This window comes from Sphingobacterium deserti, assembly GCF_000757725.1.
GTDB classification, from domain to species: Bacteria; Bacteroidota; Bacteroidia; order Sphingobacteriales; family Sphingobacteriaceae; genus Sphingobacterium; species Sphingobacterium deserti.
The window spans coordinates 115,344-173,014 of the sequence record NZ_JJMU01000002.1 but is presented as its reverse complement, the minus strand read 5'-3'; the positions used below and the strand labels follow the sequence as shown (position 1 = coordinate 173,014).

Sequence of the window (57,671 nt, the reverse complement as noted above, 5' to 3'; positions counted from 1 at the left end):
CGCATACGAATTGTGGGGGAGGGTTCGATGCTAAATCATCAAGTGTTCAATAAATTGTATTGGAGTGCCGTGCCCGGTATGGTGTATATTGACATTCCAAAAGAACGATTGGATAAAAAGATGACTGTGATTGCTGTTTTATTAGATAAGCCCATTGATTTATACCGGGAGAACATTGGCGCTATCGAAAGTAATTTATAGCGGAGTAGCGTATCCTTTGGCTAATTTAGCTTATTGCTCGATGAAGATTCCAAACTTTCTGCGCAATTCGCGAAGTAAATAGGAAGAGGAGACGACGATAGTTAGCCCGATAAGACAGCCTATCGCGACCGAAGTAAAACGGAATATTGGCGTATAGGAAAGTTCCTCCTGATGTGGTTGTACCATAATGATCAGAAGTGCAACTACGGCAACGCGCGCCATGTTCATGATATTGAAAAACCGGCAAACCAAAATGGTCACGATAATACCGATGACAATCATATATAGCGAATTTCCATTCACTATAATACATAGCAAAGCGACAAATGAACCGACGAAGTTTGATTTAAACCGCTCGATTGAGAGGCGTTTGGAATCTGTTTCTTCTGGTGATATAACCAAAATGATAGATAGCAACGACCAAAAAAGCTCAAAGTGTACAAAATTCGTATACAGTACGTACCCGATGGAGAAGCCTATGAGGCAGCGTAAGATGTAAACCAGCACAGGCGAAGATATGGCTCTTCTAAATAAACGATCAATCATTTCCTTATATCTTGCGGGGATGGGAATCCCAAAATGTATTCTGGGGCACAAAGCTAAGGCATTTCAATCAGAATATCCAATCCAATGAAGCGGGATTTCGCGGAAATTAGAGAACGTATTTTACCATGAACAGGTGATAGTACTATCCAAATGAATCGTCAACTCCATGTGTCGGAACTGGAAGGGGCAGATTTGGAAGGCGCTGTATGTTGTCTGCTTTAAGCTTGGGCGAAAAAAACAAAACCAATCTACATGATTAATATGTAAGATTGGTTTTCACTGATAAAAAAAATTCTTCCTTTCGGCAAGCACTATATTGTGCTATAAGCCCCTTGCTCCTATGCGAAAGTTAGCATTACGCTAATTTGATAGTCAAGTCTTTCGGGTTTTTAACTTTGTTTTTTAGAAGTGCTAGATCAATAACTTCAGACATCTTTGTCACGTAGTGAAAAGATAAATCTTTCACATAGTCTTCTTTTATTTCCAAAATATCTTTTTCATTTGCTTTGCAAAGAATAATCTCTTTGATATTTGCACGTTTCGCAGCTAATATCTTTTCCTTGATGCCTCCAACAGGCAGGACTCTTCCACGAAGCGTAATTTCCCCTGTCATCGCTAACTTCTCTTTTACTTTACGCTGCGTGAACAATGACGTAAGTGCGGTAAGCATTGTGATACCAGCGGAAGGACCATCTTTGGGAGTTGCTCCGGCAGGTACGTGCACATTCACATCCCATTGATCGAACACTTTGTAGTCAATGCCAAAATCTTCAGCATGTGAGCGTAGGTAGGCCATCGCGATTGCCGCAGACTCCTTCATTACATCGCCAAGATTACCGGTGAGGCTGAGTTTTCCTTTGCCCGGACTTAGGCTAGATTCAATGAACAAAATATCGCCGCCTACCGAAGTCCACGCCAAGCCAGTAACAACGCCGGCTACTTCATTGTCTTCGTAAAGATCTTTGTCGAAGATTGGAGCGCCCAATATCTCCTCCACCATAGGGGTATCAATTTTCGAACTATGCTCTTTCTCCATAACAATGCGGGTGGCAACACCACGAACAATGGAGCCGATCTTTTTCTCAAGACCCCGAACGCCAGATTCCCGTGTGTACTCTTCGATAATTTTTTCTATTACCTTGTTGTTTAGCATAACATCTTTACGAGTTAAACCATGAACTTCCAACTGCTTCGGTAACAAGTGCTTCTTTGCGATTTCTATCTTCTCTTCGATGGTGTAGCCGTTCACCTCAATGATTTCCATACGATCTAGGAGGGCAGGTTGTATCCCATTTAAAGAATTGGCTGTCGCGATAAACATTACCTTGGAAAGGTCATACTCCATCTCTACATAATGGTCGTAGAAATTGGTGTTTTGTTCTGGATCTAATACTTCCAGCAATGCTGATGATGGATCACCTTTAAAGTCCGAGCCCAATTTATCGATTTCATCGAGTACAAAAACCGGGTTTGAGGCGCCTGCTTTTTTTAGTGATTGTATAATACGGCCCGGCATAGCACCAATGTATGTTTTGCGGTGTCCGCGGATTTCCGCTTCATCACGTACACCCCCTAGCGCCATACGCGTATATTTGCGGCCCAACGCCTTCGCTATGGATTTTCCCAAGGAAGTCTTGCCGACACCCGGAGGCCCTACCAAGCAGAGGATGGGAGCCTTCATATTATTTTTAAGTTTTAAGACGGCCAAATACTCAATAATACGCTGCTTAACCTTCTCAAGACCATAATGGTCCTTATCTAATATCTTGACGGCTCTGTTTAAATCGAAATTGTCCTTTGTATAATCACCCCAGGGTAAATCCAATAATAGCTCCAAGTAGTTGATTTGCACAGAGTAATCTGCTGCCGCAGGGTTAATACGCCCCAGCTTTTCAAGTTCCTTTGTGAAGTGCTTTTGAACATCTCCAGGCCATTTTTTCGATCGTGCCCGCTTTTCCAGCTCTTGCATCTCTAGATCAGGCGTGTTGCCGCCAAGCTCCTCTTGAATGGTCTTCAGCTGTTGATTTAAAAAATAGTCGCGTTGCTGTTTGTCTAAGTCAATACGTACTTTATTCTGGATCTGGTTTTTTAGTTCTAGAAGTTGTATCTCTGTTGTTAGGTGCTCTAGTAGATTTTTTGCGCGTTTTACAAAATCTTTGGTCTCTAACAGGTTTTGCTTCTGCTCCGTTTCCAACGCCATATTTGACGAGATGAAATTTACCAGGAAAGTGGGGCTTTCGATGTTTTTGATAGCCAGTCCCGCTTCGCTGGGTAGATTGGGAGATAACTGTATAATCTGCAGCGCGAGCTCCTTTATTGAGGAGATCAAAGCTTTAAATTCTCGATTAGCAACCTTCGGCTTTTCCTCAGGTACGCGCTCGACGCGGGCTTTCAAGTACGGATCGCTATTAACAAGCTCTGTGATTTTGAAACGTTGTTTTCCCTGAATGATAACGGTGGTGTTACCATCTGGCATCTGTAAGATTTTTATGATATTAGCTACTGTGCCTATTTTGTGCAATTGATCTACAGTAGGTTCTTCAATATTCATATCCTTTTGAGACACCACACCAATTGTGCGGTCGCCTTTATAGGCTTCTTTCACTAGCTTTATAGACTTATCTCGGCCAACTGTTATGGGAATTACGACACCCGGGAACAATACCGTATTTCTTAAAGGAAGTATTGGAAGTATTTCAGGAATATCAGCTTTGCTCATTTCCTCTTCATCTTGTGAACTCATCAAGGGAAAAAACTCAGTGTCTTCATTAATGACAGAAAGTACTTGATTGAGGTCAAATGTGTCGTTTTTGTTCATATATATAGTGTTCATCCGACATTATGTCAGATTATTAGATAATTTCTTGTATACTAAAATAGTTCCTCTATAGTTGCAAGAGCGATGCCAACTTTAAAAATTGGTACTATTTATGTTAAGAAAGAAAACATATCGCTAAATCGACATTATTCTGTCATGATTAGGCGAGCCTGGAGCAAAATGTGGAAATGTTAATAAATTTTCATTGTGAGCTTAAACTATTTAACAGAGATTTATGTCAACTGTTTTAGTGTAAAAAACGAAAAAGTAGAATTAATAAAGAGAAAATATGAAACGTAGATTTTTAAGTAACCAGTGGAAAGCGGTAAAGTTGGGTTTGGCATCGACTGCCCTGGCGTTATTTACAGTGGCCGTTCAAGCGCAGGACCAGTCACAACATAGTAATCCTAATGTCCGCCTTGGTCAGAAAGCTTTGTTAGATGGTGATTTTAAATCGGCAGCGACGCATTTGCAGAAAGCGTTACCTTCAGAAGCTAGCGATCCAGATGTTCAGTATCTGCTTGGGTATTCGCAGTTCCATAATGGAGATTATGCAAAGGCGATCGAGACTTTTAAAAAAGTAATCGCATTGGACGCAAAGCATACTTCTGCCTATTACTACAAAGCGAAAGCAAGTAATAACATGGCTGTAAGTAGCATAAACAAAGTAAGTAATAGCGTGAAAGAACAATTGCTTAAATCGGCAATTGAGGACTATACAAAAGCGATAGCAATTAACGCTAACGACGCGAAACTGTATCAAAACCGTGCTATTGCCTATCGCGATTTGGGAATACTAACGGGCACGAGCGGCGCCGCAAACTATGATAAAGCGAAAGCTGCAGATGCGTATGGCAAAGCTGTTACAGATTACGAAAAAGTGCTTACATACGATGCATCCCGTAAGGATATCCAAACGGAAGTCAAAAAAGCAAAGGTTTACAGAGATAATCTTAAATAGCAAACTTTAGATAATGAAGAAGCGGCGAACGGTAATTGTTCGCCGTTTTTATTGGAAGCTAAACATATAGAAATTGCTCGTCCGCCTATGTAATCGGCATGCCGAAAGCGCTGTTGGAGACTATGTTTATGAACAGCATATTAAAAGTCTTTAAAAACGTCTTCCCGATAACTATTTATGGCTATTTTAGCAAGGATGTATATGACGCAACAGTTTAACAAAAAATATAACGTGATATGAAAGATAGGAGAACCTTTATTAAAAATAGCTTAGGGCTGGCTGCCGGTTTGGCGGTTGCTAAAGCAGGTTATGGAAGTTCTGTATTTGCCGATTTCGGCATGATGGCATTCCAGTTTAAGCATGAACCATTGCCTTATGCAAATAACGCATTGGAACCTGCAATCGATGCGCAGACTATGCAAATTCACCATGAGCGTCATTATGGTACTTATGTGAAAACTGCTAATGAGGCGATTCAAGCAGAAAATGCGCAAATCTCGAATGAAAAAGATCTTTTTAAAACAATTGATAAATTCAGCGCTAAATTGAGAAACAATGCCGGCGGTGCATATAATCATGCGCTCTTTTGGAAGATTTTGCGCGCGCCGCAAAAAGATAATAAACCGACAGGTAGCTTGGCGGCGGCTATTGATAAGGAGTTTGGAAGCTTCGCCAAATTTCAGGAAGCGTTTACTAAGGCTGCTACACAGCAGTTCGGATCGGGCTGGGCTTGGTTGGTGCTTGATGGCGGAAAGCTGAAGGTAGGCGGTACGCCAAATCAGGATAATCCGTTGATGAAGGGTGTTGCTTTGCAGGGTCAACCCTTGTTAGGACTGGATGTATGGGAACATGCTTACTACCTTAAATATCAAAACAAACGCCCAGATTACGTCGCAGGCTTTTGGTCGATAGTCAACTGGGAGCAGGTTCAAAAACATTTTGACGGAAAATAACAGTCGCAAATGGAAGTGCGCTGTTGTAGCACGATTTTTTCATTTATTTAAACAAGCCGTATACGAGGTCAAAAATTGGTTTTGCTCGTATCCGGCTTGTTTATTTCATTACGTTTTCACAGAAATAGCTGCGTGTTATTAGTCCGCTTTTTTCAAACAGTCGTTCGTAGGATTTTCCCTCCTGGCTATAAGCAATTGGAAGGTTGCCAACGATGAGCTGGCTTTTTGACAATCCAATTCTTTATTAGGAAGTTCTTCCGGTATAGGGTTCTCAAGCGATTTACTTCGCACGACGTATTGCTTCTGCAAACAGCGGAAGGCGTGTTCATTTTGATAATAAATCCGTGTTTCCGTAACATCATCTTTCGTGGCTCCTTCTGCTGCGCCACTCTCGAAAGTCCAGGAGGTAGCTTTTTCGAAAGCGAAGAAAAGCTTATTATCCCTTACAAAATACTCCTCTTCATACTCCTGGTGGCTGTATTCGCCATAGTCGTGCCTAATCAATACCAGCTGTCCTTCTTCGGAAAAATAAACGACACGTCCGTTTTTTTCGCCATCACAGTCGTACTCGAAGAAGGTGCTATCCAGCCTGCCGGCCTTTCGATTGTCTACCGTTGCGACGTATGCATCCTGAATCGCCGCAATATTTTCCAATGACTGGCTGCTATTAGCAATTTCATCTGACCCGGTATCTAAAATCTCGGTTTCTTTGCCTAAAGAATCTGCTACTTTATCTTCTCGATTGCTTGACTGGCATCCTACATGTATAGATGCCACAAACAATAGCATAGTCCAATTACGTATCATCATCGAAAACTTTACTTAGGGAACCTTACATGGGCACCTTTTGTTTTTAGCGGGAATGCTATTCAATTTTATTTGATATCCATTTTTAATGCAGCGATCTCTGACGATGTTAAGATTGTGTTTCGTTAAAAAAACTTTGTATCTTGTGGTTGATACGCAGCGACATGCACGATAACGCTCGTTGACGAGAAGCTAAGAAATAGCTAGACATAGACAATTAACGCATCTGTGTGCTAGTAAATTTTCAAATATCCAATTATAGTATATGATGTATTCTCCGGGTCTTCGTTTTAGGGAGGCGATGCAAAAAGAAAAACCTTTACAGGTGGTTGGTGCCATCCATGCAAATCACGCATTACTGGCGGAAAGTGCCGGTTTCCATGCTATTTATTTGTCTGGAGGTGGCGTTGCGGCAGGCTCTTTGGGTATGCCTGATTTAGGGATCACAACTTTACAGGATGTACTGATCGATGTGGATCGTATTACCAACGTCTGCGACCTGCCATTATTGGTGGATATCGATACCGGTTTTGGTCCATCGGCCTTTAATATCGAGCGCACCGTGCGTTCGTTAATTAAAGTTGGTGCAGCGGCCATTCACATAGAAGACCAGGTGGGCGCCAAGCGCTGCGGTCATCGTCCCGGTAAAGAACTGGTGACACAGGAGGAGATGTGTGATCGTATTAAGGCTGCTGTTGACGCCCGTACAGATGTAAACTTTGTCATCGGCGCGCGCACGGATGCTCTGGCTACCGAAGGCCTTGATGCCGCGCTTGCCAGAGCAGTAGCCTACAAAGAGGCTGGTGCCGATTTTATATTTGCAGAAGCTATAGTGCGCTTGCAGGATTACAAGCTATTTAGTGACGCCACAGGGCTACCTATACTTGCTAACATTACCGAATTCGGACAAACTCCCCTCTTTACAATTAACGAGCTTCGTGATGCCTCCGTGTCCATTGCGCTGTATCCATTATCAGCATTTCGGGCAGCAAACAAAGCTGCAGAACTGGTATATAACGGTATTCGGCGCGACGGTACACAGCGTGACGTCGTTTCGGCTATGCAAACGCGCGAAGAGCTCTACGCCAGCATAAATTATTATGCCTACGAAAGAAAGTTAGATCAATTGTTTAATAATAATCGCGATGAAAGAGACAAATGAATCAGGTTTTAAACCTAAGAAAAGCGTAGCACTTTCCGGCGTAGCAGCAGGAAATACTGCGTTGAGCACGGTAGGAAAAAGTGGTAATGATTTGCATTACCGGGGTTATGATATTCTGGATTTGGCATGGCAGGCTTCGTTTGAGGAGGTCGCGTATTTGCTGATCCATGGCACATTGCCCACGGAACCTCAGCTGCAATCGTTTCAAACGCAGTTAACTAGCCAACGCGGTCTGCCAATCGCTATTCAGAAAGTGCTTAAACAATTGCCTCCGACGGCGCATCCTATGGACGTGTTGCGAACCTATGTTTCCGTTTTCGGAAGCTTACAGCCCGAGAAGGAAAGCCAATCGCTGGCCGGAGCGCGTGAGATAGCATGTCGGCTGATGGCATCCATGGGTTCCGCGCTATTGTATTGGTATCATTTTAGTCAAAACGGTCGTGAGATTCAAGTGGAAACGGAAGACTTGACCGTTGGCGGTCACTTTCTCCATTTGCTTCATGGCAATATGCCATCTGCTTCCTGGGTAAGAGCCATGCAGGTTTCGTTAAATCTCTATGCGGAGCATGAGTTTAATGCATCTACTTTCACGGCGCGCGTTATCGCCGGTACTGGTTCAGATATTTACTCGTGCATCGCCGGGGCTATCGGCGCTTTGCGCGGCCCGAAGCATGGTGGCGCCAATGAAGTGGCGTTTGAAATACAAAGCCGTTATGCCGATGCTGATGAGGCTGAAGCAGATATCCGGAAGCGATTGGCTAACAAGGAGGTGATCATTGGATTTGGACATCCTGTCTACACGATAGCCGATCCTAGAAATGAAGTGATCAAACGTATTGCGAAAGAGCTAAGCGAAGAAGCGGGCGATATGACTTTATATTCCATAGCGGAACGACTTGAAACTGTGATGTGGGAAGAGAAACGGATGTTCCCAAATTTGGATTGGTATTCTGCCGTATCCTATCACCTGATGGGAATTCCAACGCCGATGTTCACACCTTTATTCGTGATCTCACGTATCACAGGCTGGTCGGCGCATGTTTTTGAGCAAAGACAGGATGGAAAAATTATTCGTCCGAGTGCGAACTACAACGGCCCGGAAAATAGGGATTTTGTGCCACTTTCGGAACGATAGGAGAGGTGGTAATTAAAAAGTAAAAAGTAAAAAGTAAAAAGTAAGGATTAAAAAGTAAGAATTAAAAAGTGAAAAGTTAAAAGTAAAAATAGAAAAATAAAAAGTAAAAATTGACAAGTGGAAAGTAAGGATTGAAAATTTAAAAGTAATAATAAATAATGGCAGTTGTAATCCCCAATAACCGACCGGATGCTGATCAGGTCTTAAAAGACATCGTTGATTATGTTTTGCACTATAAGGTGGAAAGCGAAACGGCTCTTAAAACCGCATTTTACTGTTTTTTAGATACCATGGGTTGTGGCTTTGAGGCCTTAACTTATCCAGCCTGTACAAAATTGCTCGGTCCGATTGTGCCTGGCACAGTGGTTCCGCAAGGTGCAAAGGTTCCTGGTACTGCATATCAACTAGATCCGGTACAGGCCGCCTTCAACATAGGCAGCATGATCCGCTGGTTGGATTTTAATGATACTTGGCTCGCTGCAGAGTGGGGACATCCGTCCGATAATCTTGGCGGAATCTTGGCGACGGCAGATTGGTTTAGCCGCACGCGCGTTAGTCGAGGGGAAGCAGCATTGAAAGGGGAAGATCTCTTGGAGGCCATGGTAAAAGCTCATGAGATTCAAGGCGTGCTTGCATTGGAAAATTCCTTCAATAAAGTGGGGTTAGATCATGTATTGCTCGTTAAAATTGCATCGACCGCCGTGGTAGGGAAAATGATAGGACTGACTTATGATGAGTTGATCAACGCTGTTTCGCTCGCTTTTGTGGATGGACAGGCGCTGCGCACATATAGGCATGCACCCAATACGGGCAGCCGAAAATCTTGGGCGGCGGGCGATGCTACGTCAAGAGCAGTGAGGTTAGCTCTGATAGCCCAAACAGGCGAGATGGGCTATCCATCCGTTTTAACTGCACCTATATGGGGTTTCTATGATGTTTCTTTTAAAGGAAAGCCTTTCACATTTCAACGAGCCTATGGTAGTTATGTCATGGAGAATGTATTGTTCAAGATCTCATTTCCGGCGGAATTTCATGCGCAAACTGCAGTGGAGGCTGCGATGCAACTCCACTACAAACTTCAAGAAATCGGTAAGGCAGCGGAAGACATCGCGCTTGTGTCGGTTCGGACGCACGAAGCGGCCATTCGTATTATCGATAAGAAAGGGCCACTTCATAATCCTGCAGATCGCGATCACTGCCTGCAATACATGATCGCTATTCCCTTGCTGTTTGGCCGTTTGACGGCAGAAGATTACGAAGATCATATTGCTCAGCATCTAGAAATTGATGTTCTTCGTGATAAAATGGTATGCCATGAAGATCCAAGTTTTACCGTAGATTATCATGATCCCGATAAGCGGGCGATAGCAAATGGTCTTACTATCACCTTGCAGGATGGTACTGTGCTCCCCGAAGTGGTCGTACACTATCCGATGGGGCATCCGCGCAGACGAGAGGAAGGAATTCCGAAGCTAATCGAGAAATATCAACGAAATTTGAAACGCATATTCAGCGAAAAGCAGCAGGCACAGCTGCTTCAGAAAACGCTCGATTACGATACATTTGTAAATCTTGATGTACCCTATTTAGTAGATTTAATGGTGAAGTAGAACTGTTTTTATAAAGGTTTGGTTTGATTAATGCTGCATTACGCACTACACATTACTCAATACCAATCCCATCGGACATCCCTTCCGCCGCATGCCGCGGCAAGGCAAATGGTTTTGTAGGGTAATGTAGTTTCTAAACGGATTGTCCCTCGCTCAAACCCTTCCGCCGCATGCCGCGGCAAGGCAAATACTTTTGAAGGGCAAAAGTATTCAAAACCCTGTCGCTTGAAACCTTTGCGGGGGAGGTTTGTGGATTGGCAAGTTTCTACATATCGCAAAGCTTTCGAGGCGACATTTCGTTTAATAATGGGAAGAAGCAATAAAATAGAGAATACCTTTCGCATTACGCGCTACACATTACGCAATACCCCTTCAAATGCGACATGTCATTTAATTAAGGACGGTGCATTGTAGTATCTTTTCTAATTTCTCACTACGCACTACTCACTACGCACTACTCAATACCCCTTCAAATGCGACATTTCGTTTAATTAAGAACGGTGCATTGTAGTATCTTTTCTAATTTCGCACTACGCACTACGCACTACTCACTACGCACTACTCACTACTCAATACACACTACTCACTACTCACTACTCAATACACACTACGCATTACTTAATACCCTCAACGGTACAAGCGCATTGTTTTCCAAACGCACTTTTACAATTTGGATACTGCTAAAGCCATCCTCTTTGGAAATAATAGGCGAGAGGTCGATGCCCTTTTTAGCCAAAGCTTTGAGAATGGCATTGCGAAAGGTAGAGCGTGTCGTACCCCAACCATCGCTCTCGACAATATCATTGTTAAACGTAATTAGTTCTGGAATGGAGTAGTTATTAAATTGCTCCTGTAGGTGTGTTGATAAATGAAGAATTGTTGACATACAATTTAAAATTAAAAGTTTAACCATAAATTGTATCCAGAAATTTGTGGGTGTAATAAACAATAGTCACTCATTGTCTCTCACTTTTTCCCCGTATTATTTTACCACCGTGGTACTACACTCGGTTGGTATTGCCTAAGCAATTCTGAATACACGACAAACTTAGTAGTCTTTTTTATTAGTTGCAAATATTTTTGTAAATAAATGACAAATGCGTCAGTTTTTTTCCGGCTCACGTTGGCATACTGTCATCCTGTCGGTAATATCACCTTTGGAATATTCCTTGATAAGCCAAATAGATAACATAGAAAAAAATAAAATATCATATGCAAGAAAAAGGTAGTATTTCGATTCATACCGAGAATATTTTCCCGGTAATCAAAAAGTTCCTCTACTCGGATAACGAGATTTTTTTAAGAGAGTTGGTTTCTAATGCGGTGGATGCTTCCCAAAAAATTAAGCGTCTTTCATCCTTAGGGCAGTTTCCAGGTGAACTTGGCGACCTTACGGTTGATGTTAAATTTGATGAAGCGGCAAAAACCATCACCATTTCTGATCGCGGGATTGGTATGACTGCTGACGAAATTAAGAAGTATATCAACCAGATTGCTTTCTCCGGAGCCACAGAGTTTATGGAGAAATTTAAAGAAGCAAACGATGCGAACGAAATCATCGGTCGTTTTGGGTTAGGCTTCTATTCAGCTTTTATGGTGGCTGATCGGGTTGAGATTGAATCATTATCCTATCAGGAAGGTGCTGAACCGGCGCACTGGACTTGCGACGGTAGTACATCCTACGAAATTTCGGAAGGTACACGCACAGATCGCGGGACAGACATCATCTTACATGTGAACGATGAATCAGCTGAATTTTTAAATCAAGCTCGTTTAAGCGAGATCTTAAACAAATATGCACGCTTCCTGCCGGTGCCTGTTCGTTTCGGAACGAAGTCAGAATCGCAGCCCGACGGAGAGGATGAAGAAGGGAAACCAAAATACACTTCTATTGAAGTAGACAATATTATCAACAACACCAATCCGGCTTGGACAAAATCCCCGTCTGAATTGACTGATGAAGATTATCTGGCTTTCTACCGGGAGTTGTATCCATACTCGATGGATGAGCCTCTTTTCTGGATTCACTTGAATGTAGATTACCCATTCAACTTGACCGGTATTCTCTACTTCCCGAAAGTGAAAAACGAGATGGAAATACAACGCAACAAGATTCAGTTGTATTCTCGTCAAGTGTTTATCACAGAGGAGGTGAAAGATATCGTCCCTGAGTTTCTGATGCTGCTGCAGGGCGTAATTGATTCACCAGATATACCATTAAACGTTTCACGCTCGTTTTTACAGGCGGATAGCAACGTAAAGAAAATCAACAACTACATCACCAAAAAAGTCGCAGATAAATTGAACGAGCTTTTTAAAGCAGACCGTAAGAATTTCGAAGCGAAATGGAATGATATTGGACTCTTTATCAAGTATGGTATGCTGAGCGATGAGAAGTTTGCTGAGAAGGCAAACGATTTCTGCCTACTGAAAAATACAGATGCAGAGAGTTTCACGCTAAAAGAATATTACGAGAAAGTCAAAGATATCCAAGTGGATAAAGATGGCAATATCGTTTACCTATATACCAATGATCCTGCGCAGCAAGATGGATTCATCGGCTCAGTGAAAGCAAAGGGATATGATGTTCTTGCGTTGGATGGCCCATTGGATACACATTTCACCGGTTATTTAGAGCAGAAAGGTGGCGATAAAGTTCAGGCTAAACGTGTTGATGCGGATGTAGTTGACAAATTGATTCCTAAAGATGAGCAGCAAACGTTGACTCTTTCAGAAGATGAATCGAAGAAAGCGTCTGAAATATTTGAAAAAGCTATTTCTAGAGGTGATATGAAAGTCGAGATCGATGCTTTAGGAGCAGATGATCTTCCAGTAGCCGTAACGATTGACGAATTTATGCGTCGTATGAAAGATATGGCAAAAACTGGCGGTGGAATGGGCTTTTATGGCACACTTCCAGATAACTACAAAGTTACTGTCAACGGAAACCATCCGCTTGTAAAACGCATTATCGAAAGTGGCGATGAAGATGGTACTAAATTGGCGAAGCAAGCTTTTGATCTGGCTTTATTATCAAGGGGTCTGTTGACTGGAGCTGATTTGACGTCGTTTGTAAAACGTAGTGTGGAGATGATCTAGTCTTATTTTAAAAGCAAAGCGAGGGGCTTTTTAACCCTCTGAAAGTGTTCAAAAGCGTGTTCTCTGACAGTACTTTTGAACACTTTCTCGTTTTAGCGGCGCTTGATATCCCTTGTTTCTATTTGCCGGATAGAAAATAACCTATAAGTTTCTCATTAAAAATTGATAGTTTTATAGATGGACTTCCTCTAAATTCCTGTGATCAAGCATTTGATAGGCTTGTCTACGGGTTATCATAACCGATCTTCTTCGGTTTTAGATGCGGAAGTGCTGCTTATACCATTAATTTATAAACTAATCAATGAAGGAACTTACAATGCAAAGAAATTCGATTTTAGCCTGGTCATTTGTAGTGGCATTAGGCGGTTTTTTGTTTGGTTTTGATACGGCTGTTATCTCGGGTGCTGAGAAAGCCGTTCAGGTTTTTTGGTCGCTCAACGAATTTCAACACGGATTGACAATGGCTGTTGCGCTATTGGGGACGGTATTGGGGGCAGCCTTGGGTGCTTATCCATCTGATCGCTTCGGACGAAAAAACACGTTGTTTTTTGTGGCGAGTTTGTATTTCTTCTCCGCTATCGGGACAGCATTGGCGCAAGATTGGAGTATGTTTATCATCTTTCGTTTTCTGGGTGGTATTGGCGTAGGCGTCTCGTCGGTGACGGCACCTATTTATATCTCGGAGATTTCACCAGCGGGTTCCCGCGGTAAACTCGTGGGCTTGTTTCAGTTTAATGTCGTCTTCGGGATCTTAATTGCCTACCTGTCCAATTACTTTATCGGGCAATTTGGCGAAGAGTCTTGGCGCTGGATGCTAGGCGTCCAAGCATTTCCAGCTCTTCTATTTTTTATTTTGATCTTTTTTGTGCCGGAAAGCCCGCGATGGTTGCTTTTGCATGGCAACAAGAGAGATGAGGCTATCCGGGTTATGCAGAAAATTAGCGGCGATCGTTATGCCGAGGATATTGAAGAAATTCTGGCTGCACAGAATCAAGCTCAGCGTGATGGCCGATTATTTTCAAAGACGAATCGGGTGCCTGTCATGTTGGCCATCTTGTTCGCCGTTTTCAATCAAGTTTCGGGTATCAATGCGATTATTTATTATGCACCACGGGTATTCGAGATGGCTGGCTTGGGCGCACAAAGCTCTTTGCTTTCTTCCGTAGGGATAGGATTGGTGAATTTTGCTTTTACTTTGATTGCAATCAATTTCATTGATAAGGTCGGGCGCCGGAAGCTTATGCTGATCGGTTCCGTCGGCTTGATCGCATCGCTGTCGTTGGTTTCCTATTCATTTTTTGCAGGGCGTACAGAAGGCGTTGCCGTGACGCTCTATCTCATGTTTTATATCGCCTTTTTCGCCTTTTCACAGGGTGCCGTTATTTGGGTGTTTATTTCAGAGATTTTTCCCAATGATGTGCGCGCCAAAGGGCAAACCTTAGGTAGTTTGACACACTGGGTAATGGCGGCAATTATCACGTTTTGCTTCCCCGCACTGACTGACATGCTGGGGGGCGGTTATACCTTCGCTATTTTCGCTGGCTTCATGCTATTGCAGTTGCTTTTTGTGTGGAAGATGATGCCCGAAACAAAGGGTCGTACGCTGGAACAAGTGGGCAAAACTGTGACTGACTCTTAATCATACATCTAAAAATCTTCTACCATGAATAAGCTATCTATGTTAGTTGTTCTTGTTCTGACCTTAGCCATAGGCGTTGGCAAAGGGCAGACCAAGTTTTCCAGCACATTCGTTGGTGAAAAGCAATTTCTTCAGATCCCTATAAAAAACGGTGGTACGCAAAAACAAGTTGAAATTTTGGTCAACAATAAAAGGGTGCGCTGGTTTACGGCAGAATTGGCAGAGGGTAAAGCAGATTGGTTTGCTTATCTAGACATCAGCGATTGGAAAGGTGATGAGTTGACGGTTGCTGTGGATGGCTTGCCGGACCAAAGCGAGGCCTTCCGGCCAATTGTGCAAACTGATAGTGACCGCCATGAAGGGGGGTATATGGAAATGCGCCGGGCACAGATTCATTTCTCGCCCAAAAGAGGCTGGATGAATGATCCGAACGGCTTGGTGTACTATAGGGGAGAATACCATTTGTTTTTTCAGCACAATCCTTACGGTGTAAATTGGGGCAATATGCATTGGGGGCATGCTGTTTCGAAAGATTTGGTGCATTGGAAAGAAGTGGGTGAAGCGCTCTATCCAGACGATTTCGGGACAATGTTTAGCGGTGGGGCCGTTGTAGATACCAAGAATTCATCGGGCTTTGGGTCAACCAAGGAACCGGCATTAGCGTTGTTTTATACGGCTGCGGAAAAGAGCTGGACGCAGGGTATGGCACACAGCCGAGATGGCCGCAGTTTTGAAAAACTGGAAACACCGATTATCAATAAGATAACCGATGGTAATCGGGATCCGAAAGTGATCTGGCATGAGCCTTCCAAACATTGGGTGCTTGTAGTCTATGTGAGCGAGGAAGGGGAGCAGCACGCTATGCACTTTTTTACGTCAACCGATATGAAGTCTTGGATCTTTGCTAGCAAGGTCTTGGGCGGGCAGGGGAATGATCGTTACCTGTTTGAATGTCCGGAATTTTTTGAATTGCCGGTAGAAGGGGGTGCTAAAGGCGAACGCAAGTGGATTCTTACAGGCGCAAATAGCCAGTACGCTATTGGCACCTTCGATGGCAAGACTTTTATCCCGGAGGAAGAACGTATGTTTAGTCAGCAAGGGCGAGACTATTATGCGGCGCAAACCTTCAGCAACGAGCCGCAGGGGCGTCGTGTGGAGATCGGCTGGTGGCGCACGCACACGAACCAAGATGGCAGCGCATTTAACCAATCGATGAGTATCCCGATGACGATAGCCTTACGTAAAACAGCGCGCGGCACACGCATCATTCGCCAGCCTGTTAGCGAGCTATCGGCTTTGCGCACCAATATCCAAAAGTTGAAAGGCAGTCGACTTAGCGCGGCATCCGCAAATGTGTTAAAATCCTTTCAAGGCGAATTGGCGGAGATTAAATTGCGTATTAGGCCGGAAGACGCCCACACTATACATCTCAACGTTCGTGGTTTACATATTATCTATCAGGTGACCGAGCAAGAACTCGTCGTGGATAATGTACGCGCGCATGCGCCACTGATCAACGGCGAGCAAGAACTAACTATTTTCGTGGACCGCACGGGTGTCGAGATTTTTGCAAGCGATGGCGAGGTGTTTATGCCCATTAATTACAATCTAGATCCGAAGAACACCCAATACAGCCTAAGCGTATCCGGAGGATCGGCTTCTTTAGTGGATGGCGAACTCCACGAATTAAAAAGTATTTGGTAGGTAGTTTGACGTTTTTCCGCACAAATACTAGGCAGGTCGTCTAGTCATTTAGGTCGGACCATTACTGTAATTTTTCTTCAAGTTATTTTGGATGGTTTTTTTTGCCTAGTTTTTAAAAACTGGTGTTGGCTCACTACTTTTTGGAATCTGTCTGCTTACCTAACACGTCAAAGCGTTGAACTTCCCTGCTTAGGCAAAAACCTTTGAAAAATTATCTAGTTAAAAATGAACTTCTTGCTGCGGTAAGCCATTATTTTGTTTAAAATATTTGGAGGATATGGGTATTTGTTCTACTTTTGTGTCATCAAAATCACGGTAGGTATAGCTCAGTTGGTTAGAGCACTAGATTGTGGTTCTAGGGGTCGTGGGTTCGAGCCCCATTACTTACCCGGAAAATAGAGGTCCAAAAGGCCTCTATTTTTGTTTTATGCCACTTATTGTCAGTTTATTACCGTTTTAAATTGTCGGTAAGTTGTTGTTGAATCTGTTATTTTGTCCTAATGTTGTTATTTGTCGAAAAACGGTAAATTGATCCGCTTTTTGAGTTGTTTTGTCTCATTTTTTGTCTCACTTTCTTTGTCGTATTCCTCCTTTCTGTTTCTATTGTTAGTACGAATTTAAGAGTTTAGTTGTGGATTATCCATTTATAGGACAGGATATTTTCATGTTTAAACCTATTATTTATGTTGTCCTAATTCATACAGTCCATTGTACGATGGTGTCTTATTGCTTGATCCCGCACATTGCTTTTAGATGGTTTTATTATGTCTCTAGTTTTAATGATCTTATTTAATAAGCGGAGACCATAGGGAAATTATACGAACGGCCTCTTATACTAAGTTGATTTCAAATATATTATGTTTTTATACGCGACAAATTCGTATTCTTTGCTTAGATTATTATTATATTCGATAGATAACAGCGTTAACAAGTCTCTTACAAAGTTCGAAACTTCGCTGATTATTTTGTTGATTATCTTTAGTTTTTAATTATGAGTGATGAATTAATAATCAAAAAGGAAGCCCTCGCGTTTTATCAAAGGAAAATCACAAATTCTTCTAAAAATGAAGCCATAGAGGATTTTCATGAGATTAAGAGACGTCTGTATGATTTTTATGCTCCAGAAAGTAAGGCGCTATTTTTAGATACTATTGCAGAAAAGATTGTTTTAGATTTGGATGATCATAGAAGAGTTGCTCATGGTGGGCAACCTGGAAAAAACTGCGCACACGAAGACAAGCAATCGAAATTATTGTTTTATATTAATCAGGAACTGGGTGAACTGCCATTAATAGCTCATCAGAGAGTAATGTCAAACCCTAAGCAGTTGAGAGACAAGATTTTTGTTAGTTATAGTCATTCCGATAATGAATTTCTTTTAGATATTCAACGCCATTTCAAGCCCTTTTTCAAACAGTTAGAATTATGGGATGATAGTAAGATTCTGCCGGGGCAAAAATGGAAGGAGGAGATTCGAAAAGCCATTGAATGTACAAAAGTAGCCATCTTACTTGTTAGTACAGATTTTTTCGGATCTGAGTTTATTGCTACTGATGAACTCCCCCCCCTTTTGAAGGCTGCAGAGGAAAATGGAGCCGTCATTTTATCGGTAATTTTAAAGCCATGTCTTTTTGAAGACTTTCCTGAATTAAACCAATTTCAGGCCTTGAACTCACCTAGTAGGCCAATTGCCAAAATGGATACCATTGAGAGGGAAGAGACTTTTGTTAACCTTGTTAGGCAAACGAAACGGATTTTAAACGGTATTTAGTTTTAATATTGTATTTAATAAATTGTAATAAGTAGATGAGGTTATTTGTTGTAGGAGATATCCATGGAGATGATAAAAAATTTAGAGCAGCTCTAAAGTCAGTCTCGTTAAAAAAAACAGATAAGTTAATACTCATTGGTGATTTAATTGATAGAGGTAGGGATAGCAAAGGGGTGCTAGATTCACTAACATTGTTGAAAAGTAATGGTTTCGATAATATAGTTTACATTAGAGGTAACCATGAACAGATGCTCCTTGATGCATTTAAAGATCCTGATAAAGAATATATATGGTTAAAAAACGGGGGCGATAAAACACTGCTAAGCTTTAAAGTGAATTTTTGTGATCAAATTCCTAAAGAGTATATTTCCTTAATAGAGAGCTCAGTTTTTTATCACCAGCATAATGATTATATCTTTGTACATGCAGGAATTGATTTTAAATTGGATGATCCTCTGAGTGACGCAAAATCACTGATGTGGACAAGGGAAATTAACGAAACTGCATTTGAGAATTCAGCATTTGCCGGAAAGAAAATAGTTCACGGACATACGCCTGTATCAAGATCGGTCATAACGCATAGTCTCCAACGTTCTTCAATCATCAACGTCGATAACGGTGTTTACATGAAAAATAACGATTTTGGATCTTTGTCTATTGTCAATTTGGATACAATGAAAGCTAACTTTATTTAAAAATTATGAAAATTATAGAAGTTTTAGACAACATTAACCGGGGAGGTTTTGGAGTAATTGACCGCGTTTTATGCGAGGATGGTAATTATTACGCAAGGAAAACTTTTAGTCCTATTCCCGATTCGAGATTGACCCAAGAGGCAATTGAAAAATTCAAAAATCGGTTCATCAGAGAAGTAGAAACCCAACGACGCTTGCCCCATCAATATGTTATACCTATTGTCCATTACGATTTACAGGCTGAAAATCCTTGGTATCTGATGCCAATTGCACATGATTACGGTCAAGAAATAGAAAGGTGCAAGGGTACAGATTTAATTCCAAACGGTTTATCTGATATTTTAAATGCGATGGAATGTATTCATAATCTTGGGTATGTACATCGCGATTTAAAACCTGGAAATATACTTTTCCACGAAGGTTTGTGGAAGCTTTCAGATTTTGGACTGATAACTCAAGATAAGGATATTCTATCTCTTTCGATCACTTCTTCGAACGGTTTGGGATACGGCTCCGAATTGTATGCCGCGCCGGAACAGATAAACGAATTTAAAACGGTTGATAGTAGAGCAGATATCTACGCGTTTGGAGCGATATTACACGATATTTTTGGTACTACACGTCGTACTCCCTATGCTAATCATACTTGCGCTGGAGATATGGGAGTGATTGTTGATAAATGCACGAAAAGAGAGCCGAGGCATAGATTTAATAATGTTGAAACTTTGAGAACTCGCCTTTTATATGTTCTTAGTAAAAAACAATTCAAAGTAAAAGAATCCGGATCAGAGGAGCATATCAATGCTATAAGAGAAATACAAGATTTTACGTTATCTAAATTTCAAGACTTGGTATTTTATGTGAGAGACTCGGAAGCAGATAAGTACAGTGTTTTTTACGAACTTAATAAAGAAGTGATAGCAAAAATGTTTGATATTGACAGAGATTTGTCAATAGAATTTTTCTTAGAATACGTTGCTTGGGTCGAAGGTTCAAGCTTTTCGTTTGATTACTGTGACGTGATTATTATGTTATTAAAAGATCTATACGATAGACCTATCGGAATAGATTTAAAAGCGAAGTGTGTAATAGCTGCTGCGGAATTGGCACGCAGTCACAACAGATGGTTTGTTATGTCTAATGTGGTGCGGATGTCAAGTCCTGACATCGACGAAAATTTTGCATTTCGACTTCAAATTGATATCGATACTTCTGAACGAACAAAAGAGAATTTCAATAGATGCGTTGAAGGGATAAGCCAAGCGAAAAGTAATTACCATCCTCTCATAGCATCAGTGTTATGATATTCGCTCGCCGACTGCGAGTTGAGCGAAGGTCGCTGAAATGAAATGCGCGAGCATGATTCAGCGATATGTACGAAGTATACGGAGACTGTTGGCGATATTTTTGATCAGCGTGGGGTTGAGCCTCGAGCCATCTAAAATAATGACAACATCGTAGCCTGAGCGATCTGCAGGCGAGCCAAACTCTAAGAGCGGTTGGATTTTGAACGAGTGTTTTCGCTCGTTTAAAAGACAGAGAAAGCTATTATGAAGTGAGGAGTTACCAAAGCTTTAAATATGACAAACTAAGAAGCGAAAATAAAGGAAATGGTATGTGAAATACTATTTCCTTTTTTGCTTAGTTTGGCGTATCTTAACAGCGGTAATTCCAGAACGGAATGCCTTATTACCTGAGTTAGTTTGAAATACAGCTTTACATCATCTTCAAATGAGCCAATGTTAGTAGAACCGGAAAAATATAAAAATTCATATTCATGATTATTAAAAATGTTAGGATAACAAATTTGTATGGTTATTTAAACAAATTTGTCGAATTCAATAGCGATATAAACCTTATTGTTGGAATAAATGGTTCTGGAAAAACAAGTCTTTTGAACGTAATAAATTGGCTTTTAAATCCTTCATTTCCAGATTTATGCACCAATGAATTTGATGAATTAAGCATCGAGTTTGTCATCAATAAGGATTTATATGTTATCGTCAGCAAACAATACGTGGATGAGGTTACCTTGGAAATTAAAAATATCACTAAAAATATTGTTTACCACAAGATACAGGCAGATTTGAAAATTCACCCAAAAAAAATTGCTCAAAGAAATATTGACATAGAAAGTTTGCTTGAAGAATATCGACGGCTGTCTCCTGTTAAAGAAGAAATTGAGTCTTGGAACATGATTCTTGATGAAATCCCAAATCCTATAGTAATTGGTTTAGACCGAAACTTGTATACAGAAGAGGGTAATGACGTAGCTTATGTTGAAGATAAGGGTGTTCTCCGTAGACGGCTAAGTAGTCGTGGAAAAAAAAGTCCGTTAGAAAGAGTTATTCGACTTTCAAGCGCTCATTACGCTCGCTATAAGAACCGCATTTTGGAGCTAAATAAGCGCCTAAATGATAAAATCATGCTATCTTCCTTTGATGAAACTCTAACGATTGAAAATATAAATGAATTGTTACATGAACCGAAAATTAACTTAAGACAGGTTCAGTCTTTGGAGGTTAAAGTTAAAGAGTATTTCGCAGAGAATTTTAATAATAGGCGATCTCATCCCTCCATCGTGAAGTCGAATGAGGAGGCGTTTAAGAAGATCGAAGCCTATTTCGTGAACTTAAAATTCTTGGTGAAGCAGTTTTATTCTAATGAAAAGAAGGATCGATTAGATATTGTTTTTATTACTAATCTAAATCAGTTTAGGAAAATTAGAGAACTTATAAGGGAATTCGAGGATTTTGAGACCAAGACAAAAAAGTTTTATGAACCTTTAAAACAATACTTGGACACATTAAACTCGTTTTTAAATGATTCAGCAAAAGAGTTATACTTTGATAAAAATAACTCAAAATTACAGTTCAGAGTTATTAATCAAAAAAAAGAGACTGTCATGGAAGGTCGAGATATCAAAGACTTATCATCTGGAGAGCTTCAGATTTTGATCCTATTTACCTTTATAAAATTCAATCATCAACTCGGTAATTTATTCATAATCGATGAGCCGGAATTGTCTTTACATCCGAAATGGCAGGAAAATTTTATAGATGGAATCAAAAGAATTATGCCTAATGATACCCAGTTAATATTTGCAACCCACTCTCCCGCTATTGTGGGGAAAAACAAAGACTATTGTAAAGTTTTAATGCCTTTTTAATTATGATTTCAATTGAGGATAGCATTCCTGAAAAGAACGAAAGTTATAGATTTGCCGAAGATATCTTTTTTATACAATTTAATGATGTCTCATTTTATATTGAAGATAGTGACCAAGAGAATTTCTATCACAGAATTTTATGCAACCTTTTTCCGGATATCAGGATTGAAAAAATATTTCCGCTTAACGGTAAGGATAACGTCATCGATGAGTGTGAAAAAAATATTGGCGACAAGACGAAAGTTTATTTGGTGGACAAAGATTTTGATGATTTATTTGGAAGGAAGACGAATCTTTCCAATCTTTTTTATTTAAACAGATATTCTATCGAAAATTATCTATTTGAATTAGATGCGATTGTCGAGTATATAATTAGCGAGAAACCAAGGTTAAAAAGGAGTGTTATTTTACGAACCCTTAACATAGATAATTTAATTAGTTCTATAGGTTCTGCCCTGGAAGATCTAATTTATATTTTTTTACTAGTTCAAAGTCGGTGCCCGAGATTGAGTAATATTTCCGTTAGCTTTGAACGATTTTTTGATTTTTCGGACGGCTGCTTTATACTAAAGCAGAATTCGCTCGATGAGTATCTTGAAGATGTAGCATTGGAACTTAACAAGGTTGATAAAAGATTGAAGGTTCGTCCGCAGTTAACTCAAATCAAAGCTAAGTTCAATTTAGATGCTGAAAGTAGCTGTCTAATTCATTTCCCTGGAAAATTTATTTTAAAAATGTTGAAACAAATCATCGAGTTTATGTATGGCATTGGTTCCAGAACTATAGATTCTTTTTCGTATCGAATTGCTTGTTACAGCAAGTTTGATTCATTATTATTTTTAAAAACCGACATAACCTCATTTTTGAATAGTGCAAATTGAAGGTGCTCAGTAAACATCCTAGCAAGGTATTATCTTTATTGCCTTTTTATATGTTAGAGTATCGTTTAGTAATTTTTTCACATTATTTTCCATATGGATCGGTTATGCAATTCCCTAAAACCGACAAGAAGTCTACTGTGTTAATTCGCAAAGATGGAAAGGAGGGTCTATTGAATCACAATCTTTAATCCTCTTACTTAGATAGTATAGTTATTAAAATCCAAACTCTGAAGTATTCATTTGCAAACATCGGCACAATATAGCAAGGTGGCAGCTGGTAACTACCACCTTACTATCGATCACAACAAAAGTGTCAATATATAATTATGAGTTAATCCATCTAGAACTAACCCCAATAATACTTTTTCATTATCTGAGTCCAATATGAATATGTAATCTTCACTTCCACTTAATTTATAGACCGGTAAATCATCCACAACTAACTCTTCTTCAATAATAAAAACGTCTTTAAGGTCTAATTTAGGAATATCTAATTTAACATACTTATTGTCAACTATCTCGAGAGTAGAATTATGCGACATTGAGCTGGAAATGAAATCTCCGTTAGATTTTGTTACTGTACGAAAGCTTTGGATTTCATATAATTCTTTATTATTTACACGTTTATTTGAGATATTTTGTTCTTGTAATTTAAGTGCTCGAGCTTCATTCTCAAGACGCTTCTCGTACAGTTCTATAGATTTACGTTGATAGTATTCTCCCTTAAGTTTGTCTTCTAGAGGTGGGAGACTCGGCATAGGTGTTATAGGAATTGCCTGAGTCGGTGGCAAGGCCTTATAAGTCATGGAATCAAAAATTGATTGAGCATCAAGCTCGAATGATAGTAGCCCAAATAGCAGAAACAAAAGAATTTTAGTCTTAAACATTATTTAAGTGTTGGCTCCGGCTAGTCCCGATTCGGAAGGTTAATAATATAAGCGTGGGACTATAACCTAGAGCTATTGCAGGAAGAGGCGCCTAGGAAGGCCTTACACATACAACAGATAGGTTACGTCCCACGCATATGCATGGAACGTCAACCTTTACTGTCCTTGACGTGTAATTCAGAGAGTTTCCTAGGCTTCCTTCTTACAAGAACTTTGAGCTAACGCTTAATTTTCAATAAGTACTGCAAAGATATTTAAATAAAGCATAGCAGTATAATGTACTTTATTATTTTTTAAAGATTGTTTGACTTATTTGTGAAATGGTTTGTTTAATGAATCTGGAGAAAATTGAATCTCCTTTTACAAGATTCTGATTGACCATTAAATTTTCTTTGATCAATATTCCATTTTCGAAAGTGAGGGTATAGATCTTCGGATAGTTATCATGGTAATAGTCACCATGTTCAAAAATAATTTTTTCAACAAGTTTTACTTCACCTGAATACCATTCTGCGAAAACATGATTTTTATTAGGGAACAATGTGCTTACGTCTATCTCGTGATTGAAGGATATTGCTCGTTTATCACTTTTTATAATCAGATGGACCCCTTGCAAGTTGTATAAATATAATCTTCCGTCATCATCCACTTTCCAACTGCCCTCATATCCTCGCCAGCAAGCAGAGCACCCTCCTTGCCATTCGATACCATTTTTATCAAGATATGACCGTAAAGGTTCACTACAAAGTCCCACCAATCGTTTGCCCTTGTAAATAAACGATTCTGAAGTTTGTGCCGTCATAAGCAATCTCGGATTTAAGTCGTGAATAAAGATAGCATCTTTAGTAGAATAATGGAACTTCAAAGTTCATTTGAAATATAGCACACAATATTGAAATTTCAAACATCTAGCGGAAACCGTCAATAGTTTCAGAGCGAAGATGTTTGAAAATTTCATTTATGATAATTGCTATTTCACAATACTATTAATTACCACTGCGATAAAGCCGACTGTAATGACGACAATCATAATGATAAATACCATTGCCAGTATGGAGCTTATTATCTGTATGACAACTTCCATCACAACTAGGAAAGCTATCAAAGATACGATCCACATAGTTATTGATCCAATAGTTGATACAGATTTTTGGTTTGATTTCATTAAGCCTATATTTTAAATGGTTACATGTCTCCGTTGTCTCTCATGCTGTAGTATGATTCAGCAGTCAGAATAATATGGTCACAGACTTCGATATCCAAGAGCTTTCCTGCTTCAATGGCTTTTTTTGTAAGTGCGCGATCATGTCCGCTTGGTGATAATCTGCCGGAAGGATGGTTGTGTGCCATTATTATTTTTGATGCGGATGCTGTCAACGCAATCGAAAATATGATACGTAGATCAACCATAACGGAGTCTTTGCCTCCCATTGCGATATCAACTACGCCGAGCACATGATTAGCGTTGTTTAGGAGGATCACTTTGAACTCTTCCAAGAACTGCATTAGACCTTCGTCCCACTGCGTTTTTAATACGGAATAAGCATGTGTAGATTCTTTAATAGTTGGTCGTTCTGAGGGCTTGAAACTAGGCAAAAATTGCACTTTGATCTCCGCCACGTTGGAGATGATACTTTGTTTTTTCATGAGCTTTAAGGTTTGTTAATAAAATGAATTCTCTCAAGTTAACCTGAGGGGATTGTTTGATGGATAGGCTTGGTGTGCTTGTATATACAAAGGTGGGGGCTATTAGAAATCCGTGGATTAAATTTTATATAATTGAAATTTTCTGAGGCAGCGTATGTGCAAATGTCATCTGAAAATAATAGAGTGGGTTCAGGTGTATTTTTGAGGCATTATGTATTAAAAGCAATTCAGGCCACTTACCATTTAAAAGTAAAGTGCGGTAAGTCAGTTTATTGAATGGTTTAGGTGAGATTTTCGATTATCTAAAAAGGGCTTCTGTATGAAGCTCGATGATAAAGAAAGTAATGGGTAAGATGTTTGAAGTGAGTCTGTTAGTTAACTCTAGTCTCAACAGATAGTCGGGAAATTGGAGTACGTTGATCCGACTATTTACTTAAATGGGTAGAAAGATGCAAAATCGTAGTCCACAATATTAACAGGCTTAAACCTATAAAATATCATGGACTAACGATCTACCGTGCCATGTTCGCTTAATTGAAGACTCTTTCCAAGATCACATGGCCTTTCACCTTACTTCGCGATGTTCTGCTGCTAAGCCTGAAAAACCGACTGAAATCTGTCATGTATTTCTTCTTATTGCAATAAGGCAAATTGTACTTCTCCACCAAGCTTCTAAACGTACTTCTAATCATTTCAGTCGAATAGAACTCATTGGTGCTAAATGTAGAGTTCAGTTCATCCAAAAAGTCATAATTACTGGCTCCAGTATGTTCCTTGTCATACTTCACTATCGCATCAGCAATATGTTTTTTTGAGTAGGCGATTTTACAAAGCTGTTCTTTTCCAATCTTGTGATATGCATCGATTACATCGGGATGCTTTTTCTTTAGCTGATCGAGAGCCTCTTCTTTAAAGTCTATAAAGAAACCTTCCGGCGTTGGGCTGTAAATGTCGTCGAGGCGATCTGCTATACTGCGCACAATGTCAATATAGTTTTTTACACCTTTTACCCGAGGGTAGAAACTATCTAAAGCAACAAGATAGTCTTTCGTATTTAATGTAAATTGCTTAGTCAAGTGCTCCGATCTTAAAGCATTTCTTAATAGCTCTGGATCCGTGAAGTGCGATTTTAGTTCTTCTTTTTGAAGATAGTTTTCAACCATGAAGTAATTTAATCTTCCGTCGTCCTTAACAAATCGCGCATACGAAATACGATTTAATGCTTCCGTCAGTGTTTCTTTCGATCCATCGTTGGTACTTACGTCGCGTAGCGATTGGATAGTTTTGTACGTTTCCTTACACCCATTTAAATATGCTTTAGCCTCATTCGGTGTTCTGTAATGTATCTCGGTGTCGTGATTTGTGATGTAAGTTAGAGATGCTAGGTCAATACCACGGAATCTGCCTGGAATTTGTATCAGATCGGAATACGGATCTATCATGGTGTGCTCTGCAATTTTTAGATCGGTGAGCATAATTACATGAGGTTCTGTAACGACATTGATATCTACTGCAGAATAAAACCGACTCGTAAGAAAGTTATACTTTTTAAACTTGCGCTCGTCTATGTCGTAATGTACCGTTAAATCGGCACTGCTCTTAACTTTTTCAGCACTGTTACTCGAGCAAAATATTGCAGATTGCTTCTGTATCTCCAGTTGTTCTATGACGGACATGATACCGACGGTACTGTTTAAGAAGATAAAGATCTGCTCGTCTTCTTTTACTGTTATATCCTCGTGCAGTAATTTTTTCAGCGCAGCAAACGGATTGTTGGTCTGAATCAAGTCTAATTGCTTAGCGTAGTCAAAATCGGGAACTACTTCCAATATCTCGAAGTTCTGATTTTTGAAGCGTGGATCGCTAGGTATAGTGGCTGTTGCTGATACAAAAGCTTTCGACTCGAATTTAAAGAAGTCTTCCATAGGTAGGATGATATCCGTACGAAAGTCAACATCTTTGCTTGTGCGGTCGCATTCATCAAACATCAAGAAAAATTCTTGGTACATATCCATGCCGACCTCTGCTATTGCCTCCTTCACCTTGTGAAATGATTCAGGCGTAGTCATGATCTTTTTATACGTCACCTTCGGGTCTTTCAGGTAACTGACGATCTGCGGTAGATAGATTCCTTCATGTACGCCAAGTATCTTGCCTTTATGTTTCTTTTTCTTTCCCTTAATTACGGGCACGTTAGGCTCTATAATAATGGAGTGCCTATGCGTTATGATCTCTAGATGAGTGGCACCAATACCAGTCAAAACCTTTACTAAAATGCAATTCGATGGAATGCTATCGAGTATATCTTTAAGGTGTTTGTTTTTAACTATTAAAATTAATTTCTTTTTCATCGCGTGATTTTTATACATAGGTGTTTTATTCACCTAGTCTGTGTTAAAAAATATTTAATTATACTTGAATTTAGTTCAGAGGGGCGCCTCCTCTGAACGACGATTAATGATTAGTATTTATCAATCTATGACAGCATTGTACACATCCTCTAGATTGAGATCTATTTTATGTTTGCCTTCGATATATATGTCAATCAATTTGGAAATCCCCTCGATGTCCGGCAGTTTGTAACCACGACTACCGTTTTCAGACCTTATGCTGACATGGAAGTAATTAATATTTTTCTTTCTGTCTAAATTTGACATTATCGAGATGTGAAGTTTTAGTCCTTTAGTCATCTGATCTAGGCATAGTGCAACTTTATCCTGATCATATGGGATACAGCTTATAAGCTGTTCTGTAAATTTTTTACCATCTATAATTGCTAGGAAATCTTGTGTACCGAAAACCGTTTTTACGATTGTTGAGCCTAAGGCTTGTTTTTTTAATTCGTTGTACTTTAGCATAAATTTGTTGTTTTAAATTATTCACATTAGACGACGTTCCCGCGGAGAACTTTGTTATTTATGCAACAAATATATGTCTGATTTCATTGCGCGTAAAGATTATACCTCACTTGAAGGGGTATGGAAGGTGAGCTACGATTTGATACAGAATCGCATATTTTTTTAAATTATTTATCACGCACAAGATCATAAATTAGCTATATAGCTTTCTCTTGTCGCTATTGTCTTGTGGCGATTAATTACTTTAGAATCTATGAATCCCAATTGGGCAAGCATCTGATAGGTGAAAAGTTTGCCGTACCTCGCGTTAGTTGCGGATTTTCTCGTGCTATTCTCAAACTTCAATCCCTCGCCTTCAAAATATTCCTTAACAAAATCATATACATGCCTTTGAAAGGCAAGTTTAGCGCTTCGACCTCGATAAATATTAAATGCTCGCGTATCGCTTTTAACCTTCTTTTTGCGATTGTTCTCCTCAATTGATTTTTGTTTAAAATCTGCTAACAATGAATTTGTAGTATCAAGCATAGCTTCCAATTGTGTTAAGTGATGTTCTATATCTTCCGGCTTTATTTCGTCAATTTTTCCTAGAAAGTATTGAGCATTAGCATATGGACTATTTAGATACTCCGTTAAGTGTATGTATATCTCATTATCTATAATCCGTTTTTCTAATGCAAAACGAGCGATTTTGAGCTTTGGCATTTTTAGATCTGAACTATTGTTTTTAATCAAAGTCATAGATACGTTACTCAAATCGGAGTTTCTCCATAAAAATAGTTCCAATAAGCGAACATGGAATTCTTTGGCGTGCTGAATAAAGAAGATTTTACTTTCTAAAATCGACTTCTCATTGTAATCAAAGTCATTTTTGGGTACGATAGATCTCATTCCAAATAGAAAATCATTCTCATACTCAAACTGTGTTTTTAAAAATACCATGTAAAATAACGTATCTAACTTACGTAGCACGTCTTCCTCGATAAGATCAAATTTGTGGTATTCATATTTTTTTTTAGAAACACTATCTTCATAGTCCAGATAAGTTATCAGATTGTCGACAGTTTCAAATTGTAGGCTTGGATAGTACCTAGCAAGTATCTGTTTATCGATCTTTAAGTGTTTTTGGCGGGATTTTCCTATGAATATGCTGTTGATCATGGTATGTTGTAGTACAAAATAAAATCTATGCTTATACATGGATATATTGTGTCTTCGTGTTTTGCTAATTTCTGCCCGAAAGTTCGGTAAAAACTACGAGAAGCCCAATTGATATAGGTGGTACTAGGTGCTTTAATACAAAAAAGAGACAGCCTGATTAGACTGTCTCTGTAGTTTGTTTTACAACTCAGGCATCACGTTTTTGAGTTCTTCGACGTTGGTGACTCCAAGACCTCGAAGGTATTTCAGGGTCACGATCATGTCAGAATGTCCGAGTAGTTGTTTAAGGAGATGCAGATCTTTAGATTTCTTATAGACGTTGACAGCTGCAGTATGCCTAAAAGAGTAGATTGTCTGCTTTTCTTCAAGAATGTCTAATGCAAGCATCTCTTTGTATAACCGTGACCATGCGGTCTTAAAATAATATTCATTGTATGGCTGCGTTTGGTTGGAAAAGAGATTTTCATTTTTCGCTAGATTCTTTACGCGATGATAGATTGCCTTACGTACATATTTTGGTATGAGTACAACCCTGACTCGCCCACTTTTATTTTCTTCACCTGAGAGGTGTATTTCAGTACAGTCCGCTTTGAAGTGTCTCGCTGTAAGGTTTCTGATTTCCATATGTGGGCGTAGCAAGCAACCATAGCTAAGCAAGCAGCAAAGATATAGGTTCTCGTTTCGTTCCTTTATATGTTTTAGGACGCTTTTTAACTGGTGTTGAGAATATATCTTGTGTAGAGATGCCTTTACCTTCAAACGATCAGTTTGCTTTAGTAGGTCGTTTCTTAAGTATCCTTTACCCTTTAGATAACCAAGCAATGATCCTAACTCGCGTCTCTTCGCCATATAGTTGTTGTGGCTTGTTTTGTAAGCATCTAGGTAAGATTGTATTCTGTTAACATTTAAATGATTGATGTCAGACTGAATTTCTTTTGCTGTTAAGAAGTTTAAGAACTGATGGCAATTTCTCTCCAGTGCCTTTGCGTAATGTGGATTCAATTTGTTCGATAGCTTTTGATTAAGTGCTTTTAACATTAAAGTCTCTGTATTTTCCAGCTGATCTTGTGGTGTTGAAATCAGGCGTTGATAGCTGCCGTCCTCAAGACGTTTTCTGAATTCGTACTCTAAATTTTTAAGAAGCGTTGACCGCTCCTTAACGGTTTTTGCTTTGTTGGGTTTAATATTAACGTTGATACGGTTACCGTTGTATTCTCTGTAGCGAGTGCCGTTGATAGTGATAGATATGAAGCTTCTTTTGGTTAAATCTGTGAATGATATGGAGATCTCGTAAGTATGCATTTGTCGCATTTTCTGTCTCACGAACAATTTAGAGGGTGTAATGTTCTGATTATTAGCTCTTATTGTGTTTTAAGCACTAGATTGTGGTTCTAGGGGTCGTGGGTTCGAGCCCCATTACTTACCCAAAAAATAGAGGTCCAAAAGGCCTCTATTTTTGTTATATGCCGTTTTGACGAAACGGCGATTTGCATAAACTTAATCCAAACTTTTGGCTTTCGGAGTCAGTTTACGTTAGTCCTGTATGATCTATGCGTGAAATCGGCCGCGAAGGTGAGGGAAAATGTTATTTCAATTTGTAGACGCCACCAGCTTACCAAACATAAAAATCCCCTTTATCGTTCAATAAAGGGGATTTTAAGTACGCCAAAAGGGATTCGAACCCCTGACCGACGGTTTAGAAAACCGTTGCTCTATCCTGCTGAGCTATTGGCGCATCCTTTTCAGTGGAACAAAAGTATGTAATAACTGTTGTTTTGCAAAATTAAAGTGTTACTTTTTTTGTAAAATCGAAGTAACGTATTGCATGCCAAACACATATTTTAAACGTTTATTGGGAGGATTTGGAGACGAAAGGCGATCTAACTTTTGATAACTATGTTATTAACAAAACTGATTGTTTCGGGAACATCGAACGTCAAAATAAGTATTGTAAATCGTTCAAACTTGAACTTCAAATCGCATTCTAATCTCTGTTATGCAGAATCTGTGGTAATAATAACCCTCATATCTAAATACCCGTCAAAATATACTGTTTATATTGAGTTAACAATCAGAGTGTTTACGGAATGACACCGCATTATCCGGTACAATTTTGAAATAAAATTTTGCAAGATTGATAAAATTCGTACTTTTGTCGCGGAGAGTTGGCAGAGTGGTCGAATGCGGCAGTCTTGAAAACTGTTGACTGTCACAGGTCCGGGGGTTCGAATCCCTCACTCTCCGCCAAACAAAAGCAGCTTTTTTAGCTGCTTTTGTTGTTTATGGTCTACTTGGATTCGAACCGAAGCAAGGGCCGGGGTTCGATCCACTGGAGGTTCAGGGATAAGGATGGGGTTTGCGGGGCTGAACCAATCCTGAACGCTCCGCCAAAAAGAAGCAGCTTTTTTAGCTGCTTTTGTTGTTTATGGTCTACTTGGATTCGAACCGAAGCAAGGGCCGGGGTTCGATCCACTGGAGGTTCAGGGATAAGGATGGGGTTTGCGGGGCTGAACCAATCCTGAACGCTCCGCCAAACAAAAGAAGCTTTTTTAGCTGCTTTTGTTGTTTATGGTTTACTTAGATTCGAACCGACGCAAGAGCCAGGGTTCGATCCGATGGAGGTTCAGGGATAAGCATGGCGTGGGATGGGCTGAAATGAGCTCTTTGGGGGCTAAGGTAACTATAACAGATTATACGGCTAGTACGTCCTCTCTTGATAATGGATGATTTGATAGAGATCTACTCTTCCACATTCGAAGAAGAGGGATCCGGGAATGTTGTATCTAATTGAGCGAAAAGAGCTCGAACCTTTTTTCGCCAGCTTGATCGAGCAACAGGCCAACTTCTTTGATCTTTTATAATGTCAACTCTGTTTTGTGAATGGTGAGGAATTGATTTACTACCTTTTACACCACCCTCGTCAAACCTCAATAAAGTTAGAGGTTGATCTAATGGACTGGTTTCTCCATCGAGATCAAAAATGGCACGATGTTGCTCTGCTGAAAATAAAAAGCGTTTTCTCTCGAGCTGCTTAAAAGGTGTATCAATGAGAATTTTTCAGATAGGAGGTCAAGATCATAAATATCTTTTTGAGTGGCACGGTTTGCGGCTGACATCATCTTAAATAATGCAATATCCAGTTCAGAAACGAGTTTGATACCATCTATATCTTCGAGGCTATCGAGCATTTTCATATTTTGAAGAACTTCTACCTTAATCGTTTCTCCATCGCATATAATAAAAAAACGAAGAAAGATATACTGGTCATCTATATCGCATGGAAATTGGGATCCAAATACACGTGCGCCATAAAAATTCTCAACCTCGTCTTTGATTCTTTCATAACCTGCTTTTCCGATAATATGTGGGAAAAAGAAATCAATGTCGGTAGATATCCTATGGTTATATCGAATAGCTAAGTTAGTACCTCCACCTAAAGCAGACCCCTTAAAACTTTCAAAAGATTGTAATTCACGAATAGTATTTATTAGACCTGGAGAAATAGCAGACATTACTGGTAACGCAAAAATTGCCGAACATGGTATCGACGAGCAACAAGTTTACATACCTCATTACTAATACGTTCTTTTGTTTTTTGCAATTCTTTAACAATTTGCGTTTTGCTATAAAGCTGTTCCAAGGGTTGGATATCCTCAGCAAATGTTTCCGCAGTTGTAGCAATTAGCGCCCTCGGGATAATAAAATCCTTGTCATCCTGAATATCTAAATTCTTCGGATTGACATCCCAAAATAAATGTTTAGGAAAGATCTCGGATATATCCTTTATTGTGCTCATTTATACAAAATTACAGCATATTAGAAACAAATGAAAATTAAATTAAATTTGGATACAAGCCCCACTGATTTTATGAACTTAGGACGCCTTTTTTGGCTTTGTAATGCCGAATGTTTATGCCTTATCGTTTCATAATTGGTAAGAAATAATATTCCATTTTTTATTACCTCGGTTTAAAACCGAACACTAAGCAAAGCGAAGAAAGTGTAGTATGTATTGATTAGAAGTTTATAGGCAATTTGCGATTGTTCGTTTATAATTGTTCTACCAACGTACTCGCCTGCTCGCTCACAAGCGCGGTAGTACATCAAAATTTGCATAGCAAAAAATATCCTATTTGAAGGAGTTTTAGCAATTTCATGCTCCGTAGTCCGACAGTACAATCCCATCTTTGTGGTGCAAATAAATAGTTAGCATGGCTCCCAGCGTCTGCGTAATCGCAAAACCATAAAGAAGATAAAATAAACCAGTACTTGACACATAACTGCTTAAAAAACGCCTTCAAGCGGTATTTAGATGAAATTTTGAACCTATAATGTCAATTTTTGAACCTACTGACTGCCGTGTAACAATATTTTTGCTAAAGCTAAATGGCCTAAACAATAGATGAAAAGCTAGGAAAGGCACCAATTGTAATTTTAGACGCCCTGTTATGGAGACATAGCAGCGTGTAAGGACGAGCGTATAAACCAACACATAATAAACAACCATTGTAAACACAATAAATCTATGAGACATAAGATCATTTTGACGATTCTCGCACTGACCATTTTTTTGCAAAGCCGGGGACAAACGGGCAGCACTGTTAACGGTGTGGTGCTTGATGCAGACGGGAGAAAACCCTTAGCCAGTGTTACCGTCTCACTGCTGAGGGGGGGCGCAGCAACATCCACATCGACCAACCAAGTAGGGGAGTTTTCTTTACGCGTGAGCGAGCAAACCGGACGCATTCGAGCGTCGCTCGTTGGTTATGGCGATGAGGAGGTCGCCTTTCAACAAGGACAAGTTGTAACGATCCTTATGCGTGCAGCGCAATCTGAACTAGACCAAGTGGTGGTCGTGGGTTATGGAACAGTGAAAAAACGCGACCTCACTGGTTCTGTGGTATCTGTAAAAGGCGACGAAATCGCTAAGGTGCCCTCGGCCAATATTATTGAATCTGTACAGGGAAAGGTACCCGGTGTTGATATTACGCGAAGCAATGGATCAGCTTCTGCAGGTGTGAACATTGCGGTGCGCGGAAATCGTTCCATCACGGCACAAAACGGGCCCTTATTTATAGTGGACGGTGTGCAGTATAGCAATATTCAGGATATTAACCCGAATGATATACAATCAATGGAGATTCTGAAAGATGCATCTTCTACCGCTATTTATGGTTCACGCGGTGCCAATGGTGTTATCATTATCACGACCAAGCGTGGTGCTACAGGCAAAGCGCGCATTGATTTTAATGCCTATGCTGGTCTAAACCAGGTGGATCGCTATCCTTCAGTAATGGATCTCAACCAATGGGTCAGTTTGCGTCGTGAAGCCTACCGTGCAACGGGCAGGTGGAACTCAGAGGCTGACGATAATATTGTCTTTAATGATGCAGAACTTGCGGCGATTCGCAACAACGAGTACATTGATTATTTCGATTTGCTTACAAAGAACGGTACCCAGCAGAACTATCAAGTTAGCGTGAGCGGTGGGAACGAAAATACAACGGTATATTTCAGTGGGGACTATTTAAAAGAAACTGGAATTTTCGAACGCGATGCAACAGATCGTTTCGGTGCACGCCTGAATATAGACCAAAAACTAGGAAGCTACTTTAAAGCGGGTATGCAAGCTAATGTAACGCGTTATGAGATCGAACAACGCAGGGATCCGCTCAATCAGGCCAATAAGATCAATCCGCTAGGACGTTTGCGTGATGATGCGGGAAACCTGATCTTGTATCCGCTTAATGGATCTGCTATTTCGCCTTTGGCTGATCTAGAACCCAATGCCTACGCTGCACAAACCAACAGAACGCGTGTATTAACCAATGCATACTTGGAATTGACCGGTTTAAAAGGCTTCACGGCAAGATCCAACATAGGCATCACGCTGAGCAATTCCAGGGATGGCGTTTACGCCGGATCATACACCATAGATCGGAACGGCGGCTTTTCGCAGGCGACCTACGACGCGGATAACAGCTATCTGATCAACTGGGAGAATGTATTGACTTACCAAAAGGAGCTAGGCGATCATAATTTCACGCTATCTGGCGTTAATAGCTTTTTGCTCAATCGCTCGGACAACATCAATGCATCAGGGCAAGACCTGCTGTTAGACGGTCAGCTTTTTTACGCGCTAGGCAACGCGCGCCGAAACTTGGCGACAAACACAAACTACGTCATGAACAACTTGCTGTCCTTTGCCGGTCGATTAAACTATAGTTTCAAAGGAAAGTACCTTTTAACCGCCACAGGCCGTTGGGATGGCTCCTCTATTTTAGCGAAAGGCCATCAGTGGGCATTCTTCCCATCTATAGCTGCTGCTTGGCGTATTGTAGATGAGGATTTTATGAAAAACCAGCAGGTATTCTCCGAGCTTAAGCTACGGGCTACTTATGGTAAGGCTGGAAACTCGGCTGTGAATCCCTATGATACGCAAAACAGCCTGACGCGTGTCGCTTTCGCTTACGACGATGTACCTGCAACGGGTTACACGTTTTCTCCACAAATCGGAAACCCCTTTTTAGGCTGGGAGATTACCGCTACTTCCAACTTGGCGCTTGACTTTGGCTTTTTAGGCAACCGGTTGAATGGATCGATAGATGTGTATGATTCGCGTACGACGGACCTGCTGCTTAATCGTGGATTGCCGCCGACCACTGGTGTGACATCCGTAATTCAGAATGTGGGTAAGACACGTAACCGGGGTGTAGAGGTGGCGTTGAACGCGCAGGTATTGAAAAATACAGCCTTTGGCTGGAACTCGGCAATTTCCTTTACTAGCAATCGGGAGGAAATCGTAGAGTTGGTAACGGCAGATGATGACATCGGTAATGGTTGGTTTATTGGCGAACCTACACAGGTATTCTATGATTATGAGAAACTAGGCATTTGGCAACTAGGTCAGGAAGAGGAAGCAGCCCGTTTCGGACAGAAGCCAGGCGATATTCGGGTGCGCGACATAAACGGCGACGGGCAGATCGATGCGACAAACGATAGGCGAGTCATCGGTAATCCGCGTCCAAACTGGTTGGCAGGCTGGGACAATAACTTTACCTACAAGGGATTTGACTTAAATGTCTATGTATTTGTGCGTTGGGGGCAAATGTTGCGTCCTGACTTTTTAAGGCGGTATGATCCGCAAGGCTTAGGACAAAGCACGGCCACCATAGATTATTGGACGCCGGAAAATCCGAGCAATGACTACCCGCGACCAAATTCAGGAATGTCGTTAGGTAGCATGCTATTCTCAAGCTCATTAGGCTATGTCGATGGTAGTTTTGCGCGGATCAGAAATATATCCTTGGGGTACACATTCCAGGGAGACAATTTGAAATCAAAGTACCTACGCTCGCTGCGGATCTATGGTACAGCACGGAATCCGTTCACCTGGACGCGGTCTAGTATGCTAAAGGAGTACGATCCGGAACGTGGTGGGTCGGAAAATTTTCCGATGACCAAGCTTTTTGTATTTGGGGTAAATGTTGGATTTTAATTAACGGAAACAATGAAAAAAACGATCATAAACTTATTTTGCAGCGCTATTGCAGTTTTTACATGTGGTAGTTGTTCCAGTTTGCTGGATGAATATAACCCTAGCGGAATTACTTCAGAAACGGTTTACAATACACCAGAGGGATTTGAAACCTTGGTGAATGCGGCCTACTCGTATCAACGGTGGTGGTATGGCAAGGAGGAAGGCTTTAGTATGGCTGAAATGGGTACCGACCTCTGGATGAGTGGTGCCGGAGATGCACATCCGGCATTAACACGCTATGTAAATCTACAAGGTAATAACCCGGCTATATTGGCGGAATGGAAAGCGCTTTACGCAGCCGTCAACGTCTGTAATGCTGGTATTGGCCGTATTGACGATGCCGGTTTTGAAGAGGACATGAAGAACATGCGACTGGCGGAGCTTCGCTTTCTGCGTGCCTTTTACAACTGGCATATCGTAGAAACTTGGGGTGCTGTTCACCTCAGTACAGAAGAAACATCGGGTATCATTACAGAAGCAATCAAAACGCCCGTAGAAAATTTTTACAGCTTGATTGAAGAAGATCTGCTATACGCGGTAGCGAATCTACCAAATACCACGGCGAACTACGGTCGGGTGACAGCACCAGCCGCCCGTGCATTTTTGTCGCGCGTTTACCTCGCTCGTGGCAATGATCGGGCAGCAAGTAATTATGCAACCTCTGTCATTAATGGAAGCTTCGGCTTTGCATTAGTGAGCAACTATGCGAGCTTGTGGTCTATGGCCAACCAAAAGAATACAGAAGTGGTCTACGCTGTGAATTATTCATCCGATTTCGCTCTAAACGATAAGAGCGATCCTATTTTAAACCCACTCGGGCATAACCGCGGGAGCAATAGCGGGCATTTGCTGTATATTATGAAGTATGATACGGAAACGGGTATGCGGCGCGATTTGGTTAATGGTCGGCCATTTAATCGCTATATGCCGACGCGTTTTCTGCTAGACCTTTACAGCGATGCGGATAGCCGTTATGAAGGATCGTTTAAAGAAGTGTTCTACGTGAACAATCCAAGTGGATCGCTTGTGGCTGGAGATACTGCCGTGTTTGCCACACGCCGTACCGTGCCGGCACAGGGCAGACCCTACAAGGTCTATGATAGAAATTATATCTACAACGCGAATGGCACCGTGCGGGATCAATTACGCTACCCCACCTTGACTAAATATTTAGACAATACGCGAAATTCGGCTGACGAAGCGCAGAGCTCGCGTGATGTTTTTGTGATTAGATTAGCGGAGGTTTATCTCAATGCCGCAGAAGCACAACTAAAGCTAGGGAATGTTGATTCGGCAGCCTACTTCGTCAATATCGTGCGCACACGCGCGGCAAAAACAGGCCGTGCTGCGGAGATGCAGGTGACGCCAGCGCAGATGACACTGGATTTTATCCTAGATGAACGTGCGCGGGAGTTTGCTGGCGAACAGATTCGCTGGTTTGATCTTAAGCGTACCAACACCCTATTGAGCCGCATTAGCCGATACAATCCAGACGTAGCACCTATTGTAAAGGATTTTCACCTGTTGCGGCCGATTCCACAGGAGCAATTGGACGCTATATCCAATAAAGATCAATTTGTACAAAACCCAGGTTACCAATAAACGTAGAAGTTTCTAATACGCTAGAGAAATGAAGTATATACTAAGAATAAAGCTCTTTATGACTTGCTGTTTGTTATTGGGCAAAGCCGTCGGCCAGCAGCATGCCATCGCCATGGCCAATTCAGAAATGAAACGAAATCCGGAAGCCTGGATGATCGATTTTTCCAAGCAACTGAAATGGAACTATTGCCATGGATTGCTTATGCAGGCACTTTTGCAGGTGGGAGAACGGGTGGGCGATGACCGTTATTATAACTATGTGTATCCCTATGTAGATACCATGGTCTTTGATGATGGGACAATTCGCACCTATCGGCCTGAGGAGTACAACATCGACCGAGTCAATACAGGGAAAATACTTTTCCCCATATTGGCCAGAACCAAGGAAGCCCGCTTTGAGAAGGCCTTGGCTTTGCAACGCGAGCAGATGCGTACCCATCCACGGACGGCCGGAGGCAGCTTTTGGCACAAGAAGGTTTACCCGCACCAGGTATGGTTGGATGGTCTTTACATGGCAGGACCTTTTTTAGCGCAGTATGCTGCCGAAATGGGCGACGATGCTTTATTTGATGATGTGGCCTTGCAGTTGCTCGATGTTCGCAAGCATATGCATGACCCAAAAACCGGACTGTATTATCACGGCTGGGACGAGAGTCGCGAGCAACGATGGGCAGATAAAACAACAGGCCTTTCGCCTAATTTTTGGTCGAGAAGCATCGGTTGGTATATGATGGCTATCGTGGATGTGCTAGACTACCTCCCTGAAGAACACGCCGCAAGGCCTAAAATCATTAACCTTTTACAGCAACTAGCCAGTAGCGTAGAGCAGTTTCGGGATCCGGAAACAGGTATGTGGTATCAGGTGACTGATGCGCTGGGCAAAGAAGGAAATTACCTGGAATCTACAGGATCTATTATGTTTATCTACACTTGGGCAAAAGGTGCAAAGAAGGGATATTTGGACGCTGCGTATTTAAAAAAGGCAGACGAAGCCTATACACAATACGTCAATCGCTTTGTTAGGAAGGAACAGGACGGCACGCTCTCCATCACGGACTGTTGTGCAGTAGCAGGCCTCGGGGGTGACAAGAACTACCGGGATGGCAGCTTTGCCTATTACATTAGTGAACCGATCCGTGATAATGATCCGAAAGCCGTTGCACCATTTATTATGACTAGCCTGCTGCTGGATAGATAACGAATGTAACAAGCCCGTAAATCCTATATCTGTGCTAGGCGAAGGAATACGCAAGGGGAGCATGCTATTCGGATTTGATCAATTGTAATGTAAAAAATACAGTTATACAGGAGTTCATTTGTTTTTAAAAGAAATAAAACGTATAATTTTAGTTCTATTTTCTTTACATGTTATACGTCGATGTAAAGAGAATAAAAAAAATTGAAAAAAGTTAACCAATATGAGCGACAGAAGAATACGACTGCTACTAATTATAACGGCTACGCTGCTATTGCAGCTTACAGTGGCCGCGCAAGATAAATTTAAACTGTTTTATGATAGCCCTGCGGCGGATTGGAATGCAGCGTTGCCTTTAGGAAATGGGCGACTGGGAGCCATGGTTTTTGGAGGTACTGCGCGGGAGGAAATTCAGTTGAATGAAGAAACGATTTGGGCGGGCGAGCCAGGGAATAACGTGCCGAAAGGAAAGCGTGGGGCAATTCAGGAAATTCGCGATTTGCTTGCCGCAGGGAAAGCCCGTGAAGCGCAAGCGCTATCAAATGAAGCATTCCCTAGAGCGGCACCAAAAGATTTGGATTACGGGATGCCCTATCAAACCTTCGGCAGTCTTTTTCTAGATTTTGCTGGGCACGATCAAGCTAAAGATTATTACCGCGAGCTGGATATAGAAAATGCGGTGGCTAGAACGACATATAATGTGGGCGGCATAAGCTATAGCAGGGAGATGTTTACGTCGTTTGAGGATGATGTGGTCGTGATACGATTAACGGCATCAAAACCAAAAAGTCTGTCTTTTAAGGTCTCGCTGAATAGTCCGCATAAAGAGTACCGCGTGGTGACACGCGAAGACGATCTCGTGCTTTCTGGCAATTCTGGATCTTTCGACCGGAAAATCGGGAAGGTACAGTTTGAGGGGGCGGTTCGGCCAGTTCTTGATGGCGGGAAACTACGGGTAACGGATGATGCCCTAGAGATAAGGGAAGCCAATGCGGTGACACTGTATGTCTCTATCGCGACAAATTTTAAAAAATACAATGACCTGAGCGGAGATGCTTCGGGAAAGATGCAGACATGGTTGGATAAGGCAGCAAAGCGGAGATACGAAAAGGCGCTGGCCGCGCACGTAAAGCTTTACAAGCAGCAGTTTGGCCGCGTAACGTTAAATTTGGGCACTTCGGCGCAGGCGCTGAAAACGACGGACCGGCGTATTCAGGAATTTGCGACCGCGGCCGACCCCCAGTTGGTAGCGCTGTATTTTCAATTTGGACGCTACCTGCTGATCAGCTCGTCACAACCGGGCGGGCAGCCTGCCAATTTGCAAGGCATATGGAACCACAAGCTCAATCCGCCGTGGGATAGCAAGTATACCGTAAACATCAATACGGAAATGAATTACTGGCCGGCAGAAGTAACCAACCTGAGTGAAACACACGAACCGTTGTTTTCCATGTTGGAAGATTTGACTGTAACGGGGAAGGAGAGTGCTGAAGCGATGTATGGCGCGCGAGGCTGGGTGATGCACCATAATACCGATCTATGGCGGATCACGGGAGTTGTTGATGGTGGTTTTTATGGGATGTGGCCGATGGGTGGTGCTTGGTTGAGCCAGCATATTTGGCAGCATTACCTTTATAATGGTGACCGCGACTTCCTATCGAAATACTACCCCGTACTGAAGGGAAAAGCGCTGTATTACTTAGACGTGCTGCATAAGGATCGGTCTGGGCAATACCTTATTCTGAGCCCCTCTATTTCGCCGGAAAATACGTACATGGATGGCGGCGTGGGTGTTTCTGGAGGGACTACGATGGACAATCAACTGATCTTTGATGTATTCCATAATTTCCTCCAAGCAGCAGAAACGCTTACGCTGGATGATCAATTACGCGATAGTGTACGTCAATCGTTAGCGCAATTGGCGCCTATGCAAATCGGTCAACATACGCAATTGCAGGAATGGCTGGAAGATCTTGACCGGAAAAACGATAAGCACCGCCATATTTCGCATCTCTACGGGCTATATCCCGCGGGGCAGATATCGCCTTTCCGCAATCCTGAACTCACTGAGGCTGCGCTGAACTCGTTGACCTATCGTGGTGATAAGTCTACCGGGTGGTCGATGGGCTGGAAGGTGAATTGGTGGGCCCGGTTATTAGATGGCAATAGAAGCTACAAATTAATCCAAGATCAGTTAAGTCCGCCGGAAGGGGAAATAGGGCAAGGCGGCGGAACCTATCCGAACCTGTTGGATGCGCATCCACCGTTTCAGATCGACGGTAATTTTGGTTGTACAGCTGGAATTGCGGAGATGTTGCTGCAGTCCTATGACGGTAACATCTACCTCTTGCCTGCACTGCCTGATGCACTTCCGAATGGCAAAGTGACAGGATTAAAGGCACGTGGCGGTTTTATCATTGACCTGGCTTGGCAGGATGGCGCTGTTACCGATGTCAAGATTCATTCGACGCTAGGTGGGAATTGCAGACTACGCTTGCCGAAAGAATTGGTGCTAAAAGGCAACGTCGATATGACGGAAGCCGTTGCTGAAAATAGCAATCCTTTTTATAAAGTGAATGCGATTAAAAAACCTTTATTATCAGATAAAGCAACATTGAAAGGGATTGCTTTGCCTGATACTTATTTGGTAGATTTTGAAACGCGAAGCGGTAAGGACTACGTCTTCACGGCGGAGTAATGGCTAAAAGGTATTTTGCATGCGTTTGAAAGCAGATCGATGCGGTATTTAATAAAAAAGTGGCTATGCAAGCGGCCGAAGTGTTGCTTAACAAAGCTATAGCTCTAAATTTCTGTGATGAGGGGGGGCGACAACGCGCCTCCCCATTATTACGTCTATCTGGCAACTATAAAAGTGATTGATTTTATAACGAGTAATGTGCATTGTATGTACGCCTCTTAATTTCTTGACCTGCAGACAGCGTGTTTTAAATAGCATTTTACGCCAGCGAAGATTTCTTACGAAAATATGATGACAGCGGGTCGAAAGAAAGCAGCGCAGGCGCTGGAAATTTCGAAACGGAGCTATTAAGAATGTGGCGTTATTGGGGACTTCATCCTGTATTAACAGTGCCGTGTGGGTACAGGATGCCCAAAATAAAAAAAAAGCATATATTGTCTCTCTACAATAGCGCTAACAAACTAAACGTAAATCTGCAGATGGTATTCAGGTACTTCCTATTGGGATTAATAATGACTTTCCGGTTTTGTGTCGTCCTAAGTCAGGAGATCGTAGAGATTACCTCATACACTGGCGATCAAGGTGCCTCTCATCGTGCAATATCCAGTATTCTTAAGGATGACGACGGCTTTATGTGGTTCGGCACTTGGAATGGCATCAATCGTTTTGATGGAAATACGTTCAAAACCTTTGAGTCTTTTACATCGGAAAAAGGTGTTTTTCCCGCAAACCGGCGCGTGGTTCAAATTGCCGATAGCAGAGATAAGCATCATGTACTTTGGATGGTAACGTATGATAAGCAGGCTTACTGGTTTAACAAGAAAACGGAAACGTTCTATTCACTTAGTAGCGAGATTAATCGGGTTCTTGGAAAAAACGTCGCTATCACGAAGATCTACCAAGTCAAGCACGGACGTGTATGGCTAGCCACGGAACAAAACGGCGTTATCGTATGCAACTTCGAAAACAACGCAGTCAAAGTTCATCATTTAAGCCAGGCACACCCTTCAGGCACAGGCATTCCTTCTGATGAAATACACATCGTACAGCTTGACAAGGCTGGTAAGGCATGGATTGGAACCGGTCGAGGAATCTATTCCGCGCAGTGGAGCGATGATCGGTGGAAGACTGAAAACATGACGTCCTCGCGGATGGAGGAAGCAGTGACCATAGCCGCGCAAGGGGCTTGGGGGCAAGCTTTTGTGGCTGGAGCTAATAAGATCCTTCTGTATCCAAACGGAAGCAGAAACGCACAGGAGCTGGTGCTTTCTCCTAGTAAAATAAGTGCTTTACTGTTTTCCCGCTATGGAACGAGCCTATACGTGACCTGCACAAACGGAGATCTATTTAATATAGATCTTACTAATGGCAAAAGTAATCGCTTGCTCAGCCATGAAAGGTCCCTCTTAGGATTGTTTGAAGATTCAAAGGGCAACTTGTGGATCGATCGCGGTTTTGGAGTTCTTTATTTTGAACGCAGTAATAGCAGAACGACGGTCTTTACTCCTAAATATGTCGAACGAAACATAGTCGTTCCTTTTTTCTGCTTCGAGGACGTCAATAATAGGGTATGGATTAGTATGCGCGGTGGCGGATTTTGCTATTATGACGTGGAAAGCCGTGCCGTTAAATTTTCTACCGAGGAACTCGAATCCACTCGACTAGATCTACCGCAGTACAACAGTCATCTCTTTTACGACAATGGTGGTACGGTATGGTTTACCTCCGAGGAAAGGGGATTGGTCAAGTTAGTTTTTCCGAACACAAAGTTTACATACCATAACCTTGCACTTAACGATAACCGATTCTTGTATGATGAGGTCCGCAGCATCTTAAACGATTCCAAAGGACGGCTATGGACAGGAACAAAGAACGGTAATATCTATATCCGTAACGGATCGGGGCAGTTTACAGCGGCTTTCCACGACCGCAGGCTAGCCGAGTCTGGTGGCGTGTATAGCCTGCTGGAGGGCGGGGAGGGCACCATATGGATCGGTACCAAAGGCGCAGGCTTATTTGCTGCTCGCGTGGAAGGCAACGGTTATAGACTCGAACATTTTTCTGCCTTAAACAAGGCTCTATCGGCGTTGCAAATTTACAGTATGGCGATAGATCGCCATCAGAATATTTGGATTGGGACTTTTGATAATGGTCTTTTTAAACTGGAGCAGGCGTTCGGGACTGTAAAGGTGAGAAAAGTAAATTGGAAAAACTTGCCTAAGGGATACCGCACTTTCAGTAAGATCCGGCATATTATGCTAGATGGCGAAGATAATCTTTGGATGGCAACAACTGAAGGCGTTGTAGTACGAAATAGTGAGGGGGTATGCCGCTACTTTTATGACAATCCGCCAGCCGATGTTGTGCTTGGTGATAATGATATTCAGCATATTTTTAGCGACTTAAACGGTCGGATCTACCTCTGTACCTCTGGCGCAGGGCTTACCAAATTTGAGGGCAAGCCTTTCGGGAAATTTAAGTTCACCAACTACGGCGTGCAACAGGGACTGCAAAACGGGTATATTACCAGCGGCATTGCGGACGACACGGGTGTACTATGGCTGGCGACAGAAGGTGGTCTGGTGAACTATGATAGCAAAATAGATCGATTTTTCAACTTGGAAAGTAGTGTTGGACTGCGTAGCGCGGCGTTTTCGGAAAAGGTGGTGTGTAGCTCGCCAACGAAGGATATTTTTTGGGGTACGCGCAGCGGGGTGTTACAATTTAAGTCAAAAGATCTAATTGCTAGGCGGGAGGCGCCTAACGTCGTTTTTACCAAACTGTTGGTGAATAGTGAAGAGAGAAATGTAGCTGATGCACAGGAATACCATGATATTCAATACCTTGATCAGCTTTATTTGGCGCATAACGAAAATAACCTCAGCATAGACTTTGCTATAACCGACTATCAAAGTACACAACACTATTTCAGTTATCGGCTATTGGGCTTGGATACGTTGTGGCAGCAGAATGGAAGCCTAAATAGAGCTACATTTACCAACCTCAAACCCGGAGAATATACGTTTGAAATCAGGGCAGATGACAACTTCTATTCCAGTATGCCATTTCGACGGCTGACAATTATTGTCGCTTCGCCTTGGTGGGCTACTTGGTGGGCCTACGCGCTTTACTTTGCACTAGCCGCAACCCTGTTCTTTTTTATACGTCATGCTGTAAAATCCATATGGCTATTGAAGCAAAAGGTGGCATTACAGAAAAAACTCGGTGAGCTAAAGATGCAATTTTTTACCAATGTCTCTCACGAGCTTCGGACGCCGCTGACGTTGATACTAAGTCCCGCAGAGCGACTGGCAACAAATTCTGCGTTGGACGGAGATCAGCGGCAGTATGTAGAATTGATCACAAGGAATGCGCAACGGATGCAGCATTTCGTTGACCAGCTTTTAAGCCTTAGACAGGTGCAGGAGGGGAAATACAGATTGAACAGAACCGCTGTAGCTACTAATGCTATGCTGATGCAGGTAGTCAGCGGATTCGAGCTGCTCGCCAGAGAAAAAGCCGTTAATCTGGAAGTTAGCATCCCAGAAAAGGAAGTTGTGCTGCATGTAGATAAAGATAGTGTGGAAATTATACTGTACAACCTATTGTCTAACGCGATTAAATATACGAAAGCTAACAGCGTTGTAAAGATATTAGTTGAAGTTAGTACGAATGGACAAGCCCTGGAAATCGCTGTTATGGACGATGGGCCGGGTGTATCGGACGAAGAATTAGACGCGATTTTTGAACTGTTTTATATAGGATCCTCTGATACCTATACGGGCAAAAAATCAGGGATTGGTCTACATTTCGTTAAGGAGCTGATCACCTTGCACGGGGGCACCGTTCGGGCCAGAAATCTAGTGCATGCCGGGCTGGAGGTCCGTTTTACTCTTCCTTTAGAACGTGTAGAGGAAGAACTTGTATCAAACGACTTTTTCGTTAAAAAAACGTCCTTATTGGTGGATACACCTATTGTGAATTTGGGGCAACTTTCCGTCGATATGCCCGAAGAAAGGCCGCTGCTGTTGCTTGTGGAAGACAATATGGAATTGCGTACGTATCTGGAGTCTGAATTGAGTAAACACTACAGGGTGGCAAAAGCTGAAAATGGGAAAGATGCATTTACTATGGCTACCGAACAGCTTCCGGAGCTTATCCTAAGTGATTTGATGATGCCTGTAATGGATGGTATTGCACTCCTGAAAGTACTTCGAGCAGACGATCGTACCAGCCATATCCCAGTAATTTTGCTTACCGCAAAGCATGGTATGGATACGCAAATTTCCAGTTTGAATCTGGGCGCTGATCTCTACATCACGAAGCCTTTCCATCTTGAATTTTTGCTGGTTTCTATCCGTAACCTACTTCGTAGTCGGCAACATTTGTTTAAGCGCATGGTGAAGCAAAGAGACCTCTTGATAAGCCAGGATCATGCAAAGATCACCGACCACGACCGCGACTTTTTAAAACAGGTTATTGCGTTAGTAGAGGAAAAAATGCTCGATCCCGAGCTGAACATTGATAGTCTTGCTGATGCCCTGAACTTAGGAAGAAATACGTTTTATAAAAAGTTTAAGAGCCTTACAAATCTAGCTCCTGTCGAATTTGTGCGCGATATGCGATTGGAGAAATCAAAGATCATGCTGGACCAAGGCAATTCAAACATCTCGGAGGTCGCTTACAGTGTGGGCTTTAACAACCCTAAATATTTCAGTACCTGTTTTAAGGAAAAATTTGGTGTTTCCCCTAAAAACTATCTCCTGCAGCACCGTGATCATTAATAGCGACCAATATTTTTAATAAGCGCAGATGAATAAAGGCTTAAGCTATTTTATCACATGTTATAGATCAGAACGATAGTATAAATTTACCCAAATTGGTAGTCAGATAGTAAATATAAACAACAAAGGCAGCTTTTTTTGGCTGCTTTTGTTGCTAAGAATATTATCTTAATGCTTTTCGGCGTTCAATCTCTGCCTGCAGGTTCTGGAACCAAGCTTGATAAACTGGTGATTCATAAATCATTTGCTCTTTCGTATCCTTATTGACTTGCCCCCAGTATCCATTACGGCTTGACTCCGCGCCCTCGTATAAGGTAATTTTTACTTCTGTTACGGCGTCATTTATCCCCTCCACGTAGAACATAGCTTTAGACGTATTAGCATCTTTAGAAGTTCCCCATAAAGCACGCTGCATATTAGCATTCCTATTTTCTAGACGTTTGCTCGCATTTATCAGCCCAACGCCTATGTCGGCTCGATCGACGATATAGCTTTCCGATTGAAGTAAACTGATAACGGACTTAAACACCAAATCTTGATCAGACTCAAATTGTTTAGTTGTCATCATCTTGACTTCTGCCGGTGATTTGGTGATCATTTGTGTAGCACAAGAACTTAATAGCGCTATAGCGCAAAGGAGTGTAATTAATTTCTGCATGTTAGTATATTATTTTAGGTTAATAAGCTGTGGAAACGACTGAGTAATCTTTAACTATATCCTCTTCATCGAATGTAATGATAAAATCGAAAGATTTACTACTTGTACTTTGGCTAGCTCGTTGTCCTGAAAAGAAATCAGTTGATCCTGCTCTATTCTCGACAGACATTTTGTTGTAGCTCCATACCTCGCGGTTTGATTTGTTTTTTGATACAAGATTTGGTGTTCCAAATAGTTTGAGAATCTCTTCCTGCGTTGTTTCGTTTTTGACAATTTTGCTTTTGACGGCACCTATGGTGAGGTTACTTTTTTCCGTAGATTCTTCAACGCCGTATTTATAACTTTTGCAAGCGCTAAGCGATAAAATCAATAATCCATTGAATAATAGTTTGTACATATTAAATTAATTTTTTGCAAACATATTTACTACTTCATGATAAACATTACGGCTTACCGTATTAGAGATGTATGGACTTCGCCTATACGTGAATGTCCTTCGAAGTACCTAGAGCGGAAAAGATACAAAAACATAAAAGAGAGCTAAAACTATTCGAAAATAGTACCTAAATAACTATTGCGATTTACCCTCCAAGTGATGTGTCATGTTTTTAAAGTATGTGAAGAGGTTATGATACGTAAAGCGGATCACTCCTCCTAAATCCATGATATGGTTACGTAATTTAATGATTTGGCTACATTAGAAACCGCGCGTTACTGCAATTTTGTTACATCATTTTAAACATCTATAAACTTTAAAAAAATGGAAACAAAAAAAGTATGGTTAGTTACTGGAGCATCTAAAGGTTTGGGACTAACGCTGGTGAAGAAATTGCTGGAAAATGGTTATCGCGTTGCCGCTACATCACGGAGCGCGCCATCATTGATCGATAACTTGGGAGCACGTTCTGAAACGTTTTTACCGCTTGAAGTAAACCTTATCGATAACAACGATGTGAAAGCAGCTGTTGAAAAAACGATCGCACATTTTGGCAACATCGATGTTGTGGTGAATAATGCTGGCTATGGGCAAATAGGCACACTGGAAGAGCTAAGTGACGAGGAAGCAAGAGAAAATTTCGATGTAAATGTTTTTGGAACGTTGAACGTGATCCGACACGTAATGTCTTATTTAAGAGCGCAACGATCGGGTAAGATCTTTAATATCTCTTCAGTGGGTGGATTTTTTGGCGGATTCCCCGGATGGGGCATTTACTGCTCCAGCAAATTTGCTGTAGCAGGATTTACCGAAGCGTTAGCCGAAGAAGCAAAGGCATTTGGCATTAGCGCTACCGTGGTTTATCCGGGCTATTTCCGCACGGAGTTTCTTTCAAAAGGTTCTGTGCGAACGCCCGCTTTACCGCTACCGGAGTATGAAGCTGCACGGCAGTCTGAAAGATCGCATTTGGACAGCATTGGGGGCAATCAGCCAAATGATCCGGAGAAGGCGGCGGATGTATTAATCGCGGTTAGTCAGAAAGAAAACCCTCCAGTACATCTATTGCTAGGCGAGGATGCTTATGGGATGCTAAAAGACAAAATGGAGCGGATGACCCGAGACGTGGAACAATGGAAAAGCTATACGCTATCTACGGCATTTTAATACCTATAGCCTCTTAAAGTGATTTTGCGGAAATTTAAAACTAGAATAATGGACTTAAATAAAACAATAGAAGAAACCAAAGCCTACATCGGTATGTGGGTAACTGCCGACGGCCAAATTAGGCACCAACTTTTACCGACCAATCGTTACGATGAAGCGCGCGGAAGCCGTGAAAGTGCCTATCAAGGAAGCTTTAAGGTGTCGGGCAACCATATCGACTACAAAGATGACACGGGCTTTGTCGCAGATGGGGAATTTAAAGACGGAATTTTGTATCATGGAGGTATGATTTTGTATAAGCAAAAAAACTAATTTAGTACGCATGAAGAAAACATTCCGCCTTAATTCGATCGCTGAATTTCATGCATTCTGTAACTTACCTAATCCAGAACACCCGTTGATTAGCGTAATTGATTACAGTAAGGTAGCCTATCCCTTTGATGAGACCAATGTGAAGTGGGTGCAGAATTTTTATACGATCGGGCTGAAGCGGAATGTTCATGGCAAATTTAACTACGGCCAGCAGCAATATGATTTTAATTCGGGCATTCTCTCTTTCATTGCGCCGGCCCAGTTTTTGAAATTGGAAATCGACCTCAATATGGTTGTCGAGCCAACAGGCTGGTTGTTGCTCATTCACCCAGACTTTCTTTGGAGTACGGTATTGGCGAAAAAGATCAAGTCTTATGACTTTTTCCAGTATGCAGTTAACGAAGCACTTTTTCTGTCAGATAGAGAAGAAAATATAATCGTTGAGATTCTTCTTAATATTGAAAAAGAATACCAATCGAACATGGACAAATTTAGTCAGGAACTTATCATTGCACAACTTGATATGCTCTTGATCTATTCCGAACGTTTTTACGAGCGACAGTTTTTAACCCGAAGAAAATCCAACTTTGAATTGTTGGAACGTTTCGAACAGGTGCTTACTGATTATTTTAAGAATGGCACTTCAATAGCAGGCGGTATTCCAACAGTCACTGAAATCGCCGAACGACTAAATATATCGCCCAATTATCTAGGTACGCTTTTACGCTTGCACACGCAGCAAAGTACACAGCAGCATATCCAAAACAAGCTCATTGATTGTGCTAAGGAGCAATTAAGTAGCACTGACCTGTCTATAAGCGAAATAGCTTACGCTCTAGGATTTGAACATCCACAGTCATTTAGTAAATTATTTAAAAGCAAAACTAGTCAAACACCGTTGGAATTTAGACAGTTATTTAAATGATTAAAGACGATTTATTGGAAGGGGATTCTCAACAGAGCATTTATCGAATGCTAGGGGGAGGAGCCGTTGTTTTAGTTTCATGCCGAATAAAATCTACAAATTTTTACGCAATCGATTGCTTGAAAAGATTTTCATTATAACTTCAGCTTATATTATCCGATATTTGCGTTCGATAAATCCACGATTTTAAATGGAGAGGAAGAGTTTAAAGAGAGTTGGCGAAGCAATATTAACCGTGCATCCACCAAATAGTTCGTATGTAGCCAACTATTTTATGGTAGCACACACCGACCAAATCACAGGGGTGGGGCTTTTTCACGATGGCAACGAAGATTGTACCGTAGCCATGGTTCGCGATATTGACGGTTTAAAAATGACTTTAGCCTACTGCGCGGACAACTATCCCATCAACTACAGCGATATTGAGGAATTAAAAAAAATATACGAATCCAAATTCTCCTGATAAGCGTTAATAGAAGAACGTAACTGTAACGGCCGTTTTTAGCACCGCTATAGTTTGTGACAATCTATAAAAATGCAGCGATGGATAGAATGGAATTGGTAAAAACAGGGGAGCCTATATTGACCACTAGCGTGATGGACGGTCTTTATAAAGCCTCTTATTGGTTAGTGGCCTACGAAGGAAAAATTGTAGGCGTAGCCCTGTACCACAATAGCAACAAGCATTGTACACTAGCGCTTATACAAGATAAAAATGGAGACAAGCTTTTGCTGGGTCATTTCCGCGATGGCTATCCTGTACCTGACAAGGAGTTTTTCGAATTGCACAAGATATACGATTGGGCCTTTCAAAAGTAATGTGGGGGCATTGCAGCAATTTATTATATATATTTCATCTAATCATTCTATCATCGGTAGACGACTCATCTTTCAAAATCTCCGAAACTGGTTATACGGGTTACAGATAGCGATACGTTATTTGTATAGTTCTTGATATATTTTATATCCGTTTCGCGTCGATTGACTACCTTTATCGAATGAACTTTTGTCGATTGCTTATTTATGCTGTCTCGTTACTCTTCTCTATAATGGGCTTTGGGCAATCCCAAAGTAGGATGATTTCTGTCGGCAAGCACCAATTGCATGTTAACATAATGATTGGAACAGGAATGCCAATCATTTTCGAATCGGGAGCTGGCAACGATGCGTCCGTTTGGAATGAATTGCTCCATCTACTACGGAAAGATATTGCAGCACCACTAATAACCTACGATCGCGCAGGATTTGGAAAAAGTGGAATCGATACATCCAATGTAAACCTGCCGCAAGAAGTGCACGATTTAGAAATGCTTTTATCAACATTGGGATTTGAGGGACCGTGTGTATTCGTAGCGCATTCCTTGGGGGGTAATTATGCCATGAAGTTTATAAACAACAACAAGTACCCCGTCAAGGCGGCGATATTTATCGACGTTGTTACGCCTTACTTTATGACGGAAGAACGAGCGAGACAAACAAAAGCGCTGTTTTTGAAAGATCTTGATGTGATCAAAGCGGAAAGTCTTGGATTCTACCATTTGGTATTAAATTATGAGCATACAAGTTCTATTATGCGACAAGTTTCGCGTTCAATAAATATACCACTTACGATTATCGGATCTGGACAAACGCCGTTTGAAGGTGCCGACCGAGACATGTTCATCGCCGGCTTGAAACAATTTGCGGGTAGCGGAAAAGATCGTAGGTATGTCTTTGTAGATCATGCACAACATCATGTTTTTTATGACGAGCCGCAATTAGTGTCTGACGAAATTGTGCGTTTATACAAACGGATCTGCACCACTCTGGAATAGCCAGGCTATCTTCCTAAGCTTTATCAAATACCGGCTATTTCTCCTGTTTAATAAGTCGCCTCATCGACGAATAAATCGGAACTTCAACCACGTTCAAAATCGTCGAATTAACGTCTTGTGGCAGTATTTTACCAGATAAAAACGGAGTCATTAAAGAATTATTCCGTATATTAGTAAACTATGGAATTAGTAAAAGTTACAAAAGAGGTGCTAGAAGATGCGCAGAGCAAAGGATACACCGCCATTGTCACCCAACATAATTCAAATCCACTTGAGCCCATTTGGATCTTTGAAAAAGTAAAAGAAGATAAGCTTAGCCAATTCGAAGAAGACCTTCATTCTTCATTTCAGGTTTGTTACGCAATCGCTGATGCCCTTGAAACCATCGATGAGCATCCGTTTATTGGAAAGGTAAATTTGCTTTCCTCAACAGGGCTTCACTCCGATGAATCAGCTATTGATAATTGATTGGAAAAGTAGGGCGTAGCCTTTCACCATCTTATCCCATCCAAAATGTGAAACTGTAAAAGCGCTATACGCTTTTTTTCTATTTGTATAGTCTTCTTCTTCGGATAAGACGTTTTCGATAGCGGTGGTCCATGCAGCTGCATCTTCATGCTGAACGTGAAGACCGTTTTTGCTGTCCAAGATGGCGTCTGTGATTCCTTCAATATTTGAAGCGAGAACCAGTGTGCCGCACATGCTGGCTTCCAAGCAAACGAGGCCAAAACCCTCCATATCTCCCTTGATTTTTATGTTGGGCATGAGGAAGGCTTGCGCATGCGTCAGCAAAATTTTGAGGTCGTCTAAAGGTAATTTACCTAAATGACGCATGCGCTGTGCGTGGTTACTTTGTTGAAGTAAACTTCGAATTTCTGCTTGATCGGATGGAAAGCCGAGGAATAACATGATCAAATGTCGCCAACGCTTCGGGAGTTTGTCTAGCCATTTTTCAGTTTTCGTAGGCTCGCTCTGAAAGGGGCCGGCGAGAAGAAGCATGACATCAGCCGGCAGTTGGGGCAATACCTCACGGATAAACCAGGAAAAGCCTTTCCGCTTCACGGGGCGCCCCAGCAGCACGAGCATTTTTTTCTCTCGCGGTAGTTGGTACTGATCTAAGAAAGCATCCCACTTTTGGAGGCAGGGTGCTGTTGAAAGTTCGTGGTCGATACCGTTCAAAACGACAGAAACTTTGTTCTTCGCGACACCACGAGCGATTATGGCATTCGCTGTGGCTTCGCTAACGGCGATAATATGATCGAAATTATTAAAGCGTGGAAGGACAAAACGCTGGTACAAGGCTAGCGGAAAGACGACGTCTAGACCATGCACCGTAACCACGCGCTTGATATGTCGATAGCCGCTGTGCCATAGGCTGAGTGCAGCAATCAGACCATCATTGAAGTGTATTAAAGATATCCTCGGATGGCTGTGTATAGCCTTCAATATCCGATCATTCAGCTTCCTGAAGAAATGGAAATAACTCTCCTCACCCGTATGAACAATGTAATGCACCTTCGCACAGTTGCGCATGCCGTTAATAAGTTCATAGCTTTGCTTCTCCATACCGCCGGTAGCTGGCGGATACTTGTGGCTTACAAATAACACTTCCATATCATACTAAAGTTAAAGAGCGTGTTTTTTTAGCGAACCCGTAGAAGATCATCCCCATTAAAAGCCAAAATAGCTGTCTTGACCGTCGCAAGATTGAAACCGTTAACCATATCGAGGTGGCTTGGATGCCAATGGCGGTCAGTACCAATTTATTTCCTAACTCTTCCACGCCAAGCTGTCCCGGAATAAAAGCACCTAGACTTTTTACGATAATGACACCCATATCCAGCAAAACGCCATGCATCATTTGTACATCATAACCTAAAAACAGAAGAATGAGGAAAAATTCTAAACTACCTACCAGCCAGTGCAGCAACGAGAAGAGGTACGATACCCAGAAAGCTTTAGGCTGCTGCTGATAAAATTGCTGTGATTGGTGAATGAGTGTCCGAATTTGTTGATACAGTCTTCTCCAGAAAGATGGTTCAATAACGTCTGCGTTTATTTTCAATGTGGTATGTAGTAGGTAAAAAAAAGCAGTTTTTATTACAAGAAGGCTGATAACCAGTGCCCAAATACCTTGTGCAATGTAGGAGGGCGTTGCATTGTGTGAATACAATACCAGCCAAGATGCGGCAATCATAAAAAGAAGCAATTGGGAAAGTACAATCGTGATTCTAGAGACCACTATAGAGGAAGAGGATTGCCCCCGGGCTATGTCGTAAGGTCTTAGTAGCTCATCTTTTAATAAATCACCGCCCACAACGCTTGATGGATTATACAAGCCTACCGTCTCACCAATCTGCCGAATAATAAATAACTGTTTCAGGCTGATCTTTTTTCGCTCGCTACCCAAGCATATCCACCAAGCGACAGTCGCAAGAAAGTAAGCGATGAATGTCGAGACTAAGAGAAAGATAAAACGAAAGCCGATTTTGTACATTTCTTGCCATACCAATTTAAAATCCGTCTGCAGAATAAAAATCGTCAAAGGTACGAGGATGGTAGCAACGATAAGTGGCTTTAGCCATTTTTTACGCCTTAGCAAGCTGTCCATAGTAAATTGCGGCTAGCGGAGCCGGCCAATGCTTTAATGTCTTCAAAATAACGTTCCACAAGATTTTCCCAATCCAATTCCTGGACCTGCGCTAAAGCCGCGTTGCTGATGACTTGATGAAGCTCGGTATCCTTAAGCAATAAAGACAGGTGGATAAGATAATCCTCGGGCGATTTAGGCAAGCATTTATAGCCGGTATGGCGATGACGAATAAGATCTGCGCTGCCCCCGCCATCGGCAATTACACAGGGCAGACCAGAAGCCATTGCTTCTATGATAACGTTTCCATAAGTCTCCGAAGTAGATGTAAATACAAATGCGTCACAAGAAGCGTATAGTTTTGCCAGTTCTTCGTGATCTAATTTTCCAAGGAAGTGTGCATTTGGCATCTGCCTTTGCATATCTTCCCGGGCTGCGCCATCACCTGCGATGATTAAGTTATGTGCCAAATTCCTACGCTGCAGCCGCTGATAAATTTCGATCAATGTTTGGACGTTTTTCTCCCACACCAGGCGGCTGGCAAAAAGTATGTTTGGCTTGTCATTTCCCGTAATCGAGGTAACGTAAGTTCGATCTCTTTTATTTGGGTTAAATAAGTTCAGATCAATACCGCGTTGCCACAGGTTAAGCTTTTCGGCCTCCACGCCGAAATGTTCCAGTTGCCTGATCATTGATTGCGAGGGTACGTACACACTCTCGCAGCTATTATAAAATTTTCTGGTCGCTGAAATCATCCAGCGCTCGATAGGTCTAATCAAGGCTGGCACTTTCCGAAAATAATAAGGTATATAGGAAATGAAATTTGTATGATAAATGCTAATAACGGGTATGTTTCGCTGGCGTGCATAGCGTGATGCGAAAAAGCCGAGCAGTGAAGGGGTGGCAATATGGATCACGTCAGGCTGAAAAGCGTCTAGTTCCTGCTTGAGTTGTTCTTTTACCAACATGGGCATCGTCAGGCAATAATCTTTATTCACGCCCGTATTGATCGTCGGAATTTTAAGCGAAGCATGCCCCGCCATTTGATCGGGACCTTTTCCGTACACGAAGAGGTACGAGAAGCGTGATTGATCAATTCTGTTTATGATCTGGAACATGGTGCGTGAGGCGCCGTCAAACTCTTCAATCAGTATCTCTGCAAAGAATGCTACTTTTACCATATAATCAGGTTTCGTTATTTTTACGAAAATAGGTAACCTATGTTTCCTAAATAATGACTGATTGTTAATGATTTATGAATTTTTATCGCTTGTTTACATCAAATAAATAATTCCACTATAAAAGATTCATCTTGAATTTATGAAGAGGTAACATATGCTCCTTAGTTTTGAATCAGCATCATCGACTCTACCTGTATGGATTTATATGTTGTGTGGCAAAATCAAAAAAAGTGGTTAACGGCAATTTCTGCGTTTCTCCTTTTTAGTTGTTGGATATACTTAACGAGATTCAATCAGATCACATTCAGCGAAAGTCGGCACATCTATCCTCACGTTTCTTTTTCGAGCGCCGCTGAAGAAGGCGAATTAGCAGTACTCACGTACAATGTTGCTGGCCTGCCGGAAGTGATATCCGCGGCAAAGAGCCCTCGCGCAGCAAGTATGAAAGAGATTGGCCAAAAGATTAACTCGTTTGATATCGTCAACGTCCAGGAAGATTTTCACTACCACCGCGAGTTATACGACGGTGGTAACCGGCATGCCTATCGTACGGAGGAAAAAACAGCTATTCCATACGGGGACGGATTAAATACCTTATCAAAATATCCTATAGTGTTTACGAAGCGTATCGCTTGGAAAGACTGCCATGGCACAGATTGTCTTGCAGCGAAAGGGTTTTCCGTTGCGCGAATCCAGTTAGCAAAGGATGTGACTGTAGATGTTTACAATGTGCATGCAACATCGCAAGATGACCTAGCAGCAGCTTCCGCCCGGCGGAAAAATATAAAACAACTATCAACATATATCAATACATACTCCGTGGGACAGGCGTTGTTGGTTATGGGTGATTTTAATGCACATTACAGTGCTAATTGGGACAATCTGCCAGACTTTACGAAAGCTACACATGTGAAGGATGCTTGGTTGGATACTTGGAACGGCGGAGTAATGCCGAACATAAACGACAACTTCACGCCTCAGGAAAAACTAGCACTCACGGATAGTTGCGAAAGTATCGACAAGATCTTCTTTAGAAATAATAATCAAATAGAATTTACACCGCGCTCG

General features: G+C 41.5%; 45 protein-coding genes and 4 tRNA genes (2 of these 49 cut by a window edge). 30 read left to right on the top strand and 19 right to left on the bottom strand.

Going from position 1 to position 57,671, the window contains the following annotated elements; translation table 11 throughout:
* On the top strand, positions 1-201 hold the 3' end of the coding sequence (locus DI53_RS01035) for an alpha-L-fucosidase (RefSeq protein ID WP_037494352.1). Its footprint begins 1,629 nt before the window's first position; only the last 201 of its 1,830 coding nucleotides appear in the window; its start codon lies off the left edge, out of view; the stop codon is at positions 199-201.
* Positions 202-231: 30 nt separating this feature from the next.
* Here the strand turns inward: DI53_RS01035 and DI53_RS01030 are convergent, their stop codons facing one another.
* Both DI53_RS01030 and lon read right to left on the bottom strand, forming a co-directional pair.
* Positions 232-747, bottom strand: coding sequence for an FUSC family protein (locus DI53_RS01030; RefSeq protein ID WP_037494350.1), 516 nt, complete (start codon positions 745-747; stop codon positions 232-234).
* Positions 748-1,102: 355 nt separating this feature from the next.
* Complete coding sequence (gene lon / locus DI53_RS01025; protein ID WP_037494550.1) at positions 1,103-3,565, bottom strand: endopeptidase La; 2,463 nt, start codon at positions 3,563-3,565, stop codon at positions 1,103-1,105.
* 289 nt (positions 3,566-3,854) lie between these two features.
* Here lon and DI53_RS01020 point away from each other — a divergent pair, with 289 nt between their 5' ends.
* Together DI53_RS01020 and DI53_RS01015 are read left to right on the top strand one after the other, a co-directional pair.
* Positions 3,855-4,526 carry a tetratricopeptide repeat protein gene (locus tag DI53_RS01020; protein WP_037494348.1) on the top strand — a complete coding sequence of 224 codons (672 nt, stop codon included), beginning with the start codon at positions 3,855-3,857 and terminating at the stop codon, positions 4,524-4,526.
* Between the two features lie 236 nt (positions 4,527-4,762).
* Positions 4,763-5,479: a superoxide dismutase gene (locus tag DI53_RS01015; RefSeq protein WP_081939358.1), complete on the top strand. Its 717-nt coding sequence runs from the start codon at positions 4,763-4,765 to the stop codon at positions 5,477-5,479.
* A gap of 138 nt (positions 5,480-5,617) precedes the next feature.
* On the opposite strand, the gene DI53_RS01010 is transcribed toward DI53_RS01015, so the two are convergent.
* Complete coding sequence (locus tag DI53_RS01010) at positions 5,618-6,289, bottom strand: hypothetical protein (protein ID WP_131555135.1); 672 nt, start codon at positions 6,287-6,289, stop codon at positions 5,618-5,620.
* Positions 6,290-6,551: 262 nt separating this feature from the next.
* Between DI53_RS01010 and prpB the strand changes: the two genes are divergently transcribed.
* The 3 genes from prpB (at position 6,552) to DI53_RS00995 (ending at position 10,193) form a co-directional block, all read left to right on the top strand.
* Complete coding sequence (gene prpB / locus DI53_RS01005) at positions 6,552-7,448, top strand: methylisocitrate lyase (protein WP_037494344.1); 897 nt, start codon at positions 6,552-6,554, stop codon at positions 7,446-7,448.
* Positions 7,432-8,583 (top strand): bifunctional 2-methylcitrate synthase/citrate synthase, encoded by a 1,152-nt coding sequence (prpC, locus tag DI53_RS01000; protein WP_037494342.1) that lies wholly within the window; start codon positions 7,432-7,434, stop codon positions 8,581-8,583. The genes prpB and prpC overlap by 17 nt, the downstream gene beginning before the upstream one ends.
* A gap of 158 nt (positions 8,584-8,741) precedes the next feature.
* Positions 8,742-10,193, top strand: a complete 1,452-nt coding sequence (locus tag DI53_RS00995) for a bifunctional 2-methylcitrate dehydratase/aconitate hydratase (RefSeq protein WP_037494340.1) — start codon at positions 8,742-8,744, stop codon at positions 10,191-10,193.
* A 607-nt stretch (positions 10,194-10,800) separates the two neighbouring features.
* Here DI53_RS00995 and DI53_RS00985 read toward each other — a convergent pair.
* Positions 10,801-11,079, bottom strand: a complete 279-nt coding sequence (locus tag DI53_RS00985; protein WP_241462339.1) for a 5-oxoprolinase — start codon at positions 11,077-11,079, stop codon at positions 10,801-10,803.
* A gap of 326 nt (positions 11,080-11,405) precedes the next feature.
* Here DI53_RS00985 and htpG point away from each other — a divergent pair, with 326 nt between their 5' ends.
* The 9 genes from htpG to DI53_RS00940 all read left to right on the top strand — a co-directional run bounded on the left by htpG (position 11,406) and on the right by DI53_RS00940 (position 23,151).
* Positions 11,406-13,292 (top strand): molecular chaperone HtpG, encoded by a 1,887-nt coding sequence (htpG, locus tag DI53_RS00980; protein WP_037494333.1) that lies wholly within the window; start codon positions 11,406-11,408, stop codon positions 13,290-13,292.
* A gap of 301 nt (positions 13,293-13,593) precedes the next feature.
* Positions 13,594-14,931, top strand: coding sequence for a sugar porter family MFS transporter (locus tag DI53_RS00975; RefSeq protein ID WP_241462338.1), 1,338 nt, complete (start codon positions 13,594-13,596; stop codon positions 14,929-14,931).
* A gap of 24 nt (positions 14,932-14,955) precedes the next feature.
* A complete protein-coding gene (locus tag DI53_RS00970; RefSeq protein WP_052071922.1) occupies positions 14,956-16,635 on the top strand; it encodes a glycoside hydrolase family 32 protein in 1,680 nt (559 codons plus the stop codon).
* Between the two features lie 315 nt (positions 16,636-16,950).
* A tRNA-His gene (locus DI53_RS00965) sits at positions 16,951-17,024 on the top strand.
* 602 nt (positions 17,025-17,626) lie between these two features.
* Complete coding sequence (locus tag DI53_RS19475; protein ID WP_052071921.1) at positions 17,627-18,406, top strand: toll/interleukin-1 receptor domain-containing protein; 780 nt, start codon at positions 17,627-17,629, stop codon at positions 18,404-18,406.
* Positions 18,407-18,441: 35 nt separating this feature from the next.
* The gene (locus tag DI53_RS19470) at positions 18,442-19,101 is read left to right on the top strand and encodes a metallophosphoesterase family protein (protein WP_052071920.1); all 660 of its coding nucleotides are present in this window, start codon (positions 18,442-18,444) and stop codon (positions 19,099-19,101) included.
* 5 nt (positions 19,102-19,106) lie between these two features.
* Entirely contained in the window at positions 19,107-20,405 is a 1,299-nt protein-coding gene (locus DI53_RS19465; protein ID WP_052071918.1) for a protein kinase domain-containing protein, read from the top strand.
* Positions 20,406-20,878: 473 nt separating this feature from the next.
* Positions 20,879-22,270 carry an AAA family ATPase gene (locus DI53_RS00945; protein ID WP_037494331.1) on the top strand — a complete coding sequence of 464 codons (1,392 nt, stop codon included), beginning with the start codon at positions 20,879-20,881 and terminating at the stop codon, positions 22,268-22,270.
* A gap of 2 nt (positions 22,271-22,272) precedes the next feature.
* A complete protein-coding gene (locus tag DI53_RS00940; RefSeq protein WP_037494329.1) occupies positions 22,273-23,151 on the top strand; it encodes a DUF4435 domain-containing protein in 879 nt (292 codons plus the stop codon).
* A 299-nt stretch (positions 23,152-23,450) separates the two neighbouring features.
* Here DI53_RS00940 and DI53_RS00935 read toward each other — a convergent pair whose 3' ends face one another.
* The 7 genes from DI53_RS00935 to DI53_RS19805 all read right to left on the bottom strand — a co-directional run bounded on the left by DI53_RS00935 (position 23,451) and on the right by DI53_RS19805 (position 31,006).
* Entirely contained in the window at positions 23,451-24,038 is a 588-nt protein-coding gene (locus DI53_RS00935) for a hypothetical protein (protein WP_037494327.1), read from the bottom strand.
* Between the two features lie 286 nt (positions 24,039-24,324).
* Entirely contained in the window at positions 24,325-24,840 is a 516-nt protein-coding gene (locus tag DI53_RS19460; RefSeq protein ID WP_052071917.1) for a hypothetical protein, read from the bottom strand.
* 383 nt (positions 24,841-25,223) lie between these two features.
* Positions 25,224-25,685 carry a JAB domain-containing protein gene (locus tag DI53_RS00920; protein WP_037494323.1) on the bottom strand — a complete coding sequence of 154 codons (462 nt, stop codon included), beginning with the start codon at positions 25,683-25,685 and terminating at the stop codon, positions 25,224-25,226.
* Between the two features lie 530 nt (positions 25,686-26,215).
* Positions 26,216-28,036: a hypothetical protein gene (locus tag DI53_RS00915; RefSeq protein ID WP_131555133.1), complete on the bottom strand. Its 1,821-nt coding sequence runs from the start codon at positions 28,034-28,036 to the stop codon at positions 26,216-26,218.
* Positions 28,037-28,156: 120 nt separating this feature from the next.
* Positions 28,157-28,543: a hypothetical protein gene (locus DI53_RS00910; protein WP_037494318.1), complete on the bottom strand. Its 387-nt coding sequence runs from the start codon at positions 28,541-28,543 to the stop codon at positions 28,157-28,159.
* Positions 28,544-28,729: 186 nt separating this feature from the next.
* Positions 28,730-29,704, bottom strand: coding sequence for a hypothetical protein (locus DI53_RS00905; protein ID WP_037494317.1), 975 nt, complete (start codon positions 29,702-29,704; stop codon positions 28,730-28,732).
* Positions 29,705-29,884: 180 nt separating this feature from the next.
* Positions 29,885-31,006 carry a tyrosine-type recombinase/integrase gene (locus DI53_RS19805; protein WP_157836741.1) on the bottom strand — a complete coding sequence of 374 codons (1,122 nt, stop codon included), beginning with the start codon at positions 31,004-31,006 and terminating at the stop codon, positions 29,885-29,887.
* Positions 31,007-31,052: 46 nt separating this feature from the next.
* On the opposite strand from DI53_RS19805, the gene DI53_RS00895 reads away from it, so the two are divergent.
* Positions 31,053-31,131: transfer RNA gene (locus tag DI53_RS00895), tRNA-His, on the top strand.
* Between the two features lie 234 nt (positions 31,132-31,365).
* Here DI53_RS00895 and DI53_RS00890 read toward each other — a convergent pair.
* A tRNA-Arg gene (locus DI53_RS00890) sits at positions 31,366-31,439 on the bottom strand.
* A 424-nt stretch (positions 31,440-31,863) separates the two neighbouring features.
* Here DI53_RS00890 and DI53_RS00885 point away from each other — a divergent pair.
* Positions 31,864-31,951: transfer RNA gene (locus DI53_RS00885), tRNA-Ser, on the top strand.
* Positions 31,952-32,652: 701 nt separating this feature from the next.
* On the opposite strand, the gene DI53_RS00880 is transcribed toward DI53_RS00885, so the two are convergent.
* Both DI53_RS00880 and DI53_RS00875 read right to left on the bottom strand, forming a co-directional pair.
* Positions 32,653-33,216: a nucleotidyl transferase AbiEii/AbiGii toxin family protein gene (locus tag DI53_RS00880; RefSeq protein WP_037494315.1), complete on the bottom strand. Its 564-nt coding sequence runs from the start codon at positions 33,214-33,216 to the stop codon at positions 32,653-32,655.
* Positions 33,216-33,500, bottom strand: a complete 285-nt coding sequence (locus DI53_RS00875; protein WP_037494313.1) for a DUF6922 domain-containing protein — start codon at positions 33,498-33,500, stop codon at positions 33,216-33,218. The genes DI53_RS00880 and DI53_RS00875 overlap by 1 nt, the downstream gene beginning before the upstream one ends.
* Before the next feature lie 729 nt (positions 33,501-34,229).
* Between DI53_RS00875 and DI53_RS00865 the strand changes: the two genes are divergently transcribed.
* The 5 genes from DI53_RS00865 (at position 34,230) to DI53_RS00845 (ending at position 47,523) form a co-directional block, all read left to right on the top strand.
* Positions 34,230-37,202 carry a SusC/RagA family TonB-linked outer membrane protein gene (locus DI53_RS00865; RefSeq protein ID WP_037494308.1) on the top strand — a complete coding sequence of 991 codons (2,973 nt, stop codon included), beginning with the start codon at positions 34,230-34,232 and terminating at the stop codon, positions 37,200-37,202.
* Positions 37,203-37,214: 12 nt separating this feature from the next.
* Positions 37,215-38,846, top strand: coding sequence for a RagB/SusD family nutrient uptake outer membrane protein (locus DI53_RS00860; protein ID WP_037494307.1), 1,632 nt, complete (start codon positions 37,215-37,217; stop codon positions 38,844-38,846).
* Positions 38,847-38,874: 28 nt separating this feature from the next.
* Positions 38,875-40,044: a glycoside hydrolase family 88/105 protein gene (locus DI53_RS00855; protein WP_037494304.1), complete on the top strand. Its 1,170-nt coding sequence runs from the start codon at positions 38,875-38,877 to the stop codon at positions 40,042-40,044.
* A 220-nt stretch (positions 40,045-40,264) separates the two neighbouring features.
* The gene (locus DI53_RS00850) at positions 40,265-42,739 is read left to right on the top strand and encodes a glycosyl hydrolase family 95 catalytic domain-containing protein (protein ID WP_037494301.1); all 2,475 of its coding nucleotides are present in this window, start codon (positions 40,265-40,267) and stop codon (positions 42,737-42,739) included.
* Positions 42,740-43,218: 479 nt separating this feature from the next.
* On the top strand, positions 43,219-47,523 hold the full coding sequence (locus tag DI53_RS00845; protein ID WP_169741984.1) for a hybrid sensor histidine kinase/response regulator transcription factor: 4,305 nt from the start codon (positions 43,219-43,221) through the stop codon (positions 47,521-47,523).
* Positions 47,524-47,686: 163 nt separating this feature from the next.
* On the opposite strand, the gene DI53_RS00840 is transcribed toward DI53_RS00845, so the two are convergent.
* Positions 47,687-48,181, bottom strand: coding sequence for a hypothetical protein (locus DI53_RS00840; protein ID WP_131555129.1), 495 nt, complete (start codon positions 48,179-48,181; stop codon positions 47,687-47,689).
* 19 nt (positions 48,182-48,200) lie between these two features.
* Entirely contained in the window at positions 48,201-48,578 is a 378-nt protein-coding gene (locus DI53_RS00835) for a hypothetical protein (RefSeq protein ID WP_037494296.1), read from the bottom strand.
* Between the two features lie 363 nt (positions 48,579-48,941).
* Here DI53_RS00835 and DI53_RS00830 point away from each other — a divergent pair, with 363 nt between their 5' ends.
* From DI53_RS00830 to DI53_RS00800, 7 genes are all read left to right on the top strand, one after another.
* Complete coding sequence (locus DI53_RS00830; protein WP_037494294.1) at positions 48,942-49,781, top strand: SDR family oxidoreductase; 840 nt, start codon at positions 48,942-48,944, stop codon at positions 49,779-49,781.
* Between the two features lie 48 nt (positions 49,782-49,829).
* Complete coding sequence (locus tag DI53_RS00825; protein ID WP_037494292.1) at positions 49,830-50,093, top strand: Atu4866 domain-containing protein; 264 nt, start codon at positions 49,830-49,832, stop codon at positions 50,091-50,093.
* A 10-nt stretch (positions 50,094-50,103) separates the two neighbouring features.
* Positions 50,104-51,018: a helix-turn-helix domain-containing protein gene (locus DI53_RS00820; protein WP_037494290.1), complete on the top strand. Its 915-nt coding sequence runs from the start codon at positions 50,104-50,106 to the stop codon at positions 51,016-51,018.
* A gap of 190 nt (positions 51,019-51,208) precedes the next feature.
* The gene (locus DI53_RS00815; RefSeq protein ID WP_037494288.1) at positions 51,209-51,481 is read left to right on the top strand and encodes a hypothetical protein; all 273 of its coding nucleotides are present in this window, start codon (positions 51,209-51,211) and stop codon (positions 51,479-51,481) included.
* A gap of 80 nt (positions 51,482-51,561) precedes the next feature.
* Positions 51,562-51,837 carry a hypothetical protein gene (locus DI53_RS00810; protein ID WP_037494286.1) on the top strand — a complete coding sequence of 92 codons (276 nt, stop codon included), beginning with the start codon at positions 51,562-51,564 and terminating at the stop codon, positions 51,835-51,837.
* A 296-nt stretch (positions 51,838-52,133) separates the two neighbouring features.
* Positions 52,134-52,832 (top strand): alpha/beta fold hydrolase, encoded by a 699-nt coding sequence (locus DI53_RS00805; RefSeq protein WP_157836740.1) that lies wholly within the window; start codon positions 52,134-52,136, stop codon positions 52,830-52,832.
* 180 nt (positions 52,833-53,012) lie between these two features.
* Positions 53,013-53,300 carry a hypothetical protein gene (locus tag DI53_RS00800; protein ID WP_037494284.1) on the top strand — a complete coding sequence of 96 codons (288 nt, stop codon included), beginning with the start codon at positions 53,013-53,015 and terminating at the stop codon, positions 53,298-53,300.
* Here DI53_RS00800 and DI53_RS00795 read toward each other — a convergent pair.
* From DI53_RS00795 to DI53_RS00785, 3 genes are read right to left on the bottom strand one after another with little or no spacing between them, the layout of a single operon-like run.
* Positions 53,283-54,446: a glycosyltransferase family 4 protein gene (locus DI53_RS00795; RefSeq protein WP_037494283.1), complete on the bottom strand. Its 1,164-nt coding sequence runs from the start codon at positions 54,444-54,446 to the stop codon at positions 53,283-53,285. The genes DI53_RS00800 and DI53_RS00795 overlap by 18 nt on opposite strands.
* A 1-nt stretch (position 54,447) precedes the next feature.
* Positions 54,448-55,443 (bottom strand): flippase-like domain-containing protein, encoded by a 996-nt coding sequence (locus tag DI53_RS00790; RefSeq protein WP_052071915.1) that lies wholly within the window; start codon positions 55,441-55,443, stop codon positions 54,448-54,450.
* A complete protein-coding gene (locus DI53_RS00785) occupies positions 55,428-56,603 on the bottom strand; it encodes a glycosyltransferase family 4 protein (RefSeq protein ID WP_037494282.1) in 1,176 nt (391 codons plus the stop codon). The genes DI53_RS00790 and DI53_RS00785 overlap by 16 nt, the downstream gene beginning before the upstream one ends.
* A gap of 195 nt (positions 56,604-56,798) precedes the next feature.
* On the opposite strand from DI53_RS00785, the gene DI53_RS00780 reads away from it, so the two are divergent.
* On the top strand, positions 56,799-57,671 hold the 5' portion of the coding sequence (locus DI53_RS00780; RefSeq protein ID WP_052071913.1) for an endonuclease/exonuclease/phosphatase family protein. It continues 141 nt past the right edge of the window; only the first 873 of its 1,014 coding nucleotides appear in the window; the start codon lies at positions 56,799-56,801; its stop codon lies beyond the right edge, outside the window.

What these genes read in the sequence shown, in the direction of transcription:
- DI53_RS00995 (WP_037494340.1), top strand. Translation starts at nt 8,742, where the DNA reads ATGGCAGTTGTAATCCCCAATAACCGACCGGATGCTGATCAGGTCTTA.
- DI53_RS00985 (WP_241462339.1), bottom strand. Translation starts at nt 11,079, where the DNA reads ATGTCAACAATTCTTCATTTATCAACACACCTACAGGAGCAATTTAAT.
- DI53_RS00805 (WP_157836740.1), top strand. Translation starts at nt 52,134, where the DNA reads ATGATTGGAACAGGAATGCCAATCATTTTCGAATCGGGAGCTGGCAAC.
- DI53_RS00935 (WP_037494327.1), bottom strand. Translation starts at nt 24,038, where the DNA reads ATGTTTAAGACTAAAATTCTTTTGTTTCTGCTATTTGGGCTACTATCA.
- prpB (WP_037494344.1), top strand. Translation starts at nt 6,552, where the DNA reads ATGATGTATTCTCCGGGTCTTCGTTTTAGGGAGGCGATGCAAAAAGAA.
- DI53_RS19475 (WP_052071921.1), top strand. Translation starts at nt 17,627, where the DNA reads ATGAGTGATGAATTAATAATCAAAAAGGAAGCCCTCGCGTTTTATCAA.
- DI53_RS00865 (WP_037494308.1), top strand. Translation starts at nt 34,230, where the DNA reads ATGAGACATAAGATCATTTTGACGATTCTCGCACTGACCATTTTTTTG.
- DI53_RS00835 (WP_037494296.1), bottom strand. Translation starts at nt 48,578, where the DNA reads ATGTACAAACTATTATTCAATGGATTATTGATTTTATCGCTTAGCGCT.
- DI53_RS19470 (WP_052071920.1), top strand. Translation starts at nt 18,442, where the DNA reads ATGAGGTTATTTGTTGTAGGAGATATCCATGGAGATGATAAAAAATTT.
- DI53_RS00875 (WP_037494313.1), bottom strand. Translation starts at nt 33,500, where the DNA reads ATGAGCACAATAAAGGATATATCCGAGATCTTTCCTAAACATTTATTT.
- DI53_RS00825 (WP_037494292.1), top strand. Translation starts at nt 49,830, where the DNA reads ATGGACTTAAATAAAACAATAGAAGAAACCAAAGCCTACATCGGTATG.
- DI53_RS00905 (WP_037494317.1), bottom strand. Translation starts at nt 29,704, where the DNA reads ATGATCAACAGCATATTCATAGGAAAATCCCGCCAAAAACACTTAAAG.
- DI53_RS19465 (WP_052071918.1), top strand. Translation starts at nt 19,107, where the DNA reads ATGAAAATTATAGAAGTTTTAGACAACATTAACCGGGGAGGTTTTGGA.
- DI53_RS19805 (WP_157836741.1), bottom strand. Translation starts at nt 31,006, where the DNA reads ATGCATACTTACGAGATCTCCATATCATTCACAGATTTAACCAAAAGA.
- DI53_RS00940 (WP_037494329.1), top strand. Translation starts at nt 22,273, where the DNA reads ATGATTTCAATTGAGGATAGCATTCCTGAAAAGAACGAAAGTTATAGA.
- DI53_RS00910 (WP_037494318.1), bottom strand. Translation starts at nt 28,543, where the DNA reads ATGCTAAAGTACAACGAATTAAAAAAACAAGCCTTAGGCTCAACAATC.
- DI53_RS00785 (WP_037494282.1), bottom strand. Translation starts at nt 56,603, where the DNA reads ATGGTAAAAGTAGCATTCTTTGCAGAGATACTGATTGAAGAGTTTGAC.
- DI53_RS01010 (WP_131555135.1), bottom strand. Translation starts at nt 6,289, where the DNA reads ATGATGATACGTAATTGGACTATGCTATTGTTTGTGGCATCTATACAT.
- DI53_RS00920 (WP_037494323.1), bottom strand. Translation starts at nt 25,685, where the DNA reads ATGAAAAAACAAAGTATCATCTCCAACGTGGCGGAGATCAAAGTGCAA.
- DI53_RS00815 (WP_037494288.1), top strand. Translation starts at nt 51,209, where the DNA reads ATGGAGAGGAAGAGTTTAAAGAGAGTTGGCGAAGCAATATTAACCGTG.
- lon (WP_037494550.1), bottom strand. Translation starts at nt 3,565, where the DNA reads ATGAACAAAAACGACACATTTGACCTCAATCAAGTACTTTCTGTCATT.
- DI53_RS00790 (WP_052071915.1), bottom strand. Translation starts at nt 55,443, where the DNA reads ATGGACAGCTTGCTAAGGCGTAAAAAATGGCTAAAGCCACTTATCGTT.
- DI53_RS01030 (WP_037494350.1), bottom strand. Translation starts at nt 747, where the DNA reads ATGATTGATCGTTTATTTAGAAGAGCCATATCTTCGCCTGTGCTGGTT.
- DI53_RS00850 (WP_037494301.1), top strand. Translation starts at nt 40,265, where the DNA reads ATGAGCGACAGAAGAATACGACTGCTACTAATTATAACGGCTACGCTG.
- DI53_RS00975 (WP_241462338.1), top strand. Translation starts at nt 13,594, where the DNA reads ATGAAGGAACTTACAATGCAAAGAAATTCGATTTTAGCCTGGTCATTT.
- DI53_RS00915 (WP_131555133.1), bottom strand. Translation starts at nt 28,036, where the DNA reads ATGAAAAAGAAATTAATTTTAATAGTTAAAAACAAACACCTTAAAGAT.
- DI53_RS00845 (WP_169741984.1), top strand. Translation starts at nt 43,219, where the DNA reads ATGGTATTCAGGTACTTCCTATTGGGATTAATAATGACTTTCCGGTTT.
- DI53_RS00795 (WP_037494283.1), bottom strand. Translation starts at nt 54,446, where the DNA reads ATGGAAGTGTTATTTGTAAGCCACAAGTATCCGCCAGCTACCGGCGGT.
- DI53_RS00970 (WP_052071922.1), top strand. Translation starts at nt 14,956, where the DNA reads ATGAATAAGCTATCTATGTTAGTTGTTCTTGTTCTGACCTTAGCCATA.
- DI53_RS01015 (WP_081939358.1), top strand. Translation starts at nt 4,763, where the DNA reads ATGAAAGATAGGAGAACCTTTATTAAAAATAGCTTAGGGCTGGCTGCC.
- DI53_RS00810 (WP_037494286.1), top strand. Translation starts at nt 51,562, where the DNA reads ATGGATAGAATGGAATTGGTAAAAACAGGGGAGCCTATATTGACCACT.
- prpC (WP_037494342.1), top strand. Translation starts at nt 7,432, where the DNA reads ATGAAAGAGACAAATGAATCAGGTTTTAAACCTAAGAAAAGCGTAGCA.
- DI53_RS00800 (WP_037494284.1), top strand. Translation starts at nt 53,013, where the DNA reads ATGGAATTAGTAAAAGTTACAAAAGAGGTGCTAGAAGATGCGCAGAGC.
- DI53_RS00830 (WP_037494294.1), top strand. Translation starts at nt 48,942, where the DNA reads ATGGAAACAAAAAAAGTATGGTTAGTTACTGGAGCATCTAAAGGTTTG.
- DI53_RS00840 (WP_131555129.1), bottom strand. Translation starts at nt 48,181, where the DNA reads ATGCAGAAATTAATTACACTCCTTTGCGCTATAGCGCTATTAAGTTCT.
- DI53_RS00880 (WP_037494315.1), bottom strand. Translation starts at nt 33,216, where the DNA reads ATGTCTGCTATTTCTCCAGGTCTAATAAATACTATTCGTGAATTACAA.
- DI53_RS00945 (WP_037494331.1), top strand. Translation starts at nt 20,879, where the DNA reads ATGATTATTAAAAATGTTAGGATAACAAATTTGTATGGTTATTTAAAC.
- DI53_RS01020 (WP_037494348.1), top strand. Translation starts at nt 3,855, where the DNA reads ATGAAACGTAGATTTTTAAGTAACCAGTGGAAAGCGGTAAAGTTGGGT.
- DI53_RS19460 (WP_052071917.1), bottom strand. Translation starts at nt 24,840, where the DNA reads ATGACGGCACAAACTTCAGAATCGTTTATTTACAAGGGCAAACGATTG.
- DI53_RS00855 (WP_037494304.1), top strand. Translation starts at nt 38,875, where the DNA reads ATGAAGTATATACTAAGAATAAAGCTCTTTATGACTTGCTGTTTGTTA.
- DI53_RS00820 (WP_037494290.1), top strand. Translation starts at nt 50,104, where the DNA reads ATGAAGAAAACATTCCGCCTTAATTCGATCGCTGAATTTCATGCATTC.
- DI53_RS00860 (WP_037494307.1), top strand. Translation starts at nt 37,215, where the DNA reads ATGAAAAAAACGATCATAAACTTATTTTGCAGCGCTATTGCAGTTTTT.
- htpG (WP_037494333.1), top strand. Translation starts at nt 11,406, where the DNA reads ATGCAAGAAAAAGGTAGTATTTCGATTCATACCGAGAATATTTTCCCG.